This window comes from Aquitalea sp. FJL05 (assembly GCF_003852595.1).
Lineage (GTDB): Bacteria > Pseudomonadota > Gammaproteobacteria > Burkholderiales > Chromobacteriaceae > Aquitalea > Aquitalea aquatilis.
The window spans coordinates 1-56,716 of sequence record NZ_QAJS01000004.1; the positions used below are offsets into that span (position 1 = coordinate 1).

The 56,716-nt window shown below is 61.4% G+C and carries 51 protein-coding genes and 2 riboswitches (1 of these 53 cut by a window edge); of the genes, 31 read left to right on the plus strand and 20 right to left on the minus strand.

Annotated elements, in window-relative coordinates; all coding sequences use genetic code 11:
• Positions 1 to 177 precede the first annotated feature (177 nt).
• Positions 178 to 269: riboswitch (glycine riboswitch) on the plus strand.
• 10 nt (positions 270 to 279) lie between these two features.
• Positions 280 to 386, plus strand: a riboswitch (glycine riboswitch).
• A gap of 40 nt (positions 387 to 426) precedes the next feature.
• The 7 genes from gcvT to DBR44_RS03015 all read left to right on the plus strand — a co-directional run bounded on the left by gcvT (position 427) and on the right by DBR44_RS03015 (position 11,445).
• Positions 427 to 1,515, plus strand: coding sequence for a glycine cleavage system aminomethyltransferase GcvT (gene gcvT / locus DBR44_RS02985; protein WP_124641929.1), 1,089 nt, complete (start codon positions 427 to 429; stop codon positions 1,513 to 1,515).
• A gap of 65 nt (positions 1,516 to 1,580) precedes the next feature.
• A complete protein-coding gene (gene gcvH, locus DBR44_RS02990; protein WP_124641931.1) occupies positions 1,581 to 1,964 on the plus strand; it encodes a glycine cleavage system protein GcvH in 384 nt (127 codons plus the stop codon).
• A 246-nt stretch (positions 1,965 to 2,210) separates the two neighbouring features.
• The gene (gene gcvP / locus DBR44_RS02995; RefSeq protein WP_124641933.1) at positions 2,211 to 5,063 is read left to right on the plus strand and encodes an aminomethyl-transferring glycine dehydrogenase; all 2,853 of its coding nucleotides are present in this window, start codon (positions 2,211 to 2,213) and stop codon (positions 5,061 to 5,063) included.
• A gap of 386 nt (positions 5,064 to 5,449) precedes the next feature.
• Positions 5,450 to 7,432 (plus strand): bifunctional diguanylate cyclase/phosphodiesterase, encoded by a 1,983-nt coding sequence (locus DBR44_RS03000; protein ID WP_124641936.1) that lies wholly within the window; start codon positions 5,450 to 5,452, stop codon positions 7,430 to 7,432.
• Positions 7,433 to 7,550: 118 nt separating this feature from the next.
• Positions 7,551 to 9,134: an ABC transporter substrate-binding protein gene (locus tag DBR44_RS03005; RefSeq protein WP_124641938.1), complete on the plus strand. Its 1,584-nt coding sequence runs from the start codon at positions 7,551 to 7,553 to the stop codon at positions 9,132 to 9,134.
• A gap of 189 nt (positions 9,135 to 9,323) precedes the next feature.
• Positions 9,324 to 9,998: a TetR/AcrR family transcriptional regulator gene (locus DBR44_RS03010; protein ID WP_124641940.1), complete on the plus strand. Its 675-nt coding sequence runs from the start codon at positions 9,324 to 9,326 to the stop codon at positions 9,996 to 9,998.
• A 169-nt stretch (positions 9,999 to 10,167) separates the two neighbouring features.
• Positions 10,168 to 11,445, plus strand: coding sequence for an O-acetylhomoserine aminocarboxypropyltransferase/cysteine synthase family protein (locus DBR44_RS03015; RefSeq protein ID WP_124641942.1), 1,278 nt, complete (start codon positions 10,168 to 10,170; stop codon positions 11,443 to 11,445).
• Positions 11,446 to 11,503: 58 nt separating this feature from the next.
• Here DBR44_RS03015 and DBR44_RS03020 read toward each other — a convergent pair whose 3' ends face one another.
• The 3 genes from DBR44_RS03020 to DBR44_RS03030 form a co-directional block, all read right to left on the minus strand.
• Complete coding sequence (locus DBR44_RS03020) at positions 11,504 to 11,962, minus strand: BLUF domain-containing protein (RefSeq protein WP_124641945.1); 459 nt, start codon at positions 11,960 to 11,962, stop codon at positions 11,504 to 11,506.
• 132 nt (positions 11,963 to 12,094) lie between these two features.
• Complete coding sequence (locus DBR44_RS03025; RefSeq protein WP_124641947.1) at positions 12,095 to 13,036, minus strand: hypothetical protein; 942 nt, start codon at positions 13,034 to 13,036, stop codon at positions 12,095 to 12,097.
• A gap of 3 nt (positions 13,037 to 13,039) precedes the next feature.
• The gene (locus tag DBR44_RS03030) at positions 13,040 to 13,612 is read right to left on the minus strand and encodes a LemA family protein (RefSeq protein WP_124641949.1); all 573 of its coding nucleotides are present in this window, start codon (positions 13,610 to 13,612) and stop codon (positions 13,040 to 13,042) included.
• A 109-nt stretch (positions 13,613 to 13,721) separates the two neighbouring features.
• Between DBR44_RS03030 and DBR44_RS03035 the strand changes: the two genes are divergently transcribed.
• Entirely contained in the window at positions 13,722 to 14,579 is an 858-nt protein-coding gene (locus DBR44_RS03035) for a Rossmann-like and DUF2520 domain-containing protein (protein WP_124641951.1), read from the plus strand.
• Positions 14,580 to 14,608: 29 nt separating this feature from the next.
• Here the strand turns inward: DBR44_RS03035 and pncB are convergent, their stop codons facing one another.
• The 3 genes from pncB to DBR44_RS03050 are packed head-to-tail and all read right to left on the minus strand — an operon-like array spanning position 14,609 to position 17,111.
• Positions 14,609 to 15,808 (minus strand): nicotinate phosphoribosyltransferase, encoded by a 1,200-nt coding sequence (pncB, locus tag DBR44_RS03040; RefSeq protein WP_199730961.1) that lies wholly within the window; start codon positions 15,806 to 15,808, stop codon positions 14,609 to 14,611.
• Between the two features lie 20 nt (positions 15,809 to 15,828).
• Complete coding sequence (locus tag DBR44_RS03045) at positions 15,829 to 16,533, minus strand: SAM-dependent methyltransferase (RefSeq protein WP_124641955.1); 705 nt, start codon at positions 16,531 to 16,533, stop codon at positions 15,829 to 15,831.
• Positions 16,530 to 17,111 (minus strand): Maf family nucleotide pyrophosphatase, encoded by a 582-nt coding sequence (locus DBR44_RS03050; protein WP_124641957.1) that lies wholly within the window; start codon positions 17,109 to 17,111, stop codon positions 16,530 to 16,532. Before DBR44_RS03050 ends, DBR44_RS03045 begins: the two co-directional genes overlap by 4 nt.
• 59 nt (positions 17,112 to 17,170) lie before the next feature.
• On the opposite strand from DBR44_RS03050, the gene DBR44_RS03055 reads away from it, so the two are divergent.
• From DBR44_RS03055 to DBR44_RS03105, 11 genes are all read left to right on the plus strand, one after another.
• Positions 17,171 to 17,671 carry a DUF177 domain-containing protein gene (locus DBR44_RS03055; protein WP_124641959.1) on the plus strand — a complete coding sequence of 167 codons (501 nt, stop codon included), beginning with the start codon at positions 17,171 to 17,173 and terminating at the stop codon, positions 17,669 to 17,671.
• A gap of 35 nt (positions 17,672 to 17,706) precedes the next feature.
• Entirely contained in the window at positions 17,707 to 17,886 is a 180-nt protein-coding gene (gene rpmF / locus DBR44_RS03060; protein WP_103525193.1) for a 50S ribosomal protein L32, read from the plus strand.
• A gap of 65 nt (positions 17,887 to 17,951) precedes the next feature.
• Positions 17,952 to 18,989 carry a phosphate acyltransferase PlsX gene (plsX, locus tag DBR44_RS03065; RefSeq protein WP_124641961.1) on the plus strand — a complete coding sequence of 346 codons (1,038 nt, stop codon included), beginning with the start codon at positions 17,952 to 17,954 and terminating at the stop codon, positions 18,987 to 18,989.
• A gap of 7 nt (positions 18,990 to 18,996) precedes the next feature.
• Positions 18,997 to 19,956, plus strand: a complete 960-nt coding sequence (locus tag DBR44_RS03070) for a beta-ketoacyl-ACP synthase III (RefSeq protein ID WP_124641963.1) — start codon at positions 18,997 to 18,999, stop codon at positions 19,954 to 19,956.
• 154 nt (positions 19,957 to 20,110) lie between these two features.
• A complete protein-coding gene (gene fabD, locus DBR44_RS03075; RefSeq protein ID WP_124641965.1) occupies positions 20,111 to 21,040 on the plus strand; it encodes an ACP S-malonyltransferase in 930 nt (309 codons plus the stop codon).
• A 64-nt stretch (positions 21,041 to 21,104) separates the two neighbouring features.
• Positions 21,105 to 21,842 (plus strand): 3-oxoacyl-ACP reductase FabG, encoded by a 738-nt coding sequence (gene fabG, locus DBR44_RS03080; protein ID WP_103525189.1) that lies wholly within the window; start codon positions 21,105 to 21,107, stop codon positions 21,840 to 21,842.
• A gap of 108 nt (positions 21,843 to 21,950) precedes the next feature.
• Positions 21,951 to 22,190, plus strand: a complete 240-nt coding sequence (acpP, locus tag DBR44_RS03085; RefSeq protein WP_019103041.1) for an acyl carrier protein — start codon at positions 21,951 to 21,953, stop codon at positions 22,188 to 22,190.
• Between the two features lie 164 nt (positions 22,191 to 22,354).
• On the plus strand, positions 22,355 to 23,596 hold the full coding sequence (fabF, locus tag DBR44_RS03090) for a beta-ketoacyl-ACP synthase II (RefSeq protein WP_124641967.1): 1,242 nt from the start codon (positions 22,355 to 22,357) through the stop codon (positions 23,594 to 23,596).
• Between the two features lie 128 nt (positions 23,597 to 23,724).
• Entirely contained in the window at positions 23,725 to 25,017 is a 1,293-nt protein-coding gene (locus DBR44_RS03095; protein WP_124641969.1) for an aminodeoxychorismate synthase component I, read from the plus strand.
• Positions 25,017 to 25,832 carry an aminodeoxychorismate lyase gene (pabC, locus tag DBR44_RS03100; protein WP_124641971.1) on the plus strand — a complete coding sequence of 272 codons (816 nt, stop codon included), beginning with the start codon at positions 25,017 to 25,019 and terminating at the stop codon, positions 25,830 to 25,832. Before DBR44_RS03095 ends, pabC begins: the two co-directional genes overlap by 1 nt.
• A 189-nt stretch (positions 25,833 to 26,021) precedes the next feature.
• Positions 26,022 to 26,900 (plus strand): EAL domain-containing protein, encoded by an 879-nt coding sequence (locus tag DBR44_RS03105; protein ID WP_124641973.1) that lies wholly within the window; start codon positions 26,022 to 26,024, stop codon positions 26,898 to 26,900.
• Between the two features lie 38 nt (positions 26,901 to 26,938).
• Here the strand turns inward: DBR44_RS03105 and DBR44_RS03110 are convergent, their stop codons facing one another.
• On the minus strand, positions 26,939 to 27,229 hold the full coding sequence (locus tag DBR44_RS03110) for a DUF4936 family protein (RefSeq protein ID WP_124641975.1): 291 nt from the start codon (positions 27,227 to 27,229) through the stop codon (positions 26,939 to 26,941).
• 119 nt (positions 27,230 to 27,348) lie between these two features.
• Here DBR44_RS03110 and DBR44_RS03115 point away from each other — a divergent pair, with 119 nt between their 5' ends.
• The 3 genes from DBR44_RS03115 to DBR44_RS03125 are packed head-to-tail and all read left to right on the plus strand — an operon-like array spanning position 27,349 to position 30,049.
• Positions 27,349 to 28,239: a prephenate dehydrogenase/arogenate dehydrogenase family protein gene (locus DBR44_RS03115; RefSeq protein WP_124641977.1), complete on the plus strand. Its 891-nt coding sequence runs from the start codon at positions 27,349 to 27,351 to the stop codon at positions 28,237 to 28,239.
• Position 28,240: 1 nt separating this feature from the next.
• Positions 28,241 to 28,987, plus strand: coding sequence for an SDR family oxidoreductase (locus DBR44_RS03120; RefSeq protein ID WP_124641979.1), 747 nt, complete (start codon positions 28,241 to 28,243; stop codon positions 28,985 to 28,987).
• 27 nt (positions 28,988 to 29,014) lie between these two features.
• The gene (locus DBR44_RS03125) at positions 29,015 to 30,049 is read left to right on the plus strand and encodes a DUF2157 domain-containing protein (RefSeq protein ID WP_124641981.1); all 1,035 of its coding nucleotides are present in this window, start codon (positions 29,015 to 29,017) and stop codon (positions 30,047 to 30,049) included.
• Between the two features lie 46 nt (positions 30,050 to 30,095).
• Here the strand turns inward: DBR44_RS03125 and DBR44_RS03130 are convergent, their stop codons facing one another.
• The 9 genes from DBR44_RS03130 to ptsP form a co-directional block, all read right to left on the minus strand.
• On the minus strand, positions 30,096 to 31,253 hold the full coding sequence (locus tag DBR44_RS03130; protein WP_124641983.1) for a type III PLP-dependent enzyme: 1,158 nt from the start codon (positions 31,251 to 31,253) through the stop codon (positions 30,096 to 30,098).
• Between the two features lie 122 nt (positions 31,254 to 31,375).
• Entirely contained in the window at positions 31,376 to 32,683 is a 1,308-nt protein-coding gene (locus DBR44_RS03135) for an FAD-binding oxidoreductase (RefSeq protein WP_124641985.1), read from the minus strand.
• A 299-nt stretch (positions 32,684 to 32,982) separates the two neighbouring features.
• The gene (locus DBR44_RS03140) at positions 32,983 to 33,573 is read right to left on the minus strand and encodes a helix-turn-helix domain-containing protein (RefSeq protein ID WP_158613545.1); all 591 of its coding nucleotides are present in this window, start codon (positions 33,571 to 33,573) and stop codon (positions 32,983 to 32,985) included.
• A 208-nt stretch (positions 33,574 to 33,781) separates the two neighbouring features.
• Positions 33,782 to 34,141, minus strand: a complete 360-nt coding sequence (locus DBR44_RS03145) for a translation initiation factor Sui1 (protein WP_124641989.1) — start codon at positions 34,139 to 34,141, stop codon at positions 33,782 to 33,784.
• A gap of 390 nt (positions 34,142 to 34,531) precedes the next feature.
• Positions 34,532 to 36,901, minus strand: coding sequence for a beta-glucosidase (locus DBR44_RS03150; RefSeq protein ID WP_124641991.1), 2,370 nt, complete (start codon positions 36,899 to 36,901; stop codon positions 34,532 to 34,534).
• 1 nt (position 36,902) lies between these two features.
• Positions 36,903 to 38,276 carry an MFS transporter gene (locus DBR44_RS03155; RefSeq protein ID WP_124641993.1) on the minus strand — a complete coding sequence of 458 codons (1,374 nt, stop codon included), beginning with the start codon at positions 38,274 to 38,276 and terminating at the stop codon, positions 36,903 to 36,905.
• 242 nt (positions 38,277 to 38,518) lie between these two features.
• Positions 38,519 to 40,228, minus strand: a complete 1,710-nt coding sequence (locus DBR44_RS03160; protein WP_124641995.1) for a fructose-specific PTS transporter subunit EIIC — start codon at positions 40,226 to 40,228, stop codon at positions 38,519 to 38,521.
• Between the two features lie 98 nt (positions 40,229 to 40,326).
• Positions 40,327 to 41,283: a 1-phosphofructokinase gene (gene pfkB, locus DBR44_RS03165; RefSeq protein WP_124641997.1), complete on the minus strand. Its 957-nt coding sequence runs from the start codon at positions 41,281 to 41,283 to the stop codon at positions 40,327 to 40,329.
• Entirely contained in the window at positions 41,280 to 43,784 is a 2,505-nt protein-coding gene (ptsP, locus tag DBR44_RS03170; RefSeq protein ID WP_124641999.1) for a phosphoenolpyruvate--protein phosphotransferase, read from the minus strand. The genes pfkB and ptsP overlap by 4 nt, the downstream gene beginning before the upstream one ends.
• 241 nt (positions 43,785 to 44,025) lie before the next feature.
• Between ptsP and DBR44_RS03175 the strand changes: the two genes are divergently transcribed.
• Together DBR44_RS03175 and DBR44_RS03180 are read left to right on the plus strand one after the other, a co-directional pair.
• The gene (locus DBR44_RS03175; RefSeq protein ID WP_124642001.1) at positions 44,026 to 45,006 is read left to right on the plus strand and encodes a LacI family DNA-binding transcriptional regulator; all 981 of its coding nucleotides are present in this window, start codon (positions 44,026 to 44,028) and stop codon (positions 45,004 to 45,006) included.
• A gap of 156 nt (positions 45,007 to 45,162) precedes the next feature.
• A complete protein-coding gene (locus DBR44_RS03180) occupies positions 45,163 to 46,752 on the plus strand; it encodes a hypothetical protein (RefSeq protein WP_124642003.1) in 1,590 nt (529 codons plus the stop codon).
• Positions 46,753 to 46,801: 49 nt separating this feature from the next.
• Here the strand turns inward: DBR44_RS03180 and DBR44_RS03185 are convergent, their stop codons facing one another.
• Positions 46,802 to 47,710: a LysR family transcriptional regulator gene (locus DBR44_RS03185; RefSeq protein ID WP_124642005.1), complete on the minus strand. Its 909-nt coding sequence runs from the start codon at positions 47,708 to 47,710 to the stop codon at positions 46,802 to 46,804.
• A gap of 90 nt (positions 47,711 to 47,800) precedes the next feature.
• On the opposite strand from DBR44_RS03185, the gene DBR44_RS03190 reads away from it, so the two are divergent.
• Positions 47,801 to 49,318: an MFS transporter gene (locus DBR44_RS03190; RefSeq protein ID WP_124642007.1), complete on the plus strand. Its 1,518-nt coding sequence runs from the start codon at positions 47,801 to 47,803 to the stop codon at positions 49,316 to 49,318.
• A gap of 54 nt (positions 49,319 to 49,372) precedes the next feature.
• Here DBR44_RS03190 and DBR44_RS03195 read toward each other — a convergent pair whose 3' ends face one another.
• From DBR44_RS03195 to aroA, 3 genes are all read right to left on the minus strand, one after another.
• Entirely contained in the window at positions 49,373 to 49,921 is a 549-nt protein-coding gene (locus DBR44_RS03195; protein WP_124642008.1) for a cytochrome b, read from the minus strand.
• A gap of 72 nt (positions 49,922 to 49,993) precedes the next feature.
• Positions 49,994 to 50,437 (minus strand): nucleoside triphosphate pyrophosphohydrolase family protein, encoded by a 444-nt coding sequence (locus tag DBR44_RS03200; protein ID WP_124642010.1) that lies wholly within the window; start codon positions 50,435 to 50,437, stop codon positions 49,994 to 49,996.
• Positions 50,438 to 50,570: 133 nt separating this feature from the next.
• Positions 50,571 to 51,857, minus strand: coding sequence for a 3-phosphoshikimate 1-carboxyvinyltransferase (gene aroA, locus DBR44_RS03205; protein ID WP_124642012.1), 1,287 nt, complete (start codon positions 51,855 to 51,857; stop codon positions 50,571 to 50,573).
• A gap of 283 nt (positions 51,858 to 52,140) precedes the next feature.
• Between aroA and cmk the strand changes: the two genes are divergently transcribed.
• The 6 genes from cmk to pyrF form a co-directional block, all read left to right on the plus strand.
• On the plus strand, positions 52,141 to 52,809 hold the full coding sequence (cmk, locus tag DBR44_RS03210; protein WP_124642014.1) for a (d)CMP kinase: 669 nt from the start codon (positions 52,141 to 52,143) through the stop codon (positions 52,807 to 52,809).
• Between the two features lie 94 nt (positions 52,810 to 52,903).
• A complete protein-coding gene (gene rpsA / locus DBR44_RS03215) occupies positions 52,904 to 54,595 on the plus strand; it encodes a 30S ribosomal protein S1 (RefSeq protein WP_103525166.1) in 1,692 nt (563 codons plus the stop codon).
• A 7-nt stretch (positions 54,596 to 54,602) separates the two neighbouring features.
• The gene (locus DBR44_RS03220; protein WP_045846200.1) at positions 54,603 to 54,917 is read left to right on the plus strand and encodes an integration host factor subunit beta; all 315 of its coding nucleotides are present in this window, start codon (positions 54,603 to 54,605) and stop codon (positions 54,915 to 54,917) included.
• Positions 54,918 to 55,058: 141 nt separating this feature from the next.
• Entirely contained in the window at positions 55,059 to 55,352 is a 294-nt protein-coding gene (locus DBR44_RS03225; protein ID WP_103525165.1) for a lipopolysaccharide assembly LapA domain-containing protein, read from the plus strand.
• Positions 55,353 to 55,423: 71 nt separating this feature from the next.
• Complete coding sequence (gene lapB / locus DBR44_RS03230; protein ID WP_103525164.1) at positions 55,424 to 56,584, plus strand: lipopolysaccharide assembly protein LapB; 1,161 nt, start codon at positions 55,424 to 55,426, stop codon at positions 56,582 to 56,584.
• An 18-nt stretch (positions 56,585 to 56,602) separates the two neighbouring features.
• On the plus strand, positions 56,603 to 56,716 hold the beginning of the coding sequence (gene pyrF / locus DBR44_RS03235) for an orotidine-5'-phosphate decarboxylase (protein ID WP_124642016.1). The gene runs 633 nt beyond the window's last position; 114 of the gene's 747 nt are visible here — the first part of the coding sequence; its start codon is at positions 56,603 to 56,605; its stop codon lies off the right edge, out of view.

Sequence of the window (56,716 nt, forward strand, 5' to 3'; positions counted from 1 at the left end):
TGCCATGGCAGCCCTTGTTTGTGCTTGTCACGAAACGATGATTGTTAACGAATATATTGTGACAATTTTATTTTTCGTAAATTTTCGATATTGAAAATTAAGCAGAAACAACAGGATAAATCGCTTTGTCTGAAGATATTCTCGGCTTGCCTTTGCCTGTTTCTGCAACGATAATCGCCGCATCATGCAGGAGAGAGCGGTCAGCAAGACCGCCGCCGAAGGCGCAAGCGCACCCGCAATCGCTCAGGCAAAAGGACTGCATCATCGGATATCACGTATCTGCTTTACTCTGGAGAGCGCTGCCCATCGAGGTAGCCACCGAAGGGGCTAACGGCGGCTGAAAACGCCCGCCGGAAAATCTCAGGTGTCAGGACAGAGGGGTGTTGTACAAGACAGGCAAAACACCCCCTTTGCAAGGACGCACAGATGACGGCCCCGAAACGTACCCCCCTGTTTGACGCTCATGTCGCCGCCGGCGCCAAGATGGTTGATTTCGCCGGTTGGGAAATGCCCATCCATTATGGCTCCCAGCTGAAGGAACATGAGATCGTGCGCAGCGACGCCGGCATGTTCGATGTGTCCCACATGACCGTGATCGACATCAGCGGCAGCGACGCCAAAGCCTGGCTGCAACAACTGATCGCCAACGATGTGGCCAAGCTGCCCTTCGAAGGCAAGGCCCTGTATTCCGGCATGCTGACCGAACAGGGCACCGTGGTGGACGACCTGATTGTCTACCTGACTTCCTATGGCTACCGCATGGTGGTCAATGCCGGCACCACCGACAAAGACCTGGCCTGGATGGATAGCCACAAGGCCGGTTTTGATGTTTCCCTCAATGTCCGCCGCGATCTGGCCATGCTGGCCGTGCAAGGCCCCACTGCCATTGCCAAGGTCTGTGCGGTCAAGTCGCAACTGGCCGATGCCATTCAATCACTCAAGGTATTCCAGGGCTTGCCTGCAGGCGACTGGTTCTTTGCCCGTACCGGCTATACCGGGGAAGACGGTCTGGAAATCATGATTCCGGCCGGCGAAGCCATCAACTTCTTCAATGAACTCGTTGCCGCCGGCGTAGCCCCCATCGGTCTTGGCGCACGCGATACCCTGCGTCTGGAAGCCGGCATGAACCTGTACGGCCACGATATGGACGAAACCGTGTCGCCGCTGCAGGCCGGCATGGGCTGGACCATTGCCTGGGAACCGGCCAGCCGCGATTTCATCGGCCGCAAGGCGCTGGAAGCCCAGAAAGCCGCCGGTGTGCCGATGAAGCAGGTTGGCCTGGTGCTGGAAGGCCGTGGCGTGCTGCGTGAAGGTCAGAAAGTGGTGGTAGAGGGCGTGGGTGAGGGCATCATCACCAGCGGCACCTTCTCGCCCACCCTCAAGCATTCCATTGCCATTGCCCGTGTCCCGGCCGCAACCGGCGACAGCGCGCAGGTGGATTTGCGTGGTACGCTCACCGCTGTCCGCGTGGTGAAGATGCCGTTCGTGCGCAACGGCAAGAAAGTTTTCAACTGAACACTGGCTCGGGCGGCCAGCGGCTGCCCGCACCGACATCGCATACTTAGTGGAGATAGAGTCAAATGAGCATTCCTGCCGACCTGAAATACGTTGCCAGCCACGAATGGCTGCGTCTGGAAGCTGACGGTTCCGTAACCGTGGGCATTACCGAACACGCACAAGAGCTGCTGGGCGACATCGTGTTTGTCGAGCTGCCGAAAGTGGGCGCGCAGCTGGCTGCTGAAGAGCAAGCCGGCGTAGTGGAATCGGTGAAAGCCGCTTCCGATGTGTACGCTCCGATTGCCGGTGAAATCCTGGAAGTGAATGCCGAACTGGAAGCCGCCCCCGAGCTGGCCAACAGCGAGCCCTATGCCGCTGGCTGGTTCTTCAAGATCAAGCCGGCCAATGCCGCTGATCTGGACAGCCTCTTGGATGCTGCTGGCTACGCCAAGGAAATCGGCGCCTGATCGCACGGTAAAAAAGCCTCGTGATGCACACCATCGCGGGGCTTTTTCACTTTCAGAACTTGCTCAATATCTGCTGGGCTAATAGATATGGGGCGATACGGTGTTAAAAAGATTTACGGAATGCGCATTTACGCTATGTAAATTCCGCTTCCCCATTTTTTATCGATCGTTTTCGCCTTGTCTCGCTCTAGCTCGCGAGATCTTGAATGGATTCTCAGGTACAGCTCTTCATTACCGGACACCCCCATGACACTTGCTTCCCTGTTTAATCGCAACGAATTCATTGCCCGCCACATCGGGCCTTCCGATGCCGAGCGCAGCGACATGCTGGCCGAAATCGGTGCCGCCTCGCTGGACGATCTGGTCGCCCAGACCCTGCCGGCCGACATTCGCCTGAACCGCCCGCTGGACCTGCCGTCCCCGGTGCCGGAAGCCGAAGCCCTGGCCGCGCTGAAAGATGTGGCCAGCCGCAACATCGTCAACAAGTCTTTCATCGGCCTGGGTTACTACCCGGTGCTGACCCCCACCGTCATCCTGCGCAATGTGCTGGAAAACCCGGGCTGGTACACCGCCTACACCCCGTATCAGGCGGAAATCGCCCAGGGTCGCCTGGAAGCACTGCTCAATTACCAGCAAATGGTAATGGACCTGACCGGTCTGGAAATGGCCAATGCCTCGCTGCTGGACGAAGCCACCGCCGCCGCCGAAGCCATGGCCATGGCGCGCCGTGTGTCCAAGAGCAAGTCCGAGCAGTTCTTTGTCGACAGCCGCGTGCTGCCGCAGACGCTGGACGTGATGAAGACCCGTGCCAAGTATTTCGGTTTCGAGCTGGTTTCCGGCCATCCGGAACAGGCCGGTAATGGCGACTACTTTGGTGCGCTGTTCCAGTATCCGGGCGAAGCGGGCGACCTGTTCGACCTGACCCCCTACATTGCCGCCATCAAGGCCAAGGGTGGGGTAGCTATAGTGGCTGCCGACATCATGGCGCTGGTGGCACTGAAGTCGCCGGCAGAAATGGGTGCCGACGTGGCCATCGGCAACACCCAGCGCTTTGGCGTGCCGATGGGCTACGGTGGCCCGCACGCTGCCTACTTTGCCTTCAAGGACGAGATGAAGCGCTCGGCCCCGGGTCGCATCATCGGCGTGTCCGTGGATGCCAAGGGCAAGACCGCGCTGCGCATGGCACTGCAAACCCGCGAGCAGCACATCCGCCGCGAAAAGGCCAACTCCAATATCTGTACCAGCCAGGTACTGCTGGCCAATATCGCCGGCATGTACGCCGTATACCACGGTGCCGAAGGCGTGCAGCGCATTGCCAGCCGCATCCACCGTCTGGCCGCCATCTTCGCCCATGCGGTGACAAGCACCGGTGGCAAGCTGGTATTCGACCGCTTCTACGACACGGTACAGGTGGAAGCGGCCAATGCCGACGCCATCTACGCTGCGGCGCTGGCTGCCGGTTACAACCTGCGTCGCGTCTCCGCCACCGTGCTGGGTGTGGCTTTCCACGAAGCCGCCACCGAGGCTGATCTGGCCGCGCTGATCAAGCTGTTTACCGGCAAGGATGCCGACATCGCCGCGCTGGATGCCACCGCTGCCGATGCCATCCCGGCTGGCCTCAAGCGTGAATCTGCCTTCTTCACCCACCCGGTGTTCAACACCCACCACAGCGAGCACGAGATGCTGCGCTACCTGAAGAAGCTGGAAAACCGCGACCTGGCGATGAATCACTCGATGATTTCGCTGGGCAGCTGCACCATGAAGCTGAATGCCACCAGCGAGATGATTCCCATCACCTGGCCGGAATTCGCCAATATGCACCCGTTTGCCCCGCGCGATCAGGCTGCCGGTTACCTGCAACTGATCGACGACCTGCAAACCCAGCTCAAGGCCATCACCGGTTTTGACGCCATCTCCATGCAGCCCAACTCCGGCGCGCAGGGTGAATACGCCGGCCTGCTGGCCATCAGCCGCTATCACGAAGCGCGTGGCGAAGCTCAGCGCAATATCTGCCTGATTCCGCAATCCGCCCACGGTACCAACCCGGCTACCGCGCAGATGATGAATATGCAGGTGGTGGTGGTGAAGTGTGACGAGTCCGGCAACGTCGACGTGGCCGACCTCAAGGCCAAGGCCGAGCAGCACTCGGCCAATCTGGCCGCGCTGATGATTACCTACCCGTCCACCCATGGTGTGTTCGAACAGCCGATCCGCGAAATCTGCGACATCATCCACAGCCACGGTGGCCAGGTGTACATGGACGGTGCCAACCTGAACGCCCAGGTCGGCCTGTGCCGCCCGGCCGATATCGGTGCCGACGTGTCGCACATGAATTTGCACAAAACCTTCTGCATCCCGCACGGTGGTGGCGGCCCGGGCATGGGCCCCATCGGCCTGAAAGCCCATCTGGCGCCGTTCATGGCCAACCACGTGGTGGCTGAAGTGCCGGGTGCCGTTGCCGGGCAGACTGCGGTTTCCGCTGCGCCGTTTGGCTCTGCTTCCATCCTGCCCATCTCTTTCATGTATATCCGCATGATGGGGGCCGAAGGCATGAAGGCAGCCACCGAAAACGCATTGCTGTCGGCCAACTACATGGCCAAGAAGCTGGGCGAGCACTTCCCGGTGCTGTACACCGGTGCCAATGGCCGCGTGGCGCACGAGTGCATCATCGACCTGCGCCCGCTCAAGGCCGCCAGTGGCGTGACCGAGGTGGACGTGGCCAAGCGCCTGATGGACTACGGCTTCCACGCGCCGACCATGAGCTTCCCTGTGCCGGGCACGCTGATGATCGAGCCGACCGAATCCGAGCCCAAGGCCGAACTGGACCGCTTCATTGCCGCCATGACCGCCATCCGTCAGGAAATCGACCAGGTACAAAACGGCACATGGCCGGCGGACAACAATCCGCTGCGCAATGCACCGCACAGCAAGGCCGATATCGCTGGCGACTGGGCGCGTCCGTACAGCCGCGAAACCGGCCTGTTCCCGCTGCCTTATGTGCTGGAAAACAAGTTCTGGCCGAGCGTGAACCGTATCGACGATGTGTACGGCGACCGTAATCTGGTGTGCAGCTGCCCCAGCACCGACAGCTATCTGTAAGCCAGCCGTCCGGGCCACCGCCCGCCGCTTCTGCAAAAACCCCGCGGTTGCGGGGTTTTTTTGTGGGCTGGCCGGCATCGGCGCAGGTTTTTCCATGATTAACAGCTTGTTTTGTTCTGGAGCAAATGCTCTATGCGCTGGATTCGTTAATCTGCATCAGTTGTTTGTCATGAAGATATTTCGATGGTGAGCAAATAAATGTTAAAGAAGCGAGATTTATTTTAAGGGCAGGTCTTAAAAAACAGCAGTCGCATGGCGGATGGTTGCTAGAATAGCCGTCCTTCCACTGCCGGGGAGGGTGAAATGAACGCGACGGCAATATTCATGTTTGGGCCAGGTTGAAAGTCGCTATGCTGCACGAGCTAACACAGCTTACTGAAGAAACGATGGCACGCTTTGCCTTGCTGGCACGGCTGCGGCATCCGGTATGGGTGTTCGATATCGACCAGCAGCGGGTGTTCTGGGCCAATGCGGCAGCACTCAAGGTATGGGATGCCAGCAGCCTGGACGAACTGCGCGGGCGCGATATGGGCTGCGACATGTCCGAGTCGGTAGCCCGCCGGCTGCGGCAGTATCAGAGTGATTTCGAGCGCTTCGAGATGGAGTTTTCCGAATCGTGGACGCTCTACCCCAATGGCAAGCCGCGCAGCCTGCAAGTGGTGTTCACCGGTCTGCGGCATCAGGGCAGCATGATGATGCTGTGTGAGGCACTGGGCGAATTGCAGGCCGACCCGAATACCCTGCGCAGCGCCGAGGCGCTATTGCACTTGCCGGTGCTGATCACCCTTTATCAGACGGATGGCCCGGCCTTGTACCGCAATCCGGCCGCGCGTGAGAAAGTGGTCGATCCTGCCGAGTGCTGGCAGGCGCATCTGATTCATGCTGCCGACCGCGAACTGTTACAGCTGCAATTGCAACAGCAGGGCAAGGGGCGGCTGGTGGCCCAGGTGATGACCCGCCATGGCGAGCGCTGGCACGAAGTGTCGGCACGCCATTGTCGCGATGCGGTGTCCGGTGAAGATGCCGTGCTGATCAGCGAAGTGGATGTCAGCGAGCTGAAAGATGCCGAAGCCCGCGCCCGTTACCTGGCCATGCACGACACCCTGACAGGCCTGCCCAACCGCAATTTCGTGTTGCAGAGTTACCCCACGCTGCTGCAGCAGGCCAAGCGCCAGGGCTGGCAAGCGGCCTTGCTGTGTATCGATCTGGACCGTTTCAAGAACATCAATGACAGCCTGGGCCATGCCTTTGGCGACCTGCTGCTGGTGCAGATGGGCGAGCGGCTGAAATCGCTGCTGACCCCGCAACAACAACTGGCACGGCAGGGCGGGGATGAATTTCTGGTGCTGCTGTGCGCGCCGCAAGTGCAGGAACAGGCCGCCACGCTGGCCGCTGCCATTGTCGAGGCGCTGGCGCGGCCGCTATGGTTGCGCGGACAGGAGGTCAGGCTGACGGCTTCGGTTGGCATCAGCCTGTGCCAGGATGGGGCCGAGGATATCCAGGGGCATATGCGGCATGCCGATCTGGCCATGTATAGCGCCAAGGATGCCGGCCGCAACGGCATCCAGTTCTATGATCAGGCGATGGACGCCCGGGCGCGCACCCGCCTCGCCCTGGAGTATGAAATCCGCCGCGGCCTGGAAAACGGCGAATTCGAAGCCTTCTACCAGCCACGGGTGGATTGCTTCAATGGCCAAATTGTTGGGGCCGAGGCGCTGGCACGCTGGCGGCATCCCGAGCGCGGTCTGTTGTTTCCCGACAGTTTCATCCCGGCCTGTGAAGAAAGCGGCCTGATCCGTGAGCTGGACCGCCAGATACTGGCGCAGGTCGCCACCCAACTGGCCAGCTGGGAAGCGCAGGGCAGGGTGTTGCAGGTGTCGGTCAATCTGTCGGCCAGCCAGTTTGGTGATCCGGCGCTGCCGGATGCCTTGCAGCAGATTCTGCAAGCCAGTACCTGTCGTGCTGCGGCCATCGAACTGGAAATTACCGAATCGCTGCTGCTGGCGCATGACCAGAACACGCTGGATACGCTGGCCAGCTTGCGCACCATGGGTTTTGCCATTGCCATCGATGATTTTGGCACCGGCTATTCCAATCTGGCCTATTTGCAGAACTATCCCCTCAACACCCTGAAAATCGACCGTTCCTTTATTTCCGGTCTGCCACAAAGCTCGGCGATTCCGGAGCTCATCACCAGCCTGTGTCGGATTCTCTCGCTGAATATGGTGGCCGAAGGCGTGGAAAACCACGCTCAGCTGGACTGGCTGCGCCAGCAGGGTTGCCAGCAGTATCAGGGCTATCTGTGCAGCCGGCCACTATCGCTGCCGCACTTCAACGAATTGCTGGAGCACAGCACCGCCCCGGTCTGATGGCGATGGTGAATAAGCTTAGCGGGAATGCGTCATTTGATTTTGCCGCATCTTCCCTTAAGCTGATGTCCAGGCGGGGCCCCGCAGCATAGCGGCCTTCCCCCGCATGGAGACCAACATGACTCTGCGAACCCTCGCGCTGGCCCTGACGCTGGCCAGCCCGCTGGCGCTGGCCGCCAAACCGCTTACCGTCTGTACCGATGCCAATCCGGAAGGCTTCGACGTGGTGCAGTACAACTCGCTGGTGACCACCAATGCCTCGGCCGATGTGCTGATGAACCGGCTGGTGGAATACGATGCGGCCAGCCGCAAACTGCAGCCCGGGCTGGCCCTGGCCTGGCAGGTGAGCCCGGACGGCCTCAGCTACACCTTCAAGCTGCGCCCGGGCGTGGCATTCCACAGTACCGACTATTTCAAACCCACGCGCAAGCTCAATGCCGACGACGTGGTGTTTACCTTCCAGCGCATGCTCAACCCCGAGCACCCCTGGTACAGGACCGCGGCCAATGGCTACCCGCATGCCCAGTCCATGCAGCTGCCCAAGCTGATCAAGGCGGTCAGCAAGCTGGACGACAACACCGTGCGTTTCGAGCTGAACTACCCTGAGTCCACCTTCCTGTCCACGCTCAGCATGGGTTTTGCCTCCATCTACTCTGCCGAGTATGCCGGCCAGTTGCTGGCTGCGGGCAAACAGGCCGAGCTGAACAGCAAGCCCATCGGCACCGGGCCGTTCGTGCTGCGCAGCTTCCAGAAAGACAGCGTGGTGCGCTACCAGCCCAATCCGGCTTACTGGGGCGCCAAGCCCAAGGTGTCGGCACTGGTCTATGCCATTACCCCGGACGCCACGGTACGGGTGCAAAAGCTGAAAGCCGGCGAGTGTCAGCTGGCCCTGTCAGCGAAGCCGCAGGATGTGCTGGCAGTGAAGGACGACAGCAAGATACGTGTGCTGGAAACGCCTGCCTTCATGACGGCCTTCGTCGCCATCAACAGCCAGCACAAGCCCTTTGACAACGTACTGGTGCGCCAGGCGGTCAATCTGGCTTTTGACAAGAACACCTATCTGAAAACCGTGTTCGATGGCACCGCCACTGCCGCCACCCTGCCTTACCCGCCCAATACCTGGAGCTATAACAAGGCCATCAAGCCTTATCCGCAAGACCTGGCGCGGGCGAAAAAACTGCTGGCACAGGCTGGTTTTGCTAATGGTTTTGACACCACCATCTGGGTAAGGCCAAGTGGCAGCACGCTCAATCCCAATCCCAAGGCCGGGGCTGAACTGCTGCAGGCCGATCTGGCCAAGGTTGGCATCCGGGCGCAGATCAAGGTGATCGAGTGGGGCGAACTGATCAAGCGTGGCAAGGCCGGCGAGCATGATCTGCTGTTTATGGGCTGGGCTGGGGACAATGGCGACCCGGACAATTTCCTCACCCCGCAGTTTTCCTGCGCGGCGGTACAGTCTGGCACCAACTTCGCCCGCTACTGCAACCCGAAACTGGACAAGCTGATTAGCGATGGCAAGAAAACCAGCGATTTCGCCCAGCGCAGCAAGCTTTACCAGCAAGCGCAAAAGCAGATCAGCGATCAGGCCTTGTGGCTGCCGCTGGCTCATCCCACTGCTTATGTGCTGGAGCGCAAGGAAGTGGCCGGCTTTGTCGCCAACCCCTTCGGTCGCGTCAATTTCGGTACGGTGAGCGTGCAGTAGGCATATGCGCAGACAGAAAAAGGCAGCGTAATGCTGCCTTTTTCTATTGCTGGCGCACCTTGCCAACCGCGAAGCAGGTGCTGGTAGCGGCTGGCTTGCGGTATCATACGCGGGTGTTTGTCGATCACAGACGCAGCGGGTGCCGGGAACAGTCTGTCCCGGGGTTCCGCGCACCGGGAAGAACCTGCCATGAGCCGTAAAGAAAGCAAAAGTCCAACCTTTGACCGCATTGTCGAAGCCAGCCTGCAGCTGTTCAACCAGCAGGGCGAGCGCAGCGTCACCACCAATCACATCGCGCGCTATCTGAATATCAGCACCGGCAATCTGTACTACCACTTTGCCTGCAAGGAAGACATCATCAACGAGCTGTACCGGCGCTACTCCAAGGGGATGGCCGATTATCTCAATGCCGCTGGCGAGTTGAGCGTGAACGCCTCGATCGAGGGCCTGGTGTCGCTGCTGGAAAAGGTATTGCGCCACCTGTGGACCTTCCGTTTCATCCCGCAGAGCATTTCCAGCCTGTTTTCCGTCAATCAGTCGCTGCGGGAAAGCTACAGCAAGATCGAGGCCGGGCTGATCAGCCGTGGCGTGGAAAAGCTGTTCTTCAAGCTGCGTGACCAGGGCATGCTGGAAGGCGACGACGTACAGATCGGTTTCCTCGCGCGCAATTTCCAGCTGTTGCAAACCGGCTGGATTGCCCGGCCTGACATTGCCCGCTGTCCGCAGGAGGCGCAGGTAGTGGCGCGCGAGGGTTGCCTGAGCCTGCTGTACTTCCTGGCTCCCTATGTGTCCAGCCGTTTCCGCCAGCCCTTCGAGCGGGTGCTGGCCAGCATGGCTCCGGTGCCGGCGCTGCCTGCGGTCTAGTCCTTTCCTGTGGTGAGTGTTGCCGGGCATGGCCAGTCTTCGACTGGCCATTTGTTTTTCTGTGCCGGAAATTCATAAGCTTTGCAGGAAATCCGGCTTGGCTTCCATCCCTGCTGCCGGTATGGTTAGGCCGATATGCAACAGGCGCAAAGCCACAGGAGAGAAGAAGATGAAACTGGAAACACTGGCCGTGCACGGCGGCTACAGCCCGGACCCCACCACCAAGGCGGTGGCCGTTCCGCTGTATCAGACCACCAGCTATGCCTTTGACAGCACCCAGCACGGTGCCGACCTGTTCGACCTCAAGGTGCAGGGCAATATCTACACCCGCATCATGAACCCCACCACCGATGTGCTGGAAAAGCGCGTGGCTGCGCTGGAAGGTGGCATCGGCGCGCTGGCGGTGGCCTCCGGCATGGCGGCCATCAGCTATGCCATCCAGACCATTGCCGAAGCCGGCGACAACATCATTGCCACCAGCACGCTGTATGGCGGCACTTACAATCTGTTTGCCCACACTTTCCCGCAGCTGGGCATTGAAGTGCGCTTCATCGATTACAAGGACCCGTCCTCCATCAGCAAGCTGGTGGATGGCAAGACCAAGGCGGTGTTCTGCGAGTCGGTGGGCAATCCGCTGGGCAATGTGGTGGACTTTGCCGCCTTTGCCGAAGAAGCCCACAAGCACGGCCTGCCGCTGATCGTCGACAACACCGTGCCGTCGCCTTATCTGTGCCGCCCCTTCGAGCATGGTGCCGACATCGTGGTACACAGCCTCACCAAGTACCTGGGTGGCCACGGCACCAGCATCGGCGGCATCATTGTTGATTCCGGCAAATTCCCCTGGGGTGAGCACAAAGAGCGCTTTGTGCGCCTGAATACGCCGGATGTCAGCTACCACGGTGTGAATTATGTCGAGGTGCTGGGGCCGGCGGCCTATATCGCCCGCGCCCGCGTGGTGCCGCTGCGCAATATGGGTGCGGCCATTTCGCCGTTCAATGCCTTCCTCATCCTGCAGGGCATCGAAACCCTGGCGCTGCGGCTGGACCGCATCTGCGACAACGCGCTCAAGGTGGCCGAGCGCCTGCAGGCCCACCCGGCGGTGGAGTGGGTGGAGTATGGTGCGTTGCCGGGCAGCCCCAGCAAGCCGCTGGTGGACAAGTATATGGGTGGCCGCGCGTCGGGCATTCTGTCCTTCGGCATCAAGGGTGGCATCGAGGCTGGTGGCCGCTTTATCGATGCCCTGCAACTGGTGACCCGTCTGGTGAATATCGGCGATGCCAAGAGCCTGGCCTGCCATCCGGCCTCCACCACTCACCGACAGCTGTCGCCGGAAGAGCAGCTCAAGGCTGGCGTCCGTCCCGAGCTGATTCGCCTGTCCATCGGCATCGAACATATCGACGATATCCTGGCTGATGTGGATCAGGCGCTGCAGGCTGCTGCCTTGTAAGCGTGATCTGCCGATGAAAAAGGCTGCCATCCGGCAGCCTTTTTTCTTGCGCGCAGGATCAGCGCCGGTGAACTACCTGAGGGTTCTGGCCATTGGGCAGATGGTGGTGCCACTTGCCATTGATGAATTCCTGCACAAAGCGCTTGGCGCGTTCGGCGTGATCCAGCTCGCCGTGCGGCACGATATTACTCAGGTGCACCGGGTGGCCCAGCTTGTGTGCCAGTTCTTCGGTATCGACGAAGACCAGCGGCTGATTGGCAAAGCTGGGCTCGCTCACCGTTTCGCGTGACAGTAGGGTGAGCTGCAGGTGGTGCTGGTCGTGCTGGATGAATTCATACAGCTCATCCACGGCGGCTTCCTCGCCTTCCAGCATTTGCAGGAAATCCTTGTTCATCAGCAGCAGCAGGCTGTTGATGCCCATGCGCTGGTTGCGCGCCCGGTAGGTGGCCAGCAGGCCGTGCAGCTCCTGCACGGCATAGGCGGGGTTAAGGGCGCTGGAATAAATCAGGCGGATCATGCGTGTCTCCCGGCGCTGTGGCGCTCTTGTTGCTGCGAGGTATGCAGGCTGGCTAATGATAGGTGGAATTGCCTTGCCATGCACTCGTCGCAGTGAAAGTCTGCGCAGCCGTGGCAATGGTGTGGGCTGCGGCTAAGCGGACAGGCCGCTGTACAGCCAGGCGATAAAGCTGAGCAGGGCTGCCAGCGCATGCAGCCAGGCGCGCAGGCGATAACTGCGCGCCACCTGCCGGGGAGGCAGGGTGTTGATCAGGTAGGGCTTGCCGTCATCCGGCTTGCCGATATGCAAGGTGGGCGGTGTGCTGGCCAGTTGCTGATAGTTTTGCCGCACCTCGCGTTCGGCTGCTGCTCGCACCAGCAGCCATTCCTGCTCGCTGATCTTGCCGTCGCCGTCCAGGTCGTGGCGGCGCAGCAGGGCGGGCTGGTCTTGTTTCCATTCGGCCAGCTTGGCACCGACATCCTGGCGGAAGCTGTGTTGATCCGGCCGGCTGCCGCCGTGGCTTTGCAGCTGGCCCAGGACGTAGAGCGGGTCGCCTTCTGCTATCCATTCCTCTACCAGCGTTTCATTGCCTTCCTGCCAGCTTTCACGGTGGGGTGCAATCACCTCTGCCCCTTCCGGGTTGATGATGACCTCCTGTTTGCCATCCAGCAGCAGGAAGGAAAGCTCGGAGTTTTCCGGCAGCGATGCCAGGCCATTGCTGCGCTCAAAAGGATCCAGCGTGCTGCCGCCATTCAGCCCGCGCCGGTCATTGTGATAGCGCCAGCAGCGATACCAGACGCAGCGGCGGCCGGAATAAGGACTGTAATTGGCTGCCTGTGGGTGATTGCGGGCGACGCCGCACAATTCCACATGACCCAGCGCTGCAGAAGCAGCATGGGCGGTTGGCGTGTCGGCAATCAGCCGGTAGCGGCGATAATTCAGCCACCAGCCGATCAGCCCGCAGGCCAGCAGCGCGGGCAGTACGCCATGCAGGAAAGAAGGCAGGCCGAGCTTGAATCCGATGAAAGCCAGCAGGGGGTAGAGGCTGAAAGCGGCCCAGCCGCTGCGAGTCCAGTGCGAACTGAGCCACAACATGGTTTAGTCCCGCTGAAACAGCTGGCGCAGGTCGACATCGCGCTTTTCCGCTGCGGAAAACTGCAGGGCGCGGGCGGTGGGGAAGTTGAACAGGCGGGCGATCAGCACATCGGGAAATTGCTCGATGCGCACGTTGTTGAGGTTGACGGCGTCGTTGTACAGTTCGCGCCGGTCGGCAATATGGTCTTCCAGCTGGCTGATGCGCTCGGACAAATGGCTAAACTGCTGGTCGGCCTTGAGTTCGGGGTAGGCTTCCGCCACGGCCAGCACCTGGCCGATCAAGCCGCGCAGCTTGTCTTCCTCGTGGCCCAGCCCTTCCATATTGCGGCTCTGGGCATATTGCGCCACTGCCGAACGGGCTTCCATCACGCGGGTGAGGGTTTGCTGCTCGAACTGGGCATACTGCTTGCACACTTCCACCAGCTTGGGCAATTCGTCGTGGCGCTGTTTGAGCAGCACGTCGATATTGGCCCAGCTACGCGCCACGGCATGCTTGAGATTGACCAGCGCGTTGTACAGGGTGATGAAATAAAACAGGATGACGGCGATGACGCCAAGGAAAATCACCAGCTTCATGGCTCTGGCTCCCCGAGAGTGCGGTAGTGGCGAGTAAAATGCTGTTAAGCAAAATTATTGTAGCGGCATGGTCTGCCATGCCGTTGTGACTGTCAAGAAAGAGTCTGGAATGCAGAGTCTGAACATCATCGGGGCCGGACGTGTGGGCCGTACCCTGGGCCGCCTGGCGGTGGTTAGTGGGGCTTGTCGGGTGGTGGATTGCCTGGCGCGCAGCCATGAGTCGGCACGGGAGGCGGTGTCATTTATTGGTCAGGGGCGTGCTGTGGATGCGCTGAAAGATCTGGCGGCGGCGGATCTGCTGCTGCTGTCGGTACCGGACGACGCCATTGCCGGTGTGGCGCAAGCCTTGCTGGCCAGTGGCGCGGTGCGGCCCGGTAGCGTGGTGTTCCATGCCAGTGGCGCGGCCGAAGCCGAGGTGCTGGCGCCGCTGCGTGCGGCGGGTGCGCATGTCGCCAGCCTGCATCCGGCATTTTCCTTTGCCAATCCGGCCCGGGCGGTCGAACAATTTGCCGGCACCTTGTGTGCGCTGGAGGGCGATGCGGCGGCTTGTGTGGCGCTGCAGGATTTTGCCGCCGCCATCGGTGCGCGGCCGTTTGCGCTGGCCCCCGGTGGCAAGGCGGCGTATCACGCGGCCTTGTCGGTGGCATCCAATTATCTGGTTACGCTGACTGAACTGGCCCGCCAGCTGGCCTTGCAAGGCGGTGTGGGCGAGCAGCTGTTGCCAGCCCTGCTGGGGCCGCTGATGCAGGGCAGTCTGGCCAATGCGCTGAGCATGGGGCCGCAGGCGGCGCTGACCGGGCCGATTGTGCGGGGGGATGTGGCTACCGTGGCGCGGCATCTGGCAGCCTTGCCTGCCGACATGCAAGCAGTGTACCGGGCGCTGGGCGAGCGTACCGTGGCGCTGGCCGGAGCGCGGCTGCCGGCCGAGGCCGGGCAGTCGCTACGGGCTGTACTGGCTGGCGGCTGAAACCTGTTGATGATCTAGCGAACGAAGGCTCAGTCCGGTTGCGCCACCTTGAATACCTGGCGCAGATAGGCGAGGAAGGTCTGGTCGCTGCACATGGTCTTGCCAGGGCTGTCCGACAGCTTGGCCACCGGCTGGCCATTGCAGCTCACCAGTTTCAGCACGATCTGCAGCGGCTCCAGCCCCATGTCATTGGTAAAGTGGGTGCCGATACCAAAGCTCACCTGGATGTGCGGGCTGTAGCGGCGGTGCAGTGCCAGCGCCTTGTCCACGCTCAGGCCATCGCTGAAGGTGAGCATCTTGGTGGCCGGGTCGATGCGCAGCTTGCGGTAGTGGGCAATGGCCTTGTCCGCCCATTCCTGCGGGTCGCCACTGTCGTGGCGCAGGCCGTCGAACAGCTTGGCAAAGTACAGGTCGAAATCGGCCAGAAAGGCATCCATGCACACCACGTCGGTGAGCGCGATGCCCAGGTCGCCGCGGTATTCCTGTACCCAGGCTTCCAGTGCCGCATTCTGAAAATCGCGCAGGCGCACGCCCAATGCCTGAAAGGCCTGGAAAAATTCGTGTGCCATGGTGCCGATGGGGGTGATGCCCAGTTTCCATGCCAGCCACACGTTACTGGTGCCGCGAAACACCTTGGGCAGGGCGGCATTGAGTTGTTCCACCACCTGTTGCTGCCACTCGCGGCTGAAGCGGCGGCGGGTGCCGAAGTCTGAAATCAGCAAGGGGAAGCGCTGCTGGGCGCTTTCTTCGGCTTCGAAGCGCAGCAGGGTAGCAATCTTGGCGTCCAGCCGGCGCTGACCTTCTTCGCGCGCCTGCGGGGTGTCCAGCCGGCGGAAATACAGCTCGTTGACAATGGCCAGCACGAATATTTCAAAGAACATGGCCTGCACCAGCGGGCCTTCGATATGAATGCTCAGCGCATCGCCCTGGCAGCTCACCTTGATAAAGCGGCGCTGCAGGTGGAACAGTTCCAGATAATCAACAAAATCGCTCTTGATGAACCGCAGGCTGCGCAGATAGGCCAGCTCCGGCTGGGTGAACTGTAGTTGGCATAACCAGTCCAGCTGCGCTTCCAGTTCCTGGTGCAGCTGGGCCAGCGGGAAGTCCGGCTGGTTGCGGCAGCGGAATTCATATTGCCCGTAAGCCGCCGGAAACTGGTGCAGAATCGCCTGCAGCATGGTGAACTTGTACAGGTCGGTATCCAGCAGCGAGTGGATCAGCGGCGGCAGCTTGGGCATGGCGTGGCCTTTCAGGCAGCGTGCAGAATGAAAATGGCCGGGCGCTTGTGGAAGTCTGGCGCAGCTTGCGGCCAGTCTTTCACCAGGCGGCTGACAATGGTTTCACTGGGCAGGGTCAGATCGCAAGCCACTGCCAGCCGGGTGGCCGGAGCCAGCGTTTCGCGCAATTGTTGTAGCAAGGCATTATTGCGGTAAGGCGTTTCGATAAATACCTGGGTCTCATTGCGCTGGCGCGAGCGTTGTTCCAGCTCCTTCACCAGCTTGGCCTTTTCGGTGGCATCCACCGGCAGATAGCCGTGGAAGGCAAAACACTGGCCATTGGCCCCCGAGGCCATCAGTGCCAGCAAAATGGACGAGGGGCCGATCAGCGGCGCGACGCGGATGCCGCGCTCATGCGCCAGTGCCACCAGCTGTGCGCCGGGGTCGGCCACTGCCGGGCAGCCAGCCTCGGAGATCAGGCCCACATCTTCGCCCGCCAGCAAGGGAGCGAGCAGGGCGGCCACATCGCCGGGTTTGGTATGTTCGTTGAGCGTGCTCATGGCCAGCTCGCGGATCGGCGTGCTGACCCCCAGTGCTTTCAGGTGCTTGCGCGCGGTTTTTTCAGCCTCCACCACAAAGTGGCGGATATGCAGCACTTTGGCCGCCTCGGCTGCCGGCAGCCAGGCGATGCTTTCATCGCCCAGCGGGGCGGGAATCAGAAACAGGGTTCCGCTCATTGCAGTATCTCCACGCCTTCGGCGTTCAGCATGCTGATCAGGTCGAATAGAGGCACGCCGATCAGGGCACTGGGGTCGTCCGATTCCACTTTTTGCAACAGCGCGCCGCCCAGGCCCTCGCTCTTGGCGCTGCCGGCGCAGTGCAGGGCATCCGGCTCACGGGTCAGATAGTTGCGGATCTGCTGTTCGGTGAGTTGGCGCAAGGTGACACGGGTCATGCCCACGGTTTCCTGCAGGTGGCCGCTGGCACTGTTGTACAGCGCCAGTGCCGAGTGAAACACCACGGTACGGCCGCTCATCCACTGCAGCATGGCCACACCTTTTTCAAAGGAGCCGGGCTTGCCGATCTGCTGGCCGTCGAGCAAGGCTACCTGATCGGAGCCGATGATCAAGGCCGCAGGGTAGCGGGTAGCCAGCGACTGGGCCTTGCTGCGCGCCAGGCGTACTGCGGTGTCCAGTGCGGTTTCGCCGGGCAGGGGCGTTTCGTCACAAACGGGAGCGACGGCCTCAAAGGGAAGGCCCAGCCGACTGATGATTTCCTGACGATAGCGGGAGGTGGAAGCCAGTATGATCTGCATGATGGTATTGCTTGATTATTTTGACAAATCAGGGGGGCAGATTATATCATGCTGGGTTTATGTCTAACCCGATTTTGATCGACCCGCTCAAGTTCGCCCGTGAGGGCCGCGAAATGACCGGCAAAATGCCCGTCAGCGCACTTGACGAGCGTGTGCACAGCGACCTGTCCGATACCTCCGGTACGGTGGAATACACCGTGGAAGGTTTTCGTGATGGTTCGTCCCGTTTGTCCCTTCGCCTCCGGGTGAATGCAGACGTAATGGTAAGCTGCCAGCGTTGTCTGGAAGCCATGCCTTACCAGGTAGCCACCGATGTGGTGGTGACCCTGTTCACCCGGCAGGAAAAGCTGGATGAAGCCGTAGAACTGGACGAAACGCTGGACGCCATTCTCGCCCTGGAAGAGCTTGATGTGGTGGCAATGATCGAAGACGAAATCATCATGGGCTTGCCGCACTCGACGAAACACGACGAATGCGGTTCGGAAGCTCTGACGCGTGCCAAGGCTGACAAGCCCAATCCGTTTGCGGTGCTGGCCACGTTGAAGATCTCCAAGTCTTGAATTATCAATACACGCGATTTTCCTAGGAGTCGAACATGGCTGTTCAACAGAACAAAAAGTCCCCGTCCAAGCGCGGCATGCATCGTGCACACGATTTTCTGACCGCTCCGTCGCTGGCTAGCGAGCCGACGACCGGTGAAACCCACCTGCGTCACCACATCAGCCCGAACGGCTTCTACCGTGGTCGCAAGGTCGTTAAGACCAAAGGCGAATAATTCGTCCTTTTTCACCCAATACTTACCTTCATAAAAACAGGTAGGTTTCACTACCGTACACGTTGATGACTATCACCGTCGCGGTTGATGCAATGGGCGGTGACGTTGGCCTCAAGGTCACCGTCCCAGCATCGATCCAATTCCTGCAAGACCATCCCAACGCCCATCTGATTCTTGTCGGAGACCAGGCAGCCATCGAGGCTGAATTGTCCCGCCATCAGGGTGTTGCGCGTTCGCGCGTCCATATCCGTCATGCCACGCAAGTGGTAGGCATGGACGAGTCGCCGCAACTGGCCCTGAAAAACAAGAAAGACTCGTCGATGCGGGTGGCGATCAATCTGGTCAAGGAAGGCGAAGCGCAAGCTGCCGTGTCTGCCGGCAATACCGGCGCACTGATGGCAACCGCACGCTTTGTCCTCAAAACCATTCCGGGCATCGAACGACCGGCCATCGCCAAGATGATGCCGTCAGTCAAGGGCAGCACCTGCATGCTGGACCTGGGCGCCAACGTCGATTGCACCTCAGAACAACTCTTGCAGTTCGGCATCATGGGTTCGGAGCTGGTATCCAGCATTACCGGCAATGCCAATCCCCGTGTCGGGCTGCTCAATATCGGTTCGGAAGACATCAAGGGTAACGACAGCGTCAAGCGCGCCGGCGAATACCTGCGCCAGTCCGAGCTGAATTTCATCGGTAATGTCGAAGGCAACGACGTCTACAAAGGCACGGTAGATGTGGTAGTCTGCGACGGTTTTACCGGCAATGTGGCGCTCAAATCAGCCGAGGGGCTGGCGCACATGATTGCCTACTTCCTGCGGCAGGAATTCACCCGTAACTGGTGGACCCGCCTGTGCGCGCTGGCTGCCATGCCGGTGCTCAAGCATTTCCGCAACCGCGTCGATCCGCGTCGCTACAATGGTGCCAGCCTGCTGGGCCTGCGCGGCATCGTGGTGAAAAGCCATGGCGGAACTGATGCCGTAGGATTCCGTTTCGCGCTGGAACAGGCTTGCGAGGAAGCCGGCTCCGACGTGATTGGTCATATTACCGACCGGGTTGCACACCAATTAAACAACCTCAAGCAGCCCGAGCCGGAAGCGAACTGATTAATACATGGCCCATTCCCGCATTCTAGGCACTGGCAGTTATCTGCCATCCAATGTGCTCACGAATGCGATGCTGGCCGAGCGCGTGGAAACCAGTGACGAATGGATTGTTTCGCGCACTGGCATTCACGCCCGCCACATCGTGTCCGATGAAGAAACCACCAGTGATCTGGCCCTGAAAGCCGCCGAGGCGGCGATCCAGAGCGCTGGCATCGACAAGGGCGAGATCGATCTGATCATCGTCGCCACTACCACGCCTGACATGATTTTCCCCAGCACCGCCTGCCTGTTGCAGGAAAAGCTGGGTATTCACGGTTGTGCTGCCTTCGACGTGCAGGCGGTGTGTGCCGGCTTCATGTTTGCCCTCACTACCGCGCACAACTACATCAAGGGCGGCATGGCCAGCAAGGTGCTGGTGGTCGGTGCCGAAGTGATGTCGCGCGTGATGGACTGGGAAGACCGCCGTACCTGCGTGCTGTTTGGCGATGGTGCGGGCGCGGTCGTGCTGGGCGCATCGGACGAGCCGGGCATCCTGCATGCCAAGCTGGCCTCCGATGGCCGCTACAAGGACATCCTCAATACCCCGGCGCAGATTTCCGGTGGCAAGATCCAGGGCATTCCCTTCTTGCACATGGACGGCCCGGCGGTATTCAAGTTTGCGGTCAAGGCCTTGTCCGAGATTGCTGCCACCACCCTGGCCGAGGCTGGCGTGGACAAGGCGCAAGTCGACTGGCTGGTGCCGCACCAGGCCAATCTGCGCATCATCGAATCCACGGCCAGACACCTGGGCATGTCGATGGAGCGGGTGATCGTGACATTGCCGCAACAGGGTAATACCTCGGCTGCCTCCATTCCGCTGGCGCTGGATCACGCGGTGCGTGATGGTCGCATCCAGCGTGGCCAGACCATTCTGCTGGAAGGGATTGGCGGTGGCTTTGCCTGGGGTGCCGTGCTGCTGAAGTACTGATTCTTCGCGACGGAAGGCCGGTCACGGCCATGCGCTGCCTGGCATGAGATAACGCCCATTTGCATGGGCGTTTGATCTGAGTGCTTGGCAGAATGGTCTGGTTTGCCGCATTCTTCCGTCGATTATTATTCCGTCGTATTTGCGGAGACTGTCTATGGCGTTTGCCTTTCTCTTTCCCGGTCAGGGCTCGCAAAGCCTGAAAATGATGGATGGCTTTGCCGACCTGCCGGTCGTCAAGCACACCTTCGAAGAAGCCTCCTCCGCGCTGGGCGTGGACCTGTGGGCCATGTTGCAGGCGGATTCCGCCGAGGCCATCAATGCCACCGTCAATACCCAGCCCATCATGCTGGCTGCCGGTGTGGCCACTTATCTGGCCTGGCAGGAAGTAGGCGGTCAGCAGCCGTCGGTGGTGGCCGGACACAGCCTGGGTGAATACACCGCACTGGTGGCTGCCGGAGCGCTGCCGTTTGCCGAAGCCGTCAAGCTGGTGCGCCTGCGCGCCGAAGCCATGCAGAACGCCGTACCGGCCGGGCAGGGGGCCATGGCGGCCATCCTCAACCTGTCCGATGACGAAGTGCGCGCTGCGTGTGCTGAGGCGGCCAATGGCGAGGTGGTGGAAGCCGTCAATTACAATTCGCCGGGCCAGGTGGTGATTGCCGGCTCCAAGGCGGCCGTCGAGCGCGCCATGGAAGCCTGCAAGGCCCGTGGTGCCAAGCGTGCGCTGCCGCTGCCGGTGTCGGTGCCTTCGCACTGTGCGCTGATGAAGCCGGCCGGCATGCAGCTGGCTGAAGCGCTGCTGCAAGTACACATCAATCCCCCGGCCATTCCGGTGCTGCACAATGCCGACGTCGTCAGCTACAGCGACGCCGCCGACATCCGTGATGCACTGGTGCGTCAGCTGTACAGCCCGGTGCGCTGGACCGAAACCATCCAGAAGCTGGCTGGCGACGGCATCGTCACCATGGCCGAATGTGGCCCGGGCAAGGTGCTGGCAGGTCTGGCCAAGCGCATTGACGGCAACGTCAAATGCCTGGCGCTGACCGACACTGCTGCGCTGGAAACGGCCAAGGCCGAACTGCAATGATATCCGTGGCGGGTCGCCAGTCGGCCCGCCGCGTGCTGACGCCCATAACAAGGAGACATCCGAAATGAGTCTGCAAGGCAAAGTAGCCCTGGTCACCGGCGCTTCGCGCGGCATTGGCGCAGCCATTGCCGATGCGCTGCAAGCCGAGGGCGCCATTGTCATCGGCACTGCTACCTCGGAAGCCGGTGCTGCTGCCATCAACGAACGCCTGGCGGCTGCCGGTGGTGCCGGTCGCGTGCTGAACGTGACCGAAGACGGTGCCATCGAAGCGCTGGTGGATGCCATCGACAAGGAATTCGGCGGCGTGGCCATTCTGGTCAACAACGCTGGTATCACCCGCGATGGCCTGTTGATGCGCATGAAGGACGACGACTGGGATGCCATCATGGACACCAACCTCAAGTCGGTGTTCAAGGCATCCAAGGCCGTGCTGCGCGGCATGATGAAGGCCCGCTGGGGCCGTATCATCAACATCGCCTCGGTGGTGGGTGCCACCGGCAATGCAGGTCAGACTAACTATGCGGCAGCCAAAGCCGGTATCATGGGCTTCACCAAGTCCATGGCACGCGAAGTTGGCAGCCGCAATATCACGGTCAACTGCGTGGCACCGGGCTTCATCGATACCGACATGACCCGCGCGCTGCCGGAAGCGCAGCGCGAGGCGCTGGTGGGGCAAATTGCCCTGGGCCGTCTGGGCGATGCCAAGGATATTGCCGATGCAACATCCTTCCTGGCATCCGACCGCGCAGCCTATATCACCGGTCAGACACTGCATGTAAATGGTGGCATGTTCATGCCCTGAACTAGCTTGTCGAACAAAAGACAAGATTTAGGTGGGCTGCTCTAATTTTTTTTTGTAGAATACACGGGTTTTGTTATCCCGAATCAGAAAGGTCAAGGGTTTAGACAAATGGAAAACATCGAAGCGCGCGTTAAAAAGATCGTTGCCGAACAACTGGGCGTAAACGAAGCTGAAGTCAAGATCGAATCGTCCTTCGTTGATGATCTGGGCGCTGACTCCCTCGACACCGTTGAGCTGGTAATGGCTCTGGAAGAAGAGTTCGAGTGCGAAATCCCGGACGAAGAAGCTGAAAAGATCACCACTGTTCAGCAAGCCGTGGATTACGTTACCGCCCACCTGAACAAGTAATATTTTCAGGCCTGTACAGGACCTCTGCGCGGTGCGGCCTTGGCTCGCCAGCAGAGGTTCTTTTGTTATAGAGGATTCCAAACGCCCGTTTGATTGTAATAATGATCAAACAGACCTTGTGGGATCATCGGGAGACTGCCTCCCACCTCTCACGGAGATTCTTCGTGTCCAAACGCAGAGTTGTAGTAACCGGTCTGGGACACATTTCCCCGGTCGGCAATGATGTCGTTACCGGCTGGGCCAATCTGTTGGCCGGCAAGAGCGGCATCGGCAAAGTAACCCGTTTTGATGCCAGCGAGCTCAACTGCCAGATCGCCGGCGAAGTCAAAGACTTCGACATCAGCGCGTATATCTCGCCCAAGGAAGCCCGTCGCTCCGACCTGTTCATCCACTACGGCATTGCAGCAGCGCTGCAAGCGGTAGCCGATTCCGGTCTGGACGATGTTGCCGATCTGGACAAGACCCGCGTTGGCGTCAACATCGGTTCCGGTATCGGCGGCCTGCCGCTGATCGAGGAAACCGGTATAGCGGTACAGCAGGGCGGTGCCCGCAAGATCGGCCCCTTCTTCATTCCGGGTTCGCTGATCAACCTGATCGCCGGCCACGTATCCATCCTGAAGGGCTATCAAGGCCCGTCGTATGGCATCGTGTCTGCCTGCACCACCGGTGCGCATTGCATCGGTGATGCGGCACGGATGATTCAGTATGGCGACGCCGACGTGATGGTGGCCGGCGGTGCCGAAGGTGCCATCTCCAAGCTGGGCATGGGCGGTTTTGCCGCCATGAAGGCGCTGTCCACCCGCAATGACGATCCGGAAACCGCGTCCCGTCCCTGGGACAAGGGCCGCGACGGCTTTGTGATGGGCGAAGGTGCCGGCGTGCTGGTGCTGGAAGAGTACGAGCACGCGGTCAAGCGTGGTGCGCGTATCTATGCCGAGCTGATCGGCTTCGGCATGAGCTCCGATGCCCACCACATCACCGCTCCGAGTGCGGAAGGCCCGGCCCGCGGCGTGCAGAATGCACTGCGCGATGCCCGGATCAATCCGGACCAGGTGCAGTATGTGAATGCGCACGGTACTTCCACTCCGCTGGGTGATGCCAACGAAACCAATGCGCTGAAAATCGCCTTTGGTGACCACGCCAAAAAGCTGGTGGTGAATTCGACCAAGTCGATGACCGGCCACTTGCTGGGTGGCGCTGGTGGTGTGGAAGCCATTTACTCCATCCTGGCTGTTTACAACCAGGTGTCGCCACCCACCATCAACCTGCACGAGCAGGATGTGGAATCCGGTTGCGATCTGGACTACGTGGCCAATACCGCGCGTGACATGCACATCGATATCGCCATTTCCAACTCGTTTGGCTTTGGTGGTACCAACGGCACGCTGATATTCAAGCGCATGTAATGCCTGGCGCGCCGTGCCGCATACTGCGGTGCAGCGCGCAAATGGATTGACAGCCCGAACCGCTGCGATACACTCGCGGCGGTTTTCTTATTTGTGCGGCGTCTTCATGCCGCCTTTCCGGATCTGGCATGTTCACCGAACGACTCGACTTCCTGCCCGACCTGCTGGCCCTGCATGCCGCCCGTCGCGCTGACTTCCCCTATCTCTTGATGTCCTCCGGCGAGCAGGGCTGGGACATGCTGTTTGCCGCCCACAGCACCACGCTGTACCACGCTGGTGAGGGCGAGGCCTTGGTCGAGGCCCTGCGCCAGTTTCAGCCGCAAGCGGTGGACAATCCACACCATCTGCCCTTTGTCGGCGGGCATTTCCTCTACCTGGGCTACGACTTGCTGTCGCAGTTCGAGCCACGCGTGGCCGAGTCCCTGCCCGACAGTTTCCCACTAGCCGCCATGGCGCGGGTACCGGCAGCCATTCTGATCAACCGCCGTGAGCAGACTGCGTGGATCGTGGCGGAAAGCGCCGACGACTGGCAGCGGCTGGGTGAGCTGGTTCGCAGCATTCCTGCTTTTGTGCCGCAAGCGGTCAGCCTGCAGACGCTGGAAGAAGACCCGCCGCACTGGTATACCGACGCTGTACTGCGGCTGAAAAACTACATTTACGAAGGCGATGTGTTCCAGGTGAACATTTCGCGTGGCTGGCGGGCCGCACTGGGGCCGGAAGTACAGGCCCCCGACCTGTTTGCTGCCCTGCGCCGGGCCAACCCGGCACCGTTTTCCGCGCTGGCCGATTTTGGCAGCGCGCAGATTGTCAGCTCCTCGCCGGAGCGGCTGGTGCGGGTACGCGATGGCTGGGCAGATACCCGGCCGATTGCCGGCACCCATCCGCGCTCGCCCGACCCCGTCGAAGATGGCGTGCTCAAGCAGCGGCTGATTTCCAGCGTCAAGGAGCGGGCCGAGCATGTGATGCTGATCGACCTGGAGCGCAACGATCTGGGCCGCATCAGCCAGCCCGGCACGGTAGAGGTGAACGAACTGATGGCAGTGGAAAGCTACGCCTATGTTCATCACATCGAATCCAATATCCGTGGCCGCCTGCGTGACGATGTCTCGCCGCTGGACACCATCCGCGCCCTGTTTCCCGGCGGCACCATCACCGGCTGCCCCAAAGTACGCACCATGCAGATCATCCGCGAGCTGGAAAACAGCGCACGCCGTGCCTATACCGGCAGCCTGGGCTATCTCAACCGCGATGGCAGCATGGACCTGAACATCCTGATCCGTACCTTCATGCAGGAAGGGCAGCAGCTGCGCTTCCGCGCCGGTGGCGGCATCGTGGCCGATTCTGACCCGCAACGCGAATTGCAGGAAACCCGCCACAAGGCGCGTGGCCTGCTGCGTGCGCTGGGCGTGGAGCAAGCCTGATGGCCATGCTGATCAACGGCCAGCCCGGCGAGCAGATTTCCGCACTGGACCGTGGCCTGGCCTATGGCGACGGCATCTATCGCACCATCGAAATCCGCCACGGCCAGCCGCGGCTGTGGGCCTGGCAATACCCGCGGCTGCTGGCCGACGCGGCCCGGCTGAAACTGCCGCTGCCGGATGAAGCCTTGCTGCTGGATGAAATCAGCCAGCTGGCCAGCGGAGTGGAGTTGGGCGTGGCCAAGATCGTGCTCACCCGTGGCGTGGGCGCACGCGGCTATGCCATGCCGGCTGCTTGCCAGCCCACCCGTATGGTGTCGGTTACTCCGTGGGCGGGCTATCCGCTGGAGCGCGCCCGTGACGGGGTGAATGTGCGCTGGTGTGATACCCGGCTGTCCTGTCAGCCCTTGCTGGCGGGCATCAAGCACCTGAACCGGCTGGAAAACGTACTGGCCCGTTCCGAATGGAGCGACCCGGACATGCATGAAGGGCTGATGCTGGACCAGCGCGGTTTGCTGATTGAAGCCACCATGAGCAATGTCTATCTGGTGGAAGGGCAGCTCATCGTCACACCCCGGCTGGACCAGAACGGCGTACAGGGCATGCTGCGCGACTGGCTGTTTGCCCATGCGCCGCAGCTGGGCTATCAGTTGGAAGAGGCGGACATCGCCCCGGCCCGGCTGTGGCAAGCCGAGCAGGTGTTCCTCTCCAACAGCCTGATCGGCCTGTGGCCGGTGGCCAGCCTCGATGGTCAGCCGCTGATACAAACGCATGACTGCTGCCGGCAGCTACAAGCTCTGCTGGCTGAACAAGTCTGATGGTGACAGGCTGCCAGCACTGGCAGCCTGCAGTTTCCTGATGGCTTCTTAGATAAATTTTGCATAAGGTTTGCTGATTAAATTATTTCTGGCGCTAAATGGGGCTGGTTATAGTGGCTGCCACATTGCGGGGAGTCCTTTCCCTGCGTCAAACCAGCGTGCATTCACGCTGCGCCAAGGAGAATCAGCATGGTGGCAGCCAGCCTGCTGGAACAGCAAGCCCTTGCCCAGCCTGCGCAACTGGCGCCGATCGAGCGTGATCTGGCGCATATCAACCAGTTGTTGAACGCACACCAGTTCGAACAGCAGGCGCTCAGCCTGCAGGCCGGCCGGGTACGCGGCCGGCACGAAGAATGGCGTTTCCGCTCGGTGTACCAGCCGATTTATGCGCTGGAAGCCAATGGCGCAACCCGCTTGTGGTCGGTAGAAGCACTGGCGCGGGTGACTGACAGCTTTGGTGGCCAGCTGATTCCTACCGTGCTGTTTGCCGCCGAAACCTCGCCACGCCGTTCGGTTTTTCTTGATCGCCAGCTGCGCTGTCTGCATCTGCTCAATTTCCTGCTGCAACACCCGCCGGCTGATCTGGTGCTGTCACTGAATGTGAATGCCCAGCATCTGGTCAATGTCAGCGAAACCCATGGCCAGTTCTTTGCCGAGGTACTGCAGTATCTGCAGATTCCGACCAGCCAGATCTGTCTGGAAGTGGTGGAAGACGCGGTGAGCGACCCCATGCGCTTGTACGAGGCGGTACAGCGTTACCGCAGCCTGGGTTTCAAGATTGCACTGGATGATTTCGGCCAGGGCGCATCCAATCTGGAGCGCGTATGGCTGCTGGAGCCGGATTACGTCAAGCTGGACAAGGTGTTGATGCGCCACGCGCTGATGCGCCCCGGTGTGCGCGACAAGCTGGCGCGGCTGGTGGACATCCTGCATCTGCACGGTGCCAAAGTGGTGGGTGAGGGCATCGAAAGCGCCATGCAGCTGGATATCGCGCGCGCTGCCGGCTGTGACTTCGTGCAGGGTTTTCATCTGGCCCGCCCCGGCGAGCAGCTCAATCTGCCGGTCTAGCGTCGCTGCCGGCTGGCGTTAGCGCCCGTGCCGCCTGATCACTCCAGCGGCTGAAAGCATTCCAGATGGCGTGGCGGCATCTGTTCCACACCGACAAAACAGGCTAGCGCCTGCTGCATCTGCTGGCGAAACTGCGCCACATCCTCCACTCCCTGATAAACCTCCATCCAGGTCTGTACCGGCGCAGCTGCGGCTTCGTCGGCGCGGCGCAGCAAGCTGGCGCGGATGCCATCGACCGCCAGTGCGGCCTGCATCTGGCGCAGTGCCGGCAACAACTGGCGGCCGCTGGCCGGATCAATCTTGAAATAGACATACACGGTGCAGGACATGGCCGGCTCCTTCTATGGTTTGCAGGCTTGGCGCGGGCGCAAAATCGCTTATCATAGGCCTTTCGCCCGCCGCAGGTGGGGCAGGGCCAGATGGTAACAGGGCAGGAAAGGGGAGTCAGGTGCAGCAGGGTATTACCACCTTGGTGGTGGTCGGGGTCGGGCTGATCGGTGGATCATTTGCGCTGTCGCTGAAACGGGCGGGCAAGGTGCAGCATGTGATCGGCGTGGGCCGGACGCTGGACAACCTGACCCGCGCGCTGGAACTGGGCGTGGTGGATGAAATCAGCCAGGATCTGGCCGCGGTGGCCGGCCGTGCCGACATGGTCTTGCTGGCCTGCCCGGTGGGGCAGATGGGCCGCATGATGCAGGCCATGGCCCCGCATTTGCAGCCGCATGCCATCGTCAGCGATGCCGGCAGTACCAAGGGCGATGTGGCCGAGCTGTTCCGTACGCATCTGGCGGATCATCTGGCTGGCTGTGTGCCGGCCCATCCCATTGCCGGTTCTGAGCTTTCCGGCGCGGCTGCCGCCCAGTACGGCCTGTATGAAAAACGCAAGGTGGTGCTCACCCCCTTGCCGGAAAGCAGCAGCGGCGCTTGCGATACCGTGGCCGCGCTGTGGCAGGCTTGTGGTGCGGTGATCCATCGCATGAGTCCGGCCGAACACGACAGCGTGTTTGCCACGGTCAGCCACCTGCCGCATCTGCTGGCCTTTGCCTATGTCGGCATGGTGGCGGGCAAGCCGGATGCCGAGCGCTGCTTTGATTTCGCGGCCACCGGTTTTCGCGATTTCACCCGCATTGCCGGTAGCCATCCTGAAATGTGGAAGGACATTACCCTGGCCAACCGCTCGGCCCTGCTGGACGAGCTGGAACGCTACCGCCAGGCGCTGGCGGCATTGACCGCGCAGGTCGCCGACAGCGACGAGGCCGGCCTGGCCAGCACATTCGACACCGCCCGCACCGCCCGCGTGGGCTGGTACCAGCGCTTTCTGCGCGAAGGACAAACCTGATATGAGCCAGACCCTGCTGATTACCGGTGCTTCCCGTGGCATTGGTGCGGCTACCGCCGTGCAAGCGGCCACTGCCGGCTGGCAGGTGGCGGTGAATTACCGGCAGGATGAGGTGGCCGCGCAGCAAGTGGTGGCAGCCATCCGCGCCCAGGGCGGCGAGGCCGAGGCCTTTCAGGCTGATGTGTCGGACGAGGCGCAGATCATCCAGCTGTTTGCTGCCGTAGCCGCCCGCTTTGGCCGCATCGATGGCCTGGTCAACAATGCCGGTGCCACCGCTCCCATGGGGCGGCTGGACAGCTTCAGTGCCGAACGCATCCAGCACATGCTGCAACTGAACGTGGCGGGGCCGATGCTGTGCTGCCGCGAGGCCGTGCGCCGCATGTCCACCCGTCATGGTGGGCGTGGCGGTATCATCGTCAATGTGTCTTCGGCGGCATCACGGCTGGGCTCGGCCGGCGAATATATCGATTACGCCGCCAGCAAGGGAGCCATTGACACCCTCACGCTGGGCCTGGCGCGCGAAGTGGCCGGCGAAGGCATCCGCGTCAATGCGGTGCGCCCCGGCCTGATCGAAACCGGCATCCACGCCCTCAGCGGCGAAGCCGGCCGCGTGGCGCGGCTGGCGCCCGGCGTGCCCATGCAGCGCGGCGGCCAGCCGCAGGAAGTGGCTGCCGCCATTGTCTGGCTGCTATCCGATGCCGCCAGCTTTTGCACCGGCAGCATTCTGGATGTGTCCGGCGGACGTTGAGCCGCCAGCTTAAGCAGGGAGATCGCCATGCACGTCAAACGCAGCCAACTGCAGCAGGCCGTGGAGCAGGGCTTGCTGGAATCGCAGCAAGCTGATGCATTGTGGCGCTTTTTGTCAGTGCAGAATCAGCATGTTCCGCGTTTCCAGGCCAGGCATGTGCTGTATTACCTGGGGGGCCTGATTGCGCTGGCCGCCATGAGCTTGTTCATTACCCTGGGCTGGGAGCGTTTTGGTGGCTGGGGACTGACCGGCATCGCCCTGGCCTATGGCAGCGGCAGCCTGTGGCTGGGCCGCGTACTGCTGCGGCGGCAGCTGGCCTTGCCTGCCGGCATTCTGCTGGCGCTGGCCGTCAGCTTGACGCCACTGGCTGTGTACGGTGCGCAGCATGCGCTGGGCTGGTGGGCGGGTGACACCCCTTATCGCGATTACCACCGGCTGATCGACTGGCGCTGGATGCTGATGGAACTGGCCACGCTGGCCAGTGGTGTGGTGTTGCTGTGGCGGTATCGACTGCCCTTCATCATGCTGCCTGTTGCCGTGACGCTATGGTATATGAGCATGGATCTGGCCCCCTATCTGGCCGGGCTGGATTATGCCGACTGGACCTTGTCGCGGCTGGTGTCGGTCTATTTCGGTTTGCTGATGCTCGGGCTGGCCTTCTGGGTGGATGTGCGCAGTGGCCGCCAACCCGATTACGCCTTCTGGCTGTATCTGTTTGGCGGTCTTGCCTTCTGGGGCGGCTTGTCCTTGCTGGACAGCGACAGCGAACTGGGCAAGTTTGGCTATCTGTGCGTCAACCTGCTGCTGATTGCCTGTGGCACGGCCCTGGCGCGGCGGGTGCTCGCCGTGCTGGGTGGCCTGGGTGTTGCTGCTTATCTGGGCCATCTGGCCTATAGCGTGTTCCGCGACAGCCTGCTGTTTCCGCTGGCGCTCAGTCTGCTGGGGCTGGCGGTGGTTGGGCTGGGGGTGTGGTGGCAGCGGCGCGAAGCGGTTTTGCGCCAGCGCCTGCATGCCTTGCTGCCACGCCCCTTGCGCCAGTTACTGGCGGGTCTGGCCGATTAGGGCCTGCCCCGCCACCATCAAAATGCGTGTTAACCGGCTCTTATCATCACGATTGCTCCGGACACACCACCACGCGCGGAGCCGGCATGCCGTTGAAGGCAGTCACCAGATTCTGGGTATAGACACCGCTGTGATAGAACCACAGCAAATCCCCCTCACGCAGCGTATCCGGCAGTGGCATGGCTTCACTCAGCACATCACAGCTGTCACAGGTGGGGCCTGCCAGGATGGCCTGGCCGCTGGGGCCGGCTGGCGCGCCATTCAGTTCCAGCGGGTAGTGGAAGCCGTCCATCAGTTCGTATAGTCCGCTGAACATGCCGGCATCGGCATACACCCAGCGCTTGCCGTGCTTGCGCTGCACATTGATCACCTCGCAAATGAACAGGCCTGCCGGGCCGCTCATGTAACGGCCGGGTTCCACCACCACTGCGCAGTTGGCGGGTAGTTGCGCCAGCCGTGGCATCAGCGCCGCGCCGATGCTGGCGATGTCCGGTGCTTGCTTGTCATAGGTGATGGGAAAGCCACCCCCCAGATTCAGCAGGCGTGGCCGGAAGCCTTGTTCGCCCAGCAGGGTCATCACCGGCCACACCGTATCGATGGCACGCAGCCAGGCTGCCGGGTCGCGACACTGGCTGCCCACGTGAAAGTGCACGCCGCCGATATCCACGCCGTGTTGCCGCGCCTGCGCCAGCAGGTCGGGTACTTCGGCAATGGCCAGACCAAATTTGGTGCCCAGTGGGTAGTCGCTGCTGTCGTTGTCCACCTCCAGCCGCAGGTACTGGGTGGCATCCGGTGCTTCGGCGGCAATTTTCAGGGTTTCTTCCACGCTGTCGCTGGCAAACCAGCGCACGCCATGCTGGTAAGCGTAGCGAATGGCGCGCCTGGCCTTGATCGGATTGGAGTACAGGATGCGTGCGGCATCCACACCCAGTTGCAGCAGGCTGTCCAGCTCCTGCTCCGAGGCAATCTCGAAATCGCTGCCCAGTGTCTGCAGGGTGTGCAGGATGGCCGGATGCGGATTGGCCTTGACTGCATAGTGGATGCGGGCGCGCGGCAGGGCTTGTTGCAGTGCCAGGTATTGCTGGCGTACCAGCGCCGGGTCCAGCAGCCACAGTGGGCCGGTGTACGGTGCGCTGGCCAGCGCCTGGCGGGCGGTGTGCTTCAACAACTGGTAGGCAGCTTGTGAACCGGGGTGGGCGGTCATGGGCAACTCCTGTTGACGGTGGGAAATCCGGGTTTGGCGTGGCTAACAAAACGCCCAGTGTTGTCTTGTCTCTCCTGGCCGCACCGCAGCAGCAGGGTTTTTGTTAGCCGCTTCAGGCAGGTTTAGTAGCTCAGGCCGGGGATGGCGTAGTCGCGCAGGCGGTAATAGAACATGCCGGCCGCTTGCAGTGGCACGCGCAGCAACTTGCCGCCGGGAAAGTCGGGGGTGGACAGGCGCATGAACTGCTGCAGCAGATGGCTATCGCCCAGAATGGCATTGGCCAGTACCCGGCCTGCCGCGCAGGTGGGCACCACGCCATGGCCGGAAAAACCTTGCGCCCAGTACACGTCGCCACGGCAGCCGAAATCCGGGGTGCGCGGCACGGTGATGTCGATATGCCCGCCCCAGGTATGGGTGATGCGATAGGGCACCAGCTGCGGAAATACCCGTAGCAGGTCGGCGCGCATGCTGGCGGTGAGATTGGCCGGGGTGTTGCCGGAATAGGTGCATTTGCCACCGAACAACAGGCTGCGGTCGGCACTCAGGCGGAAATAGTCCAGGATGAACTGGTTGTCGGACACCGCCATATTGCTGGGCAGCAGCTGGCGTGCCAGCTCTTCGGGCAGCGGTTCGGTGGCGATCATATAGGTGCCTACCGGCATGATCTTGCGTTCCAGCGCCGGGTCCAGCTGGTCGATATAGGCATTGGTGGCCAGCACCAGTTTGCGGCAGCGGATCTTGCCCTGTGCCGTCTGCACCTCGCAGCCATCCGCCGTGGTGGCATAGGACAGAGCGCGGGTCTGTTCGAAGATGGCCACGCCTTTTTCTTCGGCGGCACGTGCCAGCCCCAGAATGTATTTGAGCGGGTGAAAATGGCCGCCTTCATGGTCGATCAGCCCCGCCACATAGCGCTCCGAGCCGACATGCTGCGCCAGATCCTTGCGCGGGACGAACTCCAGCGCCTGATAGTCGTAATGACGGGCCGCATGCTCCTGCCACTCCGACAGCAGCTTGATGCGCTGCCACAGCACCGAGGTCCACAGATGGCCCTGTGCCAGTTCGCAGTCGATCTGATGCTGGGCAATCTTGTGGCGGATGTCGGCAGCCGCACCGCGCAGCAGTTGCCAGATTTCCTGTGCTGCCTCCAGCCCCAGCGCGGCTTCAATGGGCGGCATGTCGCAGGAAAAGCCCAGAATGATCTGGCCGCCATTGCGTCCGCTTGCCGCCCAGCCAACCCGGCTGGCCTCGATCACCGCCACGTTGACTCCGGCATCGGCCAGATTGTGCGCGGTATAGAGGCCGGTATAGCCGGCCCCCACTACCAGCACGTCCACGTCCAGATCCTGTCGCAGCGGCGGGCGTTCGATTTGTTCAGCCTGGCTGGTGGCTGCATACCAGGTGGGCGGGTAATGCGCGCTGGATTCAAACATGGCGTCTCCTGTGTGGCAGTGCGGTCTGGGGCTTAGGGCCTGTTAACGCTATTTTTTTCACGGCGGCGGATGTTGAGGGGATGCAATGCGCGAAAAACCGCGCGCCGCAGGGCATTCCCTGCCAGCGGGGTTTGACAAGGCAGTGCGCCGCTCAACACCCGCCCCGCAGGGCAGGCCCGACCAGCTTGCCACTGCTGCGTTGTCGGATTTGCGCTTGGGGCCACCAAGCGCTGCACCCTCCGCCTTGCATTGACAACCTATCAGGGCCTGCGCCGCAGAAAACATAGTGTTAACAGGCCCTAGTCGCTGACGGTATAAGCCCACATCACCTGGGTTTCGATGGTGCCGGGGTTGCGGTAGCGGTGTGGGCGGCTGCTGTTGAAGCTGAAGCTGTCGCCGGCCTGCAGGTGATGGCGTTGTTCGTCCACCCACAATTCCAGCTCGCCACACAACACCATGCCGCCTTGTTCGCCGCCGTGGGTCAGGGTCTGCGCGCCGGAGCTGGCTCCGGCGGCAAAGCGGCTCAGCATCAGTTGCAGCTCACCGCCAAAGCCGGGGGACAACAGGGCATCGCTGACCCCTTCGGCGTAGTGCAGCACCGGCCGATGCGCCTGGCGCACCACCAGCCCGCGCTCGTGCTGCGGTGCCTGGCTGAAAAATACGCTGTAGGGGACGGCCAGCGCGCTGGCCAGCTTGTTCAGGTCGGACACGCTGGGCTGGCTTTTGCCGCGTTCCAGCTGCGACAGAAAGCCGATGGAACGGCCGGTGGCGGCGCTGAGCTGTTGCAGCGACAGTTTGCGCAACTTGCGCAGCTGGCGGATTTGCTCGCCCAGCCAGGCTGGATCGGGCTGGCTGCTGGACGAGAGCGGGTCGGTATGGGCGGATGTCATGCCAGCCAGCATACGGGGGAAGGAATGATTGTGTGAAAAAATAATACTAAATTTTCACCTGTGAAAAATTTGTGTTGTATTTTTTCAATTGTCGGAGGTGCTGCTGAGCGCAGCATCAGGCATCAGGCATCAGGCATCAGGCATCAGGCATTAGGCAGTGTGCGCCACGAGGACGCAGGGCCGTGTGCGGTCGTCCTGGCTGGCCGCCTCAGCCTCCCGCGCGTTTGACCTGAAAGCCCAGTTTTTGCAGGGTGGCCATCACGGTAACAACATGATCGCCCTGGATTTCGATGATGCCATCCTTGACGGTGCCGCCGCTGCCGCAGGCGTTCTTCAGCTGCTTGCCCAGTGCAGTCAGGCCGGCGCTGTCGCGCAGCACGCCCTTGACCAGGGTGACGGTCTTGCCGCCACGACCCTTGTTTTCGCGGTTGACGCGCACGATGCCATCGCCGCTGGGCAAAGCGGCCTGTTGGCAGCTGCAGGCCTCAAGGGGCTGGCGGCAGTCGGGACACATGCGGCCGTGTTCGGTGGAGTAAACCAGGCCGCCGGAGGAGGATTTCGATTTCATGATGATGGCAGGTAAACAGGGCAGCCGGCAGTCTAGCGCCAAATGGCGGACAACACGATATCTGTCCTTGGCTCTGTGGCGGGCATGAGCATGAAGAGCTGCTAACAAAACCTCGTAGAGAACCCGGGCCAAGGCGCGCCGACGCAGACAGTACAGCTGGTACGGCAAGGAGGCGCAACGCAGGAGCGGGGGTTTTGTTAGCGGGTCTAATCAGGCTGGCGGGGTGGCATGGCCAAAAAAAGTGCCAACCCGGTGAAGGGTTGGCCCGAGAGTAAAGCCGAGAAGAAACAACGGAACAAGAGACAATCCAGCGCAAGCCGCTGGCTCGGGACAGATTGTCGCCTTGTTATGTGACAGCGGCTTGACGTCTCGATGAAAAAACCGCGATAGCTAGCGGCCATCCTCAGGCCGCATGCCGTTAAACCGCTCCAGAATCTGCTGCAGCTCAGCGCGGCTGATATCCAGCTCCAGCATGGCGGTGAGGGTGATGAACAGGCCGCCGAACATGTCGGGGGCCATGGTCACCAGCTTGGCGCGCGCTTCGTCCACACTGAGCGGGCATTTGCTCGCCACCAGTTCGGCCACCGCCTGCAGCATGGGGGGATGGCGGGTGAGCTGTACCAGCGAGGAGTCGGCCTTGAGCCTGGGGTAGGGTGGCTGTGCGGTAACCGCTACCGTGGCCTGCAGGCGGATATCGCGGCTGGATGCGCCGATACGGATTTCATACTGGCCGCTGTCCACTACCCAGGCGGCGTGTGCCGGGTCGTAATAGGCCAAATCCTCGCGCTGCAAGGTGAACTGCGCCCGGCGCTTTTCACCCGCCGGGATATCCAGTTTGACGAAGCCGCGCAAGGCTTGTGGCGGACGCGCCAGCGCGGATGGCGGCGGGGCGATGTACAGCTGCACGATCTCCTTGCCGGCGCGCCCGCCGGTATTGTGGATGTCGACGCTGACCGTGAGGGTGTCGTGTTCATCCATGCTGTGGTGGGAGCGTTGCAGATTGCGGTAGTCGAAGCGGGTGTAGCTCAAGCCAAAACCGAAGGGAAAGAGCGGTGTTATCTGGCGCTTGTCGTAATAGCGGTAGCCGACAAACAGGCCCTCGCCGTAATGGTGACGGCCATTTTCGCCGGGGTAGTGCAGATAGGCCGGGGTTTCTTCCAGGCTGTTGGGCAGGGTGGTGGTGAGCTTGCCGCTGGGATTGTTGACACCAAACAGCGTGGCAGCCACCGCATGGCCCATGCCCTGGCCGGCAAAGAAGCATTCCAGTACGGCCGGCACCTGTTGCAGCCAGGGCATCAGTACCGCATCGCCATTGCACAGCACCACCACCAGCTTGGGCTGCGCGGCGGCCAGTCGGCTGATCAGCCGCTCATGGCTGGGCAGCAAGCCCAGTTGCTGGCGGTCGCCATTCTCACCATCCATCCCGATGGCGGTACTGACGAAGACCACGGCGACCTCGGCTATTGCGGCCACGCTGCAGGCTTCCTGCAGTGCGGCCTCGTCGTCGTGTTCATCATCCGGGGCACCGACGGCGTAATCGATGCGTACTGCCGGCCCTGCCTGTTGCCGGATTTCATCCAGCGGGCAGTCCAGCTGCCAGGGCTGGGTGGTAGCGCAACCCGAGCCCTGTATCACCGGCTGCAGTGCTGGTTTGCCGATCACCGCCAGCCGGTGCAACTGCTGGCCATCCAGCGGCAGCAAGTCGTGGTCGTTCTTCAGTAAGACCAGTGATTCGGCGGCGATCTGCTGCGCCAGGCGGTGATGGGTGGCAAAGTCAGCCACGGTGCCGGGGCGGCGGCCGGCATGTACCTTGGCGATCAGCTGCAGCATGTGCAGGCAGGCGCTGTCCAGCAGCTCATCCGGGATGCGGCCCTGTTCGAGGGCCGTCAGCAGTTCGGCATTGTCCAGCGCGTTTTCCGGCATGGCCAGTTCATTACCGGCCAGCAGCGAGGCCGGGCGGTCCTTGATGCCGTACCAGTCGGACATCACCAGCCCCTGATAGCCCCATTCCTCGCGTAATACCCGGGTCAGCAGCCAGTGGTGCTGCGAGGTCTGTTCGCCGTTCAGCCGGTTGTAGGAGGACATCACCGTCCACGGATTGGCCCTGGCAATGGCGCGCTGGAAACCGTACAGGTAGATTTCGCGCAGCGCCCGTTCCTCGACGATGGAGTCCATCTCGGTGCGCATGTATTCCGAGTTGTTGCAGGCAAAGTGCTTGAGGCTGGCACCCACGCCTTCCTGTTGCAAGCCGTTGATCAGCGCGGCGGCCAGGTCACCGCTGAGCAGCGGGTCTTCCGAATAATATTCATAACCGCGGCCAGCCAGCGGCGTGCGGCGGATATTGATGCCCGGCCCCAGCAGCAGGCCCACGCCCATGGACTGGCATTCGATGGCCAGTGCGCGGCCCATTTGTTCCACCAGCGCCACATCCCAGCTGCAGGCCAGGCTGGAGCCATTGGGAAAACAGGTGGCCGGGCGCGAGTGGCCGAACAGCGCTTCCGAGCCGCCCTTGTCGCTGTCAGTCGCCTGCTGGCCTGCGTCCTGCTGAATCACCGACAGAAAGTCGCTGATGTTCCAGCTTTCCTGCTGGTCGATCTGGGCGCTGCTGTAGCGCACGCCATAGGTGCCATCGGTCATGACAAAGTCGCTGATGCCCAGCTGCGGCAGGCTGGCACTGCGCCACAGGCCATGCCCGCTCAGCAGCGTGACCTTGTCTTGCGGACTCATGCGGGCGATCAGTTCTTGGTGATTGGCTGTCATTTCAGGACTCCTGTGGCTGAGCGGCGACGGACTGCTTGCGTGCTTCGATCTGGCCCACCATGCGCAGATAGCTGTCTTCATCCAGCTGGTAGAGCAGCACGAATAGCAGCGCGAGCACGAACATGGCGGCGGGGATCAGGGTCATCATCAGGGCGATCCAGTCTTGCGCCCGCGGCGTGATATGGGCGGCGTCGTAGCCGGCATACTGCAGGATCAGCCCGGCCAGCCCGCCGGCAATGGCCATGGCCACCTTGGTGATGAAGTTGAAGTAGCCGTAGATGGCGCCCTCGGTGCGTACATGGTGCTTCCATTCGGCGTACTCCACGGTGTCGGCCACCATGGCGTACATGCAGACAAATATGCTGCCCATGGCGGCGCTGTACACGCTGACGCAGGCCATGATGGCCAGCCTGCTGTCGCCCGCCAGCCAGTACTGGTAGGCCAGTGCCAACGCGCCGGCAGCCAGGGTGAGCAGGGTCAGTCTTTTCTTGCCCAGCCCGGCAATCAGCTTTTCCGAGGCAATGGTGCCGGCCACATTGGCCACGGTCTGGATGGCGAAAAAGCTGGCGGTGTAAGCCTCATCGCGCAAGACGTAGTTGATGTAGTAAATGGCGGCGGCCATCCACACGCTGTAGGCGATATAGGTAAACACGGTGAACATGGAGAGGTGAAACAGCGGCAGGTTTCCGGTGATGGCCTGCACCATCTGGCGCAGGCTGGGCGCTTCGTCCTTGTCCTGGTGGATGCGCTCCTTTGTCATGGCAAAGCAGGCGTAGAACAGCAGGGTGGCCAGTACGGCGAACAGGGCGATGGTGAGCTGGTAGCCGGTACGCGGATCGGCAAAGCGGCGAATCAGCTGGTCGGCATACACCGACACCACGAAGTAGCCCAGCGTGGCAAACACCATGCGATAGACCGACAGCGAGGAGCGCGACATGGCGTGCTGGGTCAGCATATTGTTCATGGCCGAATAGGGCGTGTTCACTGTGGTGTAGGCCAGGCAGTACACGGTGTAGCTGACCAGGGCATAGGCGAATTTGTAGCTGGTGTCCGGGGTGGTGAAGCACAGCACGGTCAGCCCACCCAGTGGCAGCGCGCCATACAAGAGATAGGGCCGCAGCTTGCCGTAGCGGCTGTGGGTCTTGTCGATGGCGTAGCCCAGCAGGATGTTGAACAGCGCGTCGACGATGCGGGCGATCAGGAAGATCAGGCTGGCTTCGCCGGCGCTCAGGCCAAAGATATTGGTGTAGAAAAACAGCAGGAACAGCGAGACGGCACCAAACGACAGATTGGACGCCATGTCGCCCAGTCCATAGGCTACTTTTTCACGCAGGCCCAGTTTGACATCGGCGGCGGACAGGGCGGGGGCAGACATGTGGTGGTTCTCCAGAGTAAGCCGGGCGTGGGGGAAGGCTGCCTGCCTCGGCGGGAATGGGCTCTACCTTAGCAGCGCTGCCAGGCTGTGCTCTGGCCATTCCGTTCTGGAAATTTCCGTTTTTTTAAGATGCCATTTCCATGTGGCAGACAAAAAAAATGCCAACCCGCAAAGGAGTTGGCCCGAGAGAGAGGGAAATCGCTAGCCGGCCACCATCTGGTGCGGTCTGCCGGCGTGAGGGTTTACTGGGTCACCGGTTTCTTCAGTACGCGCAGCATGACTGCAGTCAGCACCGTGCCCACCACCAGTGCCACCAGATAGGCACCCAGATTGGTCACCGCATTGGGGATGGGCAGCACGAACACACCACCGTGCGGCACTTTCAGCTCCACGCCCATGGCCATGGAAATGGCACCGGTGACGGCCGAACCGACCATCAGTGACGGAATCACCCGCAGCGGATCGCGTGCGGCGAAGGGAATCGCCCCTTCGCTGATGAAGGAAATACCCAGTACACCGGCAGCCTTGCCGGCTTCACGCTCGTCGGCGGTAAAGCGGTCGGCAAACAGCTTGGTGGCCAGGGCAATGCCCAGCGGCGGGGTCATGCCGGCAGCCATGACTGCAGCCATCGGGGTGTAGACCTGGCTGGCGATCAGGCCGGTGGCGAAGGCATAGGCTGCCTTGTTCACCGGGCCGCCCATGTCAAAGGCCATCATCGCGCCCAGAATGGCACCCAGCAGCAGGGCGCTGCTGCCCTGCATACTCTTGAGCGCTTCGGTCAGCATGGCCAGCAGGGCGGCTACCGGGGTGCCGATGACGTAGATCATCAGCAGGCCCACCAGCAAGGAGCCCAGCACCGGCAGGATCAGTACCGGCTTCAGGCCGTCCAGATTACGTCCCAGCTGGATTTTCTTGTTCAGCCAGTCGGTGCCGTAACCGGCGATGAAGCCAGCGGCGATACCACCCAGAAAGCCGGAGCCCAGGCTGGCGGCCAGCATGCCGCCCACCATGCCAGGGGCAATGCCCGGACGGTTGGCGATGGAGTAGGAGATATAACCGGCCAGAATCGGCACCATCAGCGCAAAGGCCGACTTGGCACCAATCTGGAACAAGGCCCAGGCCAGCGTGCCCTTGTGCGCGTCATCGAAGGCGTAGATGCCGCCCAGCGCAAAGGCCAGGGCAATCATGATGCCGCCGGCGGTGACGAAGGGCAGCATGAAGGACACGCCAGTCATCAGGTGCTTGTACGGGCCGCTACGTTGTTCACTTTGGCTGGCGGCTGCCGGTGTCGCGGCAGACTGACTGGCACTGGCCTGGCTGGCCGCATGCGGTTTTGCTTCGGCAATGGCGCGGCGCACCAGGTTTTCGCCATCGTTGATGGCCGGCTTGGTGCCGCTGGAGAACAGCCGTTTGCCAACAAAACGTGCCAGATCGACCTGGGTGTCGGCCGCGATGATCACCACATCGGCCAGACGGATTTCATCGGCAGTCAGGGTGTCCTGCGCACCGACCGAACCCTGGGTTTCCACGCGGATGGCGTGACCCAGTTTCTGTGCAGCTTGGCTCAGGCCTTCGGCTGCCATGAAAGTGTGGGCGATGCCGGTGGGGCAGGAGGTAATACCGACAATGCGCAGCGCGCTGCTGGCTGCAGGGGTGATCAGGCTGGCCTTGAGCTGGCCTTCGGCATCGGCCAGTACGGCTTCCAGCGACGTGAGCAGGGTGTGGCTGTTGGCAAAGCGCACGTCTTGCGCGGCAGCCTCGCCAAGCAGCAGCACGGCGTCGGCAGCGGCGATGGCGCTGGCGCTCAGCGGCTGTTGCACGCCCTGTGCGGTATGGATTTCCACTTCGATCTTGTGTCTCAGCTTGCTTGCCGCCTGCCGCAGGGCTTCGCCAGCCAACATGGCCTGGGTGCTGCGGTCTGGGGCTGCAATTACTGCCAGCAGGTTTGCCATTGTCTTTCTCCTAGTTTTGTCTGCCTGTTGTTGTTGCTTTGCTGATGATCTGCCGCGTGGCGGGGTGGGTGAGCGTTGCCTGCCCGCAGCATGATGGTTTAGGACAAGTGCTGTACTTCCACTTGCCGTGCCAGTTGTTCCACCTGGCTGCGTTCCGGCAGGTGCGGGCCGATGCGTGCCAGCTTGGCGGCGGCAAAGGCCACCGCCAGCCGGGCGCGGTCGGTGGCGCTCAGGCGGGCATGGCGGGCGGCACTGAGGCCGGCCACCAGCGCATCGCCGGCACCGACGGTGCTTAAGGGGTTTTGTACCGGAAGCCGGGCCAGCAGCGCCGGGCCGGCGTCCAGCACAAACAGCGCGCCTTGTTCGCCCAGCGATACCACCACTTCGCTCACGCCAGCCTGTTGCAGCTGGCGGGCGCAGGCCAGTACGTCTTGCAGGGTGGGCAGGGGGTGGCCGGCCCATTGTTCCAGTTCGTGGCGGTTGGGCTTGATGCAGTCCGGCAGGCTGGCGCGCGGCGCGGCCAGCGCGCTGGCTAGTGCCGGGCCGCTGCTGTCCAGCAGCACATGCGCGCCCCACTGGCGCAGCTTGCCAATCAACACCGGCAGCCGTTCCGGCTCCAGCCCTTGCGGCAGGCTGCCGGCCAGCACGATCTGGCTGCCCGGATTCACATCGGCGGCCAGCAGGGTGAGCAGGCGTTCCCATTGGGCTTCGCCCACCGTCAAACCCGGCAGGTTGATGTCGGTGGTGCTGGCATTGGCCAGGTCGGACAGCTTGATGTTGACGCGGGTATCACCGGCCACGCGAATGAAGCGGTCGGCAATGCCCTTGTCCTTGAACAGGGCTTCGAAAGCCTCGCTGTTATTGCGGCCCAGCAGGCCGGTGGCCAGCACCGGCAGCCCCCAGTCAGCCAGGCAGCTGGCCACGTTGACGCCCTTGCCACCGGCATTGCTGCTGCTGGAGCGCGCCAGGTTGACCGCGCCGGACTGAAAGTCGCGCACGCAGACGGTCTGGTCGATGGCCGGGTTCAGGGTAATGGTGATCAGCGGACTGTTCATGACAGCAGGCTCTGCAAGGCGCGCACTTCTTCGGCGCTATCGCAATCCAGCGCCTGCTGTGCCAGTTCGGCCAGCTTGGCAAAGTCGCTGTGGCGCAGACGGGCCTTGACGCTGGCGACGTCGCGCGGGCTCATCGACAGTTCGTTGACACCCAGGCCGGTCAGCAGGGCGGCACCGAAGGGGTCGCCAGCAATGCCACCGCACACGCCTACCCAGCGGCCATGCAGGGCGGCGCCCTGTACGGTCTGGTGGATCAGGCGCAGCACGGCCGGATGCAGGCTGTCGGCCTCTGCCGCCAGTTCCGGGTGCTGGCGGTCGATGGCCAGTGCGTACTGGGTGAGGTCGTTGGTGCCGATGGAGAAAAAGTCCACATGCTCGGCCAGCTTGTCGGCCAGGGTGGCGGCGGCGGGGACTTCCACCATGATGCCGATCGGTACCACCGGGGCTTCCAGCTCGCGGCGGATGCCTTCACACAAGCCCTTCAGGCGGGTGATTTCCTTGAGCGAGGTAATCATCGGGAACATGATGGACAGCGGCTGACCACCACGGGCGGCGCGGTACAGTGCGCGCAGTTGCGGTTCCAGCAGGTCGCGGCGGCGCAGCAGCAGACGGGCACCACGCATGCCGAGGAAGGGGTTCTCCTCGTGCGGCAGGTTGAGGTAGGGCACTTGCTTGTCGCCGCCGATATCCAGCGTACGCACGATCAGCGGACGTCCTTCCAGTGCCTGCAACATGCCCTGATAAGTGGCCAGTTGTTCTGCTTCGTCCGGGCTGTTGTCGCGCTCGAGGAACAGGAATTCGGTACGCATCAGGCCCACGCCTTCGGCACCGGAGGCAATGGCTGCCGCCACCTGGTCCGGGCGGTTGACGTTGGCGGCCACTTCCACGCGGTGGCCGTCGCGGGTTTCTGCCGGCAGGCTGCGCTGTTCTTCCTCACGTGCCTTGCGTTCGTTTTGCTGTGCCATCCACTCGCGGGCGGATTTGAGATCAAGCTCGCTCGGGCTCAGGTAGAGCCGGCCGCTCTGGCCATCCAGAATGGCGGGGGTGCCATTGGCTACGCCGAGCAGGCCGGGGCCGCCGGCAACCAGCGCTGGCAAACCCAGCGTGCGCGCCAGAATGGCAGTGTGCGAAGTGGGGCCGCCCTGTGCGGTGGCCAGGCCGACCACTTTGTCGGTATCCAGCCCGGCGGTGTCAGACGGCGACAGATCGCTGGCCAGCAAAATGCAGTTGTCAGGCAGCTCGGACAGGGTGGTGGCCTGCAGGCTGGGGTCGATCTTGCCCAGCACGCGGCGGCCTACGTCGCGCAGGTCGGCAGCACGGGCGGCCAGCAGCTGGTTGCCCAGCGCGGCCAGCCGGTCGGCCAGCCGCTCCACCGCCTGATGCCAGGACCAGGCCACGCCGTGGCCTTCCACCATCAACTGGCAGGACAGGGTGATCAGGTCGGTATCGCTGAGCAGCTCAGCCTGCGCCTTGAAGATGGCGGCTTCGGCATTGCCCAGACGCTGGGCGGTGTCTTCGGCCAGCTTGGCCAGTTCGGCGCGGGTTTCCGCCAGGGCGACATGCAGCTTGTCACCGGCTTCGGCCAGTGCCAGCGGGTGATCGGGAATGGCCGGCAGGCCGTGGGTGAGCACATGTACTCTGCCGATGGCCAGTCCAGGGCTGGCGCTGATGCCGGCCACTTCCAGCGGATGGCCGGGTGGCTGCCAGTTGTTTTCGCTGCGCTGGGCCTGGGCTTTTTGCGCGGCCAGGGCGGCGTCGGTCTGTTCCTGCGCGGTCAGGCGGCTCATCACGCCTTGCATGGCTTGCAGCAGGGCGGTGGCATCGTTGCCTTCTGCCGATACCACCAGCCGGTCGCCACGCTGCAGGCCCAGTTGCAGCAGGGAAATCATGTTCTTGGCGTCGGCCACATGGTGGCCGTGGCGTACCTGTACCTGCGCGGCAAACTGGCGGGCGGTTTCCACCCAGGCGGTGGCCGGACGGGCGTGCAGGCCGTTGGGGTAGTCCACCACCCATTCGAACTGTTCGGCCAGGTCGCCGGCTGCAGTAGCAGGCTGGGCCGGCGCGGCCGCGCTATCGGACAGGGCGGCGATCAGCTCTTGCGGATCGCTGGTGGCAAACAGCTGTTGCAGGCGGGTTTCGTCCTGCAGCAGGCGGGTGAGACGGCGCAACAGCTGGATGTGTTCGTCCGACTGGGCGGCAATGGCAAACAGCAGGTGGGTGACCTGACCCGGATTCCACTCCAGACCCTGCGGAATCTGCAGGATGGCGATGCCGGTGCGCTTGATCAGGTGGCGGTCTTCCACCATGCCGTGCGGAATGGATACGCCATGACCCAGAAAGGTATTGGCCACGGCTTCGCGGGCCAGCAGGCTGTCGATATAGGCGGCATCGATGCAGCCGGCGCGGGCCAGCAGCTGGCCGGCCTGGCGGATGGCGTCTTCCTTGTTGGCTGGTGCCGTGGCAAGGCAAATCAGTTCCGGATGGATCAGGTCGTGCGACATCGGGAGTGGTCTCCTGTGTACTGTTATTTTGCTGCATCGCACCCAAGAAGGGGCGGTGCTGGCTATTGTCTGGCGTTGTGTTGATGGCATTGAAATCGATTACACAACACCTGTCAATATTGATCGTAGATCATCTTGATAAAACAACATCGAACTTGCTAATGATCCTTGTAATTAAAGGCTTGCAAAGCTTTTTGACTTGATGCAGGATCACGACAATCTGACTGAAAACGATTGCAAAATGACCGTACGCATCAAGGATGTTGCCCTGGCTGCCGGTGTTTCGGTAGCCACGGTGTCACGTGCGCTGGGCGATGGCCCGGTCAGCGATGAACTGCGCAAGAAGGTGGAGGCCGCCGTGGCCGCCACCGGCTATCTGCCCAATCTGTCGGCGCGGCGGCTGCGTTCGCAGCATAGCCACACCATCGGGCTGATTGTGTCGGATATCCGCAACCCCTTCTTTACCGCAGTCAGCCGGGCGGTGGAGGACGCGGCCTACGCCGTGGGCATGCGCGTCATCCTGTGCAATACCGATGAGAACCCGCAAAAAGAAGCCATGTATTTGCGGCTGATGCAGGAGGAGCGGGTGACCGGCGTGATTTTTGCTCCCACCCGTGCCACGGCGCAGAAACTGGACCCGCAGCAACTGGGCTTTCCGGTGGTGCTGATCGATCGTGCCGCACCACCCGGCCACGCCGATGCTGTGGTGCTGGACAATGCCGAGGCGGCCAGCCTGCTGGTGGAGCATCTGCTGGCACAGGGTTATCGCCGCATCGGCGGCCTGTTTGGCAACACCAGTACCACCGGGGCGGAGCGTCATGCCGGGGTGCTGGCCGCCATGCAACGGCACGGTTTGCAGGCCGAAGCGCGCTTTATCGCGCCCACGCCGGAGGCTGCCGAGCAGGCCATGCGTACCTGGCTGGGCGAACCGGCCGTGCCGCAGGCGCTGATCGCCAGCAATGGCCTGGTGCTGCTGGGCATGCTGCGCGGCGCCCGTGCCACTGGCATTGCCATCCCGCAACAACTGGCGCTGGCCGGTTTTGACAATGACAACTGGACCGAACTGGCCGGACCCGGCCTGACGGTGATCGAGCAGCCGGTGTACGACATCGGCCGCACCGCCATGAATATGTTGCTGGAGCGGCTGCAAGACCCGGCACGCAGCGCGCGCAAGGTGGTGCTGTCTGGGCGGCTGGTGGTGCGCGGCTCGACTGCTGCTTAGCCAGACTGCTGAATGGGTGGCGACCAGCCCTCATCACGTGACAATGACAATGGCCTTGATCATGATGTATGCATGATGAGGCCATTTTTTTATCCAGCGTGTCTTTGCCCGTGCTCGGGCTGGCTTGGCTGGCGTCTATTTCTCGTGAGTGATGACATGTCAAAGATGAAATATCAGCAGCTGATTGTCCGCGCCGTGCTAGGCCTGCCGCTGCTCATGGCGCAGCCGGCCTGTGCTGACACGGCCGATGATGCCGACAGCCATTGGGCCAGTAGTGAGCCTGCAGGCTGCAAGGTGTGGATTGATGAGCAGCAGGAGGCATCAGCCAGTCGCCAGATCAAATGGACTGGGGCCTGCCAGAATGACAAGGCGGTGGGTAAGGGCAGCCTGACGGTGACCGATGACGGCAAGGAGCGGGTACATTTCGATGGCGAGATGCTGGAGGGCAACTACCATGGCGACGGTGTGCTGAAGACTGCTGACAAGGATGATGTTTGTACTGTCCGCAGCAGTTTTGTGCGCGGCGAGATGGAAGGGCAATTCGAGGAAAGTTGCCAGTCCGGAACACGGTTTGCAGGCCGTGCGCATCGCGGACAGCTTGCCGGATTTGGCCGCGTATCGCTGCCGCGTGGTGCCTACGAGAGCCTGGTTGCAGATGCCCAGAAGCGCCGGCTGGGTGCATGGCAAGGTCAGTTCTTCCTGATCTCCGGCTGGTGGGAAGGTGGTTCCCCACAATTATCCTGTGCCAGTGAAGCCGCCTGCCTCCCTTTGGTGGAAAAACGCAAGGCGGCCTTTGCCCAGCAAGCCCGGCGCGAGGCCAAGGCGGGTGTCCGTCCTTATCTGCTCATGATGCAAAGTACCGAGGGTGATACGCCGATGAGCGGGATGCCCTATGCCTGGAGTGCTGCTGGCGGCAAGCTGCTGTCGCGCGGCGTGGTCGATAGCAAGGGGCGTGCCTTTATTGTCCCCGACCCCGCCGGCGGGACAAGCTATCGCATGAGCTTGCCCAGTGGATATTTTTGGGAATGGGAGGTGCCGGCCGAGTGCTGGCAGCGCCCGGTAAAAGCCCTGCAGGCCTGCATGCAACAGATTCGTTCCGGTAGCACCGGGGATGATGAATTCCGCGCCCAGCAGAACGCTGAAGCCAAGGAACAAGCGCTGTTCAAGGAAAAAGTGCGCGCGTGGACGAAAGCGGCCCAGAACGACCCGGCAAGCAGTATCGACGCTATCTTGGCGGAGCATCGCAAATGGTCGGCCTTGCCGCAGGCCACGATCAGCAGTCGGGCGTTTACTTGCCAGACTTATCAGCCTGCCCTGAGCTTGCAAGCTGAGCTGGCTTTTGCCGAGGCTGCCACCCTGCCTGCAGGTAACCATCAGAAACTGGCCTATGTCGAGGCGGCGCAGCTGGGTAATTGGCGTGCAGCCGCCAGGCTGGTATCGCTGATGCTGGACGACGAAATGTGGGAGGACGCCATGCCGATGATCCAATGGCTGGCCAGCCAGCAGGTTCCCGCTGCTTACAACAAACTGGCCGACGTGTTGCAAATCCAGAGCAGCTACGACGGCGAGACGGCAAGTCCACCAGCGCTGTCTTTAATCGAAAGCCTGCGCTGGCGTGCAGCCCTGCAGGGTGACCCAGTGGCGCAAATCAAGATGGCCAGGTGGGCCCGTGCCAATCAACAGGATGATTTGGCAGACAGCCTGCGGGATTGTGCTGTACGTCAGAATCCCGAACTGGCTGAATAGCGTGTGTGCCGGGTGAGCGCAGGCTCTGGCTCAGCCTGGCAGGGTGATTCTAGTGCGTTTCCTGCCGGGCAAAGCGCTGCTCCAATCCATCCAGCAGCAACCGCGTCTTGGTGGGCAGCAAGCTGCGATTGGGTACCAGTGCATAGGTTTTCAGCGCAGGCAGCTTCCAGTCGGGTAGTACGGTTTGTAGTTGGCCACTGGCGACAGCCTGGGCAGCGAAATTGCAGGAGACCAGACAAGCTCCACGCCCGGCAATGGCTGCCTGCAGGCGCAAGCCAGCATTGGCCGTTTGCAGATGCAGCGCCTGGCGCAAGGCGTAGTGGCTACCGTCAGCATGCTGGAATACCCAGGGCAGGGCGCTGGCAGCGCCTAGCAGGGGCCAGTCCTGCAGTTGTGATGGGTGTTGTGGCCTGCCGCGTGCAGCCAGCAATGACGGTGCGGCAAACAGGCCTTGTTGCAAGGTGTACAGGCGCTTGCCCAGTTGACTTGAGTCGGGCAAGGGCTGGCTGGTCATTACAAAACTCAGGTCATGTCCGCTGCTCAGCGGGTCGGTCTGATTGCTGATGACGTCCACTTCGATATGCAGGCCCGGGTGTGCCTGCATGATGTCGCACAGTACCGGGCTCAGATGCAAGCTGGCGAATTCGTAAGGCGCTGCAATGCGCAGCGTGCCGCTGAGCGGGGCCTCGGCCACACCTTGCAGGTGGTCGGCCACATCTTCCAGCCGGGCAAATAGCGGGCTGATTTCCTCCAGTAAATGAAAGCCGGCCTCGGTCAGCCGCAGTTGGCGGGTACTGCGTTCCAGCAAGCGTGTACCCAGCTTTTGTTCCAGCCGTGTCAAGGCAGTGCTGACTGTTGATTTGGGCAGTTGCAGCCGTTCTGCGGCGCGACTGAAACTGCCCAGCTGCGCAATGCAGCTAAACAGATACCAGTCATTCCAGTCGTTTGTACGTGACATTGAATAATCATTTCAATTTTGACGGTTTATTCAAAATACCATGGTCTTTATAGTCAGCGCGATCCATCCAAGCTCAAAGCGCCTACCCGAATGAATGCATACCCCGTGCTGTTGCAAGCCCATCCCGAATGCCGTCCATGGCAGGTGAGATTGTTTGGCCTGACGCTGGGCCTGGTCACCGGGGCCGACTTTGTCGCCGTCAGCATGATGGGGGTGGCCGGTGGCGCGATTCAGGGCGGGGTGTCGGCGGCTCCGCAGGAATATCTGTGGGCGCTGACCAGCTTTGCCGTGGGGGCGGTGCTGGTCAATCTGTTGCTGGGGCGGTTTGCCACCCTGATCAGTTATCGCCGCTATACCCAGTGGGCATTGTTGCTGTTCATGGCTGGCAGTGTGGGCTGTGCCCTGGCCGAGGGCATTGCCAGCCTGGCGCTGGCGCGGCTGTTTCAGGGTTTGGGCGGCGGCGGGTTGTTTACCGCCTCGCGCATTCTGCTGCAGCTGGTGGCTCAGCCAAGAGAACGCAAGCCCTTGATGTACGGTTTTCTGCTGGGTCTGTTCAGCCTGGCTGGCATCTCGCCCTGGTTGTCTGCCCTGTTGGTGGAAGACTGGGGCTGGCAGGCCATTTTCTGGTTGCAGGCGGCGTTTGTGCCGGTATTGCTGCTGCTGGTGCGGCTGAGCTATCCACGCCATGCCGGAGCGCCGACCCGCATGCAGGCTGGCGAACTAGACTGGGTTGCGGTGGCGGCTGTGGGCTTAGGGGCCTTGCTGGTCTTGCATACGCTGGAGGATTTGCGCTTTTTGCGCTTGGCGGCCCGGCCCGGCATGTGGCTGGCCTTGCTGGGTGGTACATTGTTGCTGGGGCTGGCCTGGCGGCGCAGTCACACCCATCCCGACCCCTGGTTGCAACTGCATGCGCTATTGCGCCGCCGCTATCTGATGGGGCTGGCCTTCTATGCCCTGTATTACCTGTGTAACGGTATCTGGTCCTACCTCTTGTCCACCTTGCTGCAGCGCGGGCTGGGCTTTGATTTTGTCACGACCGGCAGGGTCATCAGCCTGGGTGGCATGGTGACGGTCGCGATGGCGCTGGTCTATCTGTATGCCAGCCGCTGGCTGACCCGCCGTCACCATCTACTGGCCATTGGCTTTGCCTTGCTGGCGCTGTGTTGTCTGTGGCTGGCGCAGGCGGCCATGCCGGGGGCGGCGCTGGCCAATCTGTTGCCGGCCATTCTGCTGCATGGGCTGGTGCCGATCTTGTCGGTCTTGCAGATTGCCGCCATGACTTATGCCGAGGTGCAGGTCGAAGACTTTGCCCATGCCTATCAACTGAAAAACATCATGCGTGAGCTGGCGGGGGCCTTGGGAACCGGTCTGGCCACCCTGCAGCTGCAAGCCGGCGAGGCCGAGGCGCGGCTGTCGCTGCTCGGCCGGCTGGATGGGGTGACGTTGCGGCAGTGGGAGGGAGGGGCGGATGCGGCGAGTCTTGCGCAGTTGTCGACGCAAGTCACCCAGCAGGCGGTATTGATCGCCAGTGATCATGCCTTGCTATCATTGGCTGCGCTGGCTGGCTTGGCGCTGCTGCTATCGCTGTGGCAGCGCGATCTGCGCTGAGAGCACAGGCAATAAAAAAACCCGGCATGGCCGGGTTTGGTAGGGTGGAATCGTTCAGGGACGCAGCGGCCCGGTCAGGCGGGTAAGGGTGTCATCCTTGACGAAGCGGTGGTGCCATACGGCGGCTGCGGCATGGAAGATGGCCAGCCATAGCAACATATTGCCCAGCGCTTCGTGAATTTCTTTCAGGTTGCGGGCGGTTTCCTTGCCGACGTTGAACAAGATCGGCAAGGTGCTGCCCAGCAGCACCACGTCCTTGCCATTACCCTGCACGATGGCGATGCCCAGCAGCGGCAGTGCGATCATCAGGCCATACAGCAGCCAGTGTGCGGCATGCGCCAGCAGCATGGCCGCCGGTTGCGGTGCCGGGGTGATATCCGGCACACGGTTGGCCAGTCGCCACAGCAGGCGCGGCAGGACCAGCAACAGGACAATGACGCCAGCCTGGAAGTGGCCGGACTTCAGAAAGTCACGCAAGGGGCTGCCCTTGGGGGCGATGTCCTTGAATTCGATAAAGGCCAGTGCCGCGATGACTGCCAGCGCGCCCAGCCAGTGAAAGGCACGGGCCAGACGGCCGTAACTGTGTTGTGAATTTTTTAGCATGATGGTCCCTTCAGCGTGGGGAGTGTCCGGTTTGATCTGGCCGCATCATAGCCAGACAGTATTAAATCAGACTTAATCTTGCGCCGTGCTGTTGTCATTGTGCAAGGCAGCGCGAATCACGCCACATTTGTCGGCCGGCTGCCAGCCTGCCGGTTTCAGCACCTTGCCATCGGCACGCCGCACCACCTTGCCCTCTATCTGCTTGCGCAGATTGGCCTGATGAATGGCATCAGTCATGGCCTCCAGCGGCATTCCCTGTGATAGCAGCAGGCCAGTCAGCACATTCAGTACATCCACGCCCTCGGCAGTCAGCTCGGCCATGCGGCGCACTTTTTCGGCGGGGTCGCAGTTTTCCAGTTGCTTGAATTCTTGTAGCGCATGCAGGAATTCGGCCATCTCTTCCTGCAGCATGTTTTCCCACATCGGCAGGGTGTCCGGGTACAGGCCGGGCTGGCTGGGAGCGGGCAGGTCAAAGCGCTGCATGAAATCGCGACGCAAGTGATAGGGATTTGTCATTATATGGTGATATTTTGTGAATTTATTACTGTATATTGTGGTTTTTGTAGTGTTGCTTGGCAAGCAGATTATGCCGTGGAAATGAAAAACGCCCGCTGGGGCGGGCGTGATGATTTGTGGCTAAGGCCCCAAATCAGGCGGTCAGGGTAGCCAATACATCGAAATAGTCGGGGAAGGTCTTGGCCACGCATTTCGGGTCATTGATGATGACCGGAACGCCCAGCAGCGAGACCAGCGAAAAGCACATGGCCATGCGGTGATCGTCGTAAGTGTCGATCTCGGCATCGGCGGTCAGGCTGGCCGGCGGGGTGATGCGGATGTAGTCCTGCCCCTCTTCCACGATTGCACCGACCTTGCGCAGCTCCGTTGCCATGGCTGACAGGCGGTCGGTTTCCTTGACGCGCCAGCTTTCGATATTGCGCAGGGTGGTGGTGCCATCCGCTGCCAGTGCGGCGATGGCAATGGTCATGGCGGCGTCCGGGATGTGATTCAGGTCGACGTCGATAGCCTTGAGCTTGCCGCTGGCTGCCGCCTCGATCCAGTTGTCGCCCATGGTGATGGCAACCCCCATCTGGTGCAGGGTGTCAGCAAATTTCACATCACCCTGGATGCTGTTATTACCCACGCCCTCTACCCGTACCGGACCACCAGCCAGTGCGCCAGCCGCCAGGAAGTAGGAGGCGCTGGAGGCGTCGCCCTCGACATGGACTTCGCCCGGCGAAATATAGTGTTGGCCACCCGGAATCACGAAGCGCTGCCAGCCCTGGCGCTCAACGCGCACACCGAAGCGTGCCATCAGGTTGAGCGTTATCTCTATATAGGGTTTGGAAATCAGCTCGCCGACCACTTCGATGGTGACGGTTTCACCGGTCAGCGGCAACGCCATCAGCAAGGCGGTCAGAAACTGGCTGGAAACATTGCCCTTGACCGGAATTACTTCACCGGCGCGCAGGCTGGCCGGGGCAATGGCCAGCGGCGGATAGCCGGGATTGCCCTGATAGCTGATTTCGGCACCGGCAGCGCGCAAGGCGTCCACCAGATCGCCAATCGGCCGTTCATGCATGCGGGCCACGCCAGACAACTGGTAATTACCCTGCATCAGCGCCAATGCGGCGGTCAGCGGGCGAAAGGCGGTGCCGGCATTGCCCAGAAACAGGTCGGCGCTTTTGACCGGAAACTCACCACCCACGCCTTGTACCCGGAAGTCACGGCTATTGCCCAGCTGCTCAACGCTTACGCCAAGCAGGCCCAGTGCGGCCAGCATGTGGCGGATGTCATCCGAATCCAGCAGGTCACGCACCAGCGTCGTGCCGCTGGACAGCGCAGCCAGTAGCAGGGTGCGGTTGGAAATGCTTTTGGAGCCGGGCAGCTTGATGGTGCCGGCAAGGTGCGGAGTCGGAGTAAGGCGGAGCTGTTCCATGGCGTTGCGTCGAGTCTCTGTAGGTGTCGTGAAATTGTCCGGGTATTGTCATCACGCGCGCTCAGGTTGCTGCAGGCAGGGCTGGCGGGCGTTGCGGCCTATCACTGTAAAGGGCAGCGGGGTAACGTGCAAACTACAATCTTGCCGTCTTGCTGCTTTGTCTGTTGCGCTGCGGCAGAAAATCCTGCCAAAGCCGTTCCTGCCACTTGGCGACTGCGTTAAAATCAACGGTTTGGCGACGGTTCAGCTCGTCGTCGTGTGCTACAGGATGCAAGTCAAGCCCATGTCAGTTCCCGTTATCACCATCGACGGCCCTTCCGCTTCCGGCAAGGGTACTGTCGCCGCCATCGTTGCCCAGCGCCTGGGCTTTCATTATCTGGACTCCGGCTCGCTCTATCGCCTGCTTGCCCTGCATGCGCGCAAGCAGGATGTGGCATGGGATGCCGAGCAGCCTCTGGCCGAGCTGGCCACTACCTTGCCGGCGGCTTTCGAGCAAGGGCGAGTGTGGCTGGATGGCAACGATGTCAGCGAAGACATCCGGGCAGAAGAAATCGGTATTGGCGCATCGAAAGTGGCGGCCCTGCCAGCGGTACGCGCCGCGCTATTGCAGCGACAACGTGATTTTGCCGTGATTCCGGGCCTGGTGACCGATGGCCGCGACATGGGTTCGGTGGTGTTTCCGCAGGCTGCGACAAAGATTTTTTTGACTGCCAGTGCCGATGAGCGTGCAGCGCGCCGCCATAAGCAGTTGATCGGCAAGGGGGAATCTGCTAACCTTCCACGGATTCTGCAGGACATTATCGATCGGGACACGCGCGATGCGGCCCGGGCGGTAGCGCCGCTGCGCCAAGAGCCGGACGCCTTTCTGCTCGACACCACGGAGCTCACCATCGACCAGGCGGTCGAAACGGTACTTCGTTGCTTCGGGCAGTCCCAGGCCTCCGGCATATGATTTTTTAAAGGGCAACGCTTGCTGCACTGCAAGAAGCGCCCTGTGTTCAACCCTAACCCCGCACGCCGCAAGGTGTGCACCGAGAGTAAGCTTGATGACTACCCTCTCTATGGAAAACTTTGCCCAGCTGTTCGAAGAAAGCCTGACCCTTCACGACATGCGCGTGGGCGAGGTGATCACTGCCGAAGTCGTTGCAGTTGATTCCAACTTCGTAACTGTAAATGCCGGCCTGAAATCTGAATCCCTGATTCCGGCCGAAGAATTCAAGAACGACGAAGGCGTTGTTGAAGTTGCCATCGGCGACTTCGTGACTGTTGCCATCGACGCGCTGGAAAACGGCTTTGGCGAAACCAAGCTGTCCCGTGAAAAAGCCAAGCGTCTGGCTGCATGGGTTGAGCTGGAAGAAGCGCTGGAAACCGGCAAGATCCTGTCCGGCCTGATCAGCGGCAAGGTCAAGGGTGGCCTGACTGTTATGGTCAACGGCATCCGCGCCTTCCTGCCGGGTTCCCTGGTTGACGTGCGTCCGGTGAAAGACACCACCCCGTACGAAAACAAGAACATCGAATTCAAGGTTATCAAGCTGGACCGCAAGCGTAACAACGTGGTTGTTTCGCGTCGTTCGGTTCTGGAAGAAACCTTGGGCGAAGAGCGCAAGGCTCTGCTGGAAACCCTGAAAGAGGGCGCCGTTATCAAGGGTATCGTCAAGAACATCACCGACTACGGTGCGTTTGTTGACCTGGGCGGTATCGACGGCCTGCTGCACATCACCGACCTGGCATGGCGTCGTGTGAAGCACCCGTCCGAAGTTCTGGCTGTTGGCGACGAAGTCGAAGCCAAGGTCCTGAAGTTCGACCAAGAGAAGAACCGTGTATCCCTGGGTCTGAAGCAACTGGGCGAAGATCCGTGGGTTGGTCTGTCCCGTCGCTACCCGGCCAGCACCCGTCTGTTCGGCAAGGTAACCAACCTGACCGACTACGGCGCCTTCGTTGAAATCGAACAAGGCATCGAAGGTCTGGTACACGTGTCCGAAATGGACTGGACCAACAAGAACGTACACCCGTCCAAGGTTGTTCAGGTTGGTGATGAAGTTGAAGTCATGATCCTGGAAATCGACGAAGACCGTCGTCGTATCTCCTTGGGCATGAAGCAGTGCCTGGCCAACCCGTGGAACGAGTTTGCTGACAACTTCCACAAGGGTGACAAGCTGAAGGGCGCCATCAAGTCGATCACCGACTTCGGTGTGTTCGTTGGCCTGCCGGGCGGTATCGACGGCCTGGTTCACCTGTCCGACCTGTCCTGGAACGAAACCGGCGAAGATGCCGTGCGCAAGTTCAAGAAGGGTGACGAGGTTGAAGCCGTTGTTCTGTCCATCGACGTGGAAAAAGAACGCATCTCCCTGGGCATCAAGCAACTGGAAGGTGATCCGTTCAACAACTACGTTGCCATGAACGACAAGGGCGCTCTGGTCAAGGGTACCGTGAAGGCTGTTGATGCCAAGGGTGCAGTTATCTCCCTGGACATGGACGTTGAAGGCTACCTGCGTGCTTCCGAGCTGTCCCGTGACCGCGTGGAAGATGCCCGTACCCTGCTGAAAGATGGCGAAGAAGTGGAAGCCGTGATCATTGCCGTGGATCGCAAGTCCCGCAATATCAGCCTGTCCATCAAGGCCAAGGATGCTCAGGAAGACAGCACCGCCATGAAGAACCTGTCGGTTGACAGCGCTTCGGCTGGTACTACCAACCTGGGTGCTCTGTTGAAGGCCAAGCTGTCCGGCTCCAACGAGTAATTGCATCATGACCAAGTCTGAGCTGATCGCGCGGCTGGCAGAACGTCTTGCCGAGCGCAATTCTCAGTTGGTCTACAAAGATGCTGAGCTGGCTGTCAAAACCATTCTGGATGCGATGGCCAGCAACCTGGCACAGGGTAGCCGCATTGAAATCCGCGGCTTCGGTAGCTTCGACCTGAACTACCGTCCGCCCCGTGTGGGCCGTAACCCGAAATCAGGTAGCAGTGTCTCGGTTCCTGAGAAATATGTGCCGCATTTCAAGGCCGGCAAGGAATTGCGCGAACGGGTGGATCTGTCCCTGCTGGAGCAGACCCAGGCCTGATCGCCGCGAATCCCGGTCTAGCAAGCCAAATCAAAGCGCCGCTTTTGCGGCGCTTTTTCTTTGTTTGACTCTCCTCTTGCTTGGGTTGCAGCACACTATCGTTTAAACTTGCACTCCGGTAACCCTCTCCGAGTAAAGAGCATGCGCTACATCGTGCGTATCATCGAATTGGCCCTGCTGGTTTTCCTGATTGCCGTCACCGTGCAAAACAGCCACATGGTCGAGTTCAAGCTGTTCTTCGGCCAGTCCTGGTCGGCACCGCTGATTGTCTTCCTGCTGGTGTTCTTTGTTGCAGGCGCTGCTGTCGGATTGCTGGCCACCTTCTCCTACTATCTGCGCATGCGCAAGGAGCTGTCCCAGCTCAAGAAGGAATTGCGTAACCGTCCGCCCAGCAGCAAGGTCGCCGTCGATCCCAGCGACGCACTGGCCGACTAGGCCCAGTCTGTTCAGACCCTGCCGCCTTACGCGCGGGGTCGGCCTCTTACTCTCCTTGAAGGAAGCACTCTTTGGAACTGGATTTGTGGTGGCTGCTGCTATTCCCGGCCTTCTTCGGTCTGGGCTGGCTGGCTGCGCGGGTAGACATGCGCACCGTATTGAAGCAGGCCAAGTCGGTTCCCACCGGCTTTTTCCGTGGTCTGGATGCTCTCGTTGATGACAAGACCGACATCGCGGCGCGGGCTTTGGCCGAGGTATCGCGCCAGCAGGGTTCCGCACCGGAACTGCAACTGACGCTGGGCAAGCTGTATCGCAAACGCGGCGAGAACGACCGCGCCATTCGTCTGCATCAGCGCATGCTGGAATCGTCCGACCTGCCTGCCGAACAGCGTGACATCGTGCGCAACGAACTTGCACAGGATTTTCGCAAGGCTGGTCTGGTGGATAGGGCCGAAGAAATCTTGCTGAAACTGTTGGGCGGCAATATGGCGTTGGCAGCGCGACGCCAGTTGCTGGATATCTACCAGCAGGATCGCGACTGGAAAAAAGCGATTGAAACCGCCAAGGAGCTGCGCAGCGACGCCCACTCTTTTCAGCATGAAGTGGCACAGTTTTTCTGCGAACTGGCTCAGGGCGAGCTGTACCGTTCCAATTATCCGGCCGCCCGCACCCTGGTGGCCGAGGCCATGCAGGCCAATCGCAAATGTGTGCGCGCCAGCCTGATTCTGGGCGATATCGAATTTGCCGAAGGCAAAATCGAAGCCGCCATTGCGGCATGGCAAAACATCGAGAAACAGAATTACGAATACTTGTCGATGGCGGCAGAACGCTTGTTCGACGCCTACGAGAAGCTGGACAAGCCGCAAGAGGGCATTGCCCTGTTGCAGGGCTACCAGAAGACTTTCCCGCAACTCGAGCTGACCGACCTGTTGTATCAGAAGCTGTCGGCCTACGAGGGCGAGGAGCGGGCGCTGGAAGTGGCCCGTCAGTCGGTACATGCCCGTCCCAATCTGATGGGCGTTTACCGCCTGATCGAAGCGCAGATGGACGAGCTGTCGCCAGAAGGGCGGATGGATGCCGAAGTGGCCCGCGCCCTGATCCAGAAACATGCAGCGCGCCTGACAGTGCACCGCTGCAAGTGTTGCAATTTCCGCTCGCGGGCCTTCTTCTGGCATTGCCCCGCCTGCGGCGAGTGGGAAAGCTTTACGCCCAACCGCTCGGAAACTCATTGATCGCATTCAGGAGAAGACATGAATCCGCTAATTGCCGCCGGTCAGGACCTGCAACCGGCATCTCCTGTCGTCGTGGCGCTGGATTTTGCCGATGCGCCGTCGGCCCTTGACTTTGCAGCCCGCCTCGACCCG

Bases quoted from the DNA above. Each gene is read 5' to 3' on its own strand.
- gcvH (WP_124641931.1), top strand. From the start codon at position 1,581: ATGAGCATTCCTGCCGACCTGAAATACGTTGCCAGCCACGAATGGCTG.
- DBR44_RS03055 (WP_124641959.1), top strand. From the start codon at position 17,171: ATGTCTAACCCGATTTTGATCGACCCGCTCAAGTTCGCCCGTGAGGGC.
- DBR44_RS03000 (WP_124641936.1), top strand. From the start codon at position 5,450: ATGGCACGCTTTGCCTTGCTGGCACGGCTGCGGCATCCGGTATGGGTG.
- pfkB (WP_124641997.1), bottom strand. From the start codon at position 41,283: ATGAACAGTCCGCTGATCACCATTACCCTGAACCCGGCCATCGACCAG.
- pabC (WP_124641971.1), top strand. From the start codon at position 25,017: ATGGCCATGCTGATCAACGGCCAGCCCGGCGAGCAGATTTCCGCACTG.
- DBR44_RS03220 (WP_045846200.1), top strand. From the start codon at position 54,603: ATGACCAAGTCTGAGCTGATCGCGCGGCTGGCAGAACGTCTTGCCGAG.
- DBR44_RS03015 (WP_124641942.1), top strand. From the start codon at position 10,168: ATGAAACTGGAAACACTGGCCGTGCACGGCGGCTACAGCCCGGACCCC.
- DBR44_RS03005 (WP_124641938.1), top strand. From the start codon at position 7,551: ATGACTCTGCGAACCCTCGCGCTGGCCCTGACGCTGGCCAGCCCGCTG.
- fabD (WP_124641965.1), top strand. From the start codon at position 20,111: ATGGCGTTTGCCTTTCTCTTTCCCGGTCAGGGCTCGCAAAGCCTGAAA.
- cmk (WP_124642014.1), top strand. From the start codon at position 52,141: ATGTCAGTTCCCGTTATCACCATCGACGGCCCTTCCGCTTCCGGCAAG.
- gcvT (WP_124641929.1), top strand. From the start codon at position 427: ATGACGGCCCCGAAACGTACCCCCCTGTTTGACGCTCATGTCGCCGCC.
- DBR44_RS03185 (WP_124642005.1), bottom strand. From the start codon at position 47,710: ATGTCACGTACAAACGACTGGAATGACTGGTATCTGTTTAGCTGCATT.
- DBR44_RS03145 (WP_124641989.1), bottom strand. From the start codon at position 34,141: ATGAAATCGAAATCCTCCTCCGGCGGCCTGGTTTACTCCACCGAACAC.
- DBR44_RS03095 (WP_124641969.1), top strand. From the start codon at position 23,725: ATGTTCACCGAACGACTCGACTTCCTGCCCGACCTGCTGGCCCTGCAT.
- DBR44_RS03035 (WP_124641951.1), top strand. From the start codon at position 13,722: ATGCAGAGTCTGAACATCATCGGGGCCGGACGTGTGGGCCGTACCCTG.
- DBR44_RS03160 (WP_124641995.1), bottom strand. From the start codon at position 40,228: ATGGCAAACCTGCTGGCAGTAATTGCAGCCCCAGACCGCAGCACCCAG.
- aroA (WP_124642012.1), bottom strand. From the start codon at position 51,857: ATGGAACAGCTCCGCCTTACTCCGACTCCGCACCTTGCCGGCACCATC.
- DBR44_RS03175 (WP_124642001.1), top strand. From the start codon at position 44,026: ATGACCGTACGCATCAAGGATGTTGCCCTGGCTGCCGGTGTTTCGGTA.
- DBR44_RS03030 (WP_124641949.1), bottom strand. From the start codon at position 13,612: ATGAAGCTGGTGATTTTCCTTGGCGTCATCGCCGTCATCCTGTTTTAT.
- DBR44_RS03140 (WP_158613545.1), bottom strand. From the start codon at position 33,573: ATGACATCCGCCCATACCGACCCGCTCTCGTCCAGCAGCCAGCCCGAT.
- DBR44_RS03130 (WP_124641983.1), bottom strand. From the start codon at position 31,253: ATGACCGCCCACCCCGGTTCACAAGCTGCCTACCAGTTGTTGAAGCAC.
- DBR44_RS03045 (WP_124641955.1), bottom strand. From the start codon at position 16,533: ATGAGCGGAACCCTGTTTCTGATTCCCGCCCCGCTGGGCGATGAAAGC.
- DBR44_RS03110 (WP_124641975.1), bottom strand. From the start codon at position 27,229: ATGTCCTGCACCGTGTATGTCTATTTCAAGATTGATCCGGCCAGCGGC.
- DBR44_RS03180 (WP_124642003.1), top strand. From the start codon at position 45,163: ATGTCAAAGATGAAATATCAGCAGCTGATTGTCCGCGCCGTGCTAGGC.
- DBR44_RS03225 (WP_103525165.1), top strand. From the start codon at position 55,059: ATGCGCTACATCGTGCGTATCATCGAATTGGCCCTGCTGGTTTTCCTG.
- DBR44_RS03190 (WP_124642007.1), top strand. From the start codon at position 47,801: ATGAATGCATACCCCGTGCTGTTGCAAGCCCATCCCGAATGCCGTCCA.
- DBR44_RS03200 (WP_124642010.1), bottom strand. From the start codon at position 50,437: ATGACAAATCCCTATCACTTGCGTCGCGATTTCATGCAGCGCTTTGAC.
- ptsP (WP_124641999.1), bottom strand. From the start codon at position 43,784: ATGTCGCACGACCTGATCCATCCGGAACTGATTTGCCTTGCCACGGCA.
- DBR44_RS03135 (WP_124641985.1), bottom strand. From the start codon at position 32,683: ATGTTTGAATCCAGCGCGCATTACCCGCCCACCTGGTATGCAGCCACC.
- DBR44_RS03020 (WP_124641945.1), bottom strand. From the start codon at position 11,962: ATGATCCGCCTGATTTATTCCAGCGCCCTTAACCCCGCCTATGCCGTG.
- DBR44_RS03070 (WP_124641963.1), top strand. From the start codon at position 18,997: ATGGCCCATTCCCGCATTCTAGGCACTGGCAGTTATCTGCCATCCAAT.
- DBR44_RS03155 (WP_124641993.1), bottom strand. From the start codon at position 38,276: ATGTCTGCCCCCGCCCTGTCCGCCGCCGATGTCAAACTGGGCCTGCGT.
- rpsA (WP_103525166.1), top strand. From the start codon at position 52,904: ATGACTACCCTCTCTATGGAAAACTTTGCCCAGCTGTTCGAAGAAAGC.
- fabG (WP_103525189.1), top strand. From the start codon at position 21,105: ATGAGTCTGCAAGGCAAAGTAGCCCTGGTCACCGGCGCTTCGCGCGGC.
- DBR44_RS03195 (WP_124642008.1), bottom strand. From the start codon at position 49,921: ATGCTAAAAAATTCACAACACAGTTACGGCCGTCTGGCCCGTGCCTTT.
- DBR44_RS03025 (WP_124641947.1), bottom strand. From the start codon at position 13,036: ATGTTGTGGCTCAGTTCGCACTGGACTCGCAGCGGCTGGGCCGCTTTC.
- rpmF (WP_103525193.1), top strand. From the start codon at position 17,707: ATGGCTGTTCAACAGAACAAAAAGTCCCCGTCCAAGCGCGGCATGCAT.
- gcvP (WP_124641933.1), top strand. From the start codon at position 2,211: ATGACACTTGCTTCCCTGTTTAATCGCAACGAATTCATTGCCCGCCAC.
- DBR44_RS03125 (WP_124641981.1), top strand. From the start codon at position 29,015: ATGCACGTCAAACGCAGCCAACTGCAGCAGGCCGTGGAGCAGGGCTTG.
- DBR44_RS03105 (WP_124641973.1), top strand. From the start codon at position 26,022: ATGGTGGCAGCCAGCCTGCTGGAACAGCAAGCCCTTGCCCAGCCTGCG.
- DBR44_RS03010 (WP_124641940.1), top strand. From the start codon at position 9,324: ATGAGCCGTAAAGAAAGCAAAAGTCCAACCTTTGACCGCATTGTCGAA.
- acpP (WP_019103041.1), top strand. From the start codon at position 21,951: ATGGAAAACATCGAAGCGCGCGTTAAAAAGATCGTTGCCGAACAACTG.
- DBR44_RS03120 (WP_124641979.1), top strand. From the start codon at position 28,241: ATGAGCCAGACCCTGCTGATTACCGGTGCTTCCCGTGGCATTGGTGCG.
- DBR44_RS03150 (WP_124641991.1), bottom strand. From the start codon at position 36,901: ATGACAGCCAATCACCAAGAACTGATCGCCCGCATGAGTCCGCAAGAC.
- DBR44_RS03050 (WP_124641957.1), bottom strand. From the start codon at position 17,111: ATGCAGATCATACTGGCTTCCACCTCCCGCTATCGTCAGGAAATCATC.
- plsX (WP_124641961.1), top strand. From the start codon at position 17,952: ATGACTATCACCGTCGCGGTTGATGCAATGGGCGGTGACGTTGGCCTC.